45 protein-coding genes (1 of these 45 only partly in view) are annotated in these 57,671 nt (G+C 38.7%); 22 read left to right on the top strand and 23 right to left on the bottom strand.

What is annotated here, in order from left to right; translation table 11 throughout:
• From HDC90_RS06485 to HDC90_RS06470, 4 genes are all read left to right on the top strand, one after another.
• Positions 1-136, top strand: the final stretch of a protein-coding gene (locus tag HDC90_RS06485; protein ID WP_255497516.1) for an efflux RND transporter periplasmic adaptor subunit. It extends 1,034 nt beyond the left edge of the window; 136 of the gene's 1,170 nt are visible here — the last part of the coding sequence; its start codon lies beyond the left edge, outside the window; it ends in the stop codon at positions 134-136.
• A 48-nt stretch (positions 137-184) separates the two neighbouring features.
• Positions 185-3,361, top strand: coding sequence for an efflux RND transporter permease subunit (locus HDC90_RS06480; RefSeq protein WP_184465042.1), 3,177 nt, complete (start codon positions 185-187; stop codon positions 3,359-3,361).
• A gap of 10 nt (positions 3,362-3,371) precedes the next feature.
• Positions 3,372-4,772 (top strand): efflux transporter outer membrane subunit, encoded by a 1,401-nt coding sequence (locus HDC90_RS06475; protein WP_184465040.1) that lies wholly within the window; start codon positions 3,372-3,374, stop codon positions 4,770-4,772.
• A gap of 227 nt (positions 4,773-4,999) precedes the next feature.
• Complete coding sequence (locus HDC90_RS06470) at positions 5,000-8,533, top strand: gliding motility-associated C-terminal domain-containing protein (protein ID WP_184465038.1); 3,534 nt, start codon at positions 5,000-5,002, stop codon at positions 8,531-8,533.
• On the opposite strand, the gene HDC90_RS06465 is transcribed toward HDC90_RS06470, so the two are convergent.
• Positions 8,530-9,540 carry a type IX secretion system membrane protein PorP/SprF gene (locus HDC90_RS06465; RefSeq protein WP_184465036.1) on the bottom strand — a complete coding sequence of 337 codons (1,011 nt, stop codon included), beginning with the start codon at positions 9,538-9,540 and terminating at the stop codon, positions 8,530-8,532. The two genes, HDC90_RS06470 and HDC90_RS06465, sit on opposite strands and share 4 nt — an antisense overlap.
• Before the next feature lie 281 nt (positions 9,541-9,821).
• On the opposite strand from HDC90_RS06465, the gene HDC90_RS06460 reads away from it, so the two are divergent.
• The 4 genes from HDC90_RS06460 (at position 9,822) to HDC90_RS06445 (ending at position 14,824) form a co-directional block, all read left to right on the top strand.
• Positions 9,822-12,713: a DEAD/DEAH box helicase gene (locus HDC90_RS06460; protein ID WP_184465034.1), complete on the top strand. Its 2,892-nt coding sequence runs from the start codon at positions 9,822-9,824 to the stop codon at positions 12,711-12,713.
• A 241-nt stretch (positions 12,714-12,954) separates the two neighbouring features.
• Positions 12,955-13,272 carry a DUF2892 domain-containing protein gene (locus tag HDC90_RS06455; protein ID WP_184465033.1) on the top strand — a complete coding sequence of 106 codons (318 nt, stop codon included), beginning with the start codon at positions 12,955-12,957 and terminating at the stop codon, positions 13,270-13,272.
• A 64-nt stretch (positions 13,273-13,336) separates the two neighbouring features.
• The gene (locus HDC90_RS06450) at positions 13,337-14,119 is read left to right on the top strand and encodes a DUF1080 domain-containing protein (protein ID WP_184465031.1); all 783 of its coding nucleotides are present in this window, start codon (positions 13,337-13,339) and stop codon (positions 14,117-14,119) included.
• Positions 14,120-14,227: 108 nt separating this feature from the next.
• Positions 14,228-14,824: a TMEM175 family protein gene (locus tag HDC90_RS06445; protein WP_184465029.1), complete on the top strand. Its 597-nt coding sequence runs from the start codon at positions 14,228-14,230 to the stop codon at positions 14,822-14,824.
• Here the strand turns inward: HDC90_RS06445 and aat are convergent.
• Positions 14,821-15,453: a leucyl/phenylalanyl-tRNA--protein transferase gene (gene aat, locus HDC90_RS06440; protein ID WP_184465027.1), complete on the bottom strand. Its 633-nt coding sequence runs from the start codon at positions 15,451-15,453 to the stop codon at positions 14,821-14,823. The two genes, HDC90_RS06445 and aat, sit on opposite strands and share 4 nt — an antisense overlap.
• A gap of 73 nt (positions 15,454-15,526) precedes the next feature.
• Here aat and HDC90_RS06435 point away from each other — a divergent pair, with 73 nt between their 5' ends.
• Entirely contained in the window at positions 15,527-16,969 is a 1,443-nt protein-coding gene (locus HDC90_RS06435) for a DUF1800 family protein (RefSeq protein ID WP_184465025.1), read from the top strand.
• 133 nt (positions 16,970-17,102) lie between these two features.
• Positions 17,103-18,302 carry a DUF1501 domain-containing protein gene (locus HDC90_RS06430; RefSeq protein WP_184465023.1) on the top strand — a complete coding sequence of 400 codons (1,200 nt, stop codon included), beginning with the start codon at positions 17,103-17,105 and terminating at the stop codon, positions 18,300-18,302.
• 134 nt (positions 18,303-18,436) lie between these two features.
• Here HDC90_RS06430 and HDC90_RS06425 read toward each other — a convergent pair whose 3' ends face one another.
• The gene (locus tag HDC90_RS06425; protein ID WP_184465021.1) at positions 18,437-18,790 is read right to left on the bottom strand and encodes a hypothetical protein; all 354 of its coding nucleotides are present in this window, start codon (positions 18,788-18,790) and stop codon (positions 18,437-18,439) included.
• A 106-nt stretch (positions 18,791-18,896) separates the two neighbouring features.
• Between HDC90_RS06425 and HDC90_RS06420 the strand changes: the two genes are divergently transcribed.
• Complete coding sequence (locus tag HDC90_RS06420) at positions 18,897-19,265, top strand: YccF domain-containing protein (protein ID WP_029274540.1); 369 nt, start codon at positions 18,897-18,899, stop codon at positions 19,263-19,265.
• 318 nt (positions 19,266-19,583) lie between these two features.
• Here HDC90_RS06420 and HDC90_RS06415 read toward each other — a convergent pair whose 3' ends face one another.
• Positions 19,584-20,558: an App1 family protein gene (locus HDC90_RS06415; RefSeq protein ID WP_184465020.1), complete on the bottom strand. Its 975-nt coding sequence runs from the start codon at positions 20,556-20,558 to the stop codon at positions 19,584-19,586.
• A gap of 57 nt (positions 20,559-20,615) precedes the next feature.
• On the opposite strand from HDC90_RS06415, the gene HDC90_RS06410 reads away from it, so the two are divergent.
• Positions 20,616-21,488: a diacylglycerol kinase family protein gene (locus HDC90_RS06410; RefSeq protein ID WP_184465018.1), complete on the top strand. Its 873-nt coding sequence runs from the start codon at positions 20,616-20,618 to the stop codon at positions 21,486-21,488.
• On the opposite strand, the gene HDC90_RS06405 is transcribed toward HDC90_RS06410, so the two are convergent.
• On the bottom strand, positions 21,477-21,866 hold the full coding sequence (locus tag HDC90_RS06405; RefSeq protein WP_184465016.1) for a hypothetical protein: 390 nt from the start codon (positions 21,864-21,866) through the stop codon (positions 21,477-21,479). The genes HDC90_RS06410 and HDC90_RS06405 overlap by 12 nt on opposite strands.
• Positions 21,867-21,946: 80 nt before the next feature.
• Here HDC90_RS06405 and HDC90_RS06400 point away from each other — a divergent pair, with 80 nt between their 5' ends.
• Positions 21,947-22,381: an energy transducer TonB gene (locus tag HDC90_RS06400; protein WP_184465014.1), complete on the top strand. Its 435-nt coding sequence runs from the start codon at positions 21,947-21,949 to the stop codon at positions 22,379-22,381.
• Between the two features lie 3 nt (positions 22,382-22,384).
• Here the strand turns inward: HDC90_RS06400 and HDC90_RS06395 are convergent, their stop codons facing one another.
• The 4 genes from HDC90_RS06395 to rbfA all read right to left on the bottom strand — a co-directional run bounded on the left by HDC90_RS06395 (position 22,385) and on the right by rbfA (position 24,857).
• Positions 22,385-23,038: a TonB family protein gene (locus HDC90_RS06395; protein WP_184465012.1), complete on the bottom strand. Its 654-nt coding sequence runs from the start codon at positions 23,036-23,038 to the stop codon at positions 22,385-22,387.
• Between the two features lie 113 nt (positions 23,039-23,151).
• Positions 23,152-23,838: a peptidoglycan DD-metalloendopeptidase family protein gene (locus HDC90_RS06390; protein ID WP_184465010.1), complete on the bottom strand. Its 687-nt coding sequence runs from the start codon at positions 23,836-23,838 to the stop codon at positions 23,152-23,154.
• A gap of 6 nt (positions 23,839-23,844) precedes the next feature.
• Positions 23,845-24,474 (bottom strand): hemolysin III family protein, encoded by a 630-nt coding sequence (locus HDC90_RS06385; RefSeq protein WP_184465008.1) that lies wholly within the window; start codon positions 24,472-24,474, stop codon positions 23,845-23,847.
• A 5-nt stretch (positions 24,475-24,479) separates the two neighbouring features.
• A complete protein-coding gene (gene rbfA / locus HDC90_RS06380; RefSeq protein ID WP_029274533.1) occupies positions 24,480-24,857 on the bottom strand; it encodes a 30S ribosome-binding factor RbfA in 378 nt (125 codons plus the stop codon).
• 323 nt (positions 24,858-25,180) lie between these two features.
• On the opposite strand from rbfA, the gene HDC90_RS25695 reads away from it, so the two are divergent.
• A complete protein-coding gene (locus HDC90_RS25695; RefSeq protein WP_370576573.1) occupies positions 25,181-25,438 on the top strand; it encodes a four helix bundle protein in 258 nt (85 codons plus the stop codon).
• 166 nt (positions 25,439-25,604) lie between these two features.
• On the opposite strand, the gene hflX is transcribed toward HDC90_RS25695, so the two are convergent.
• The 5 genes from hflX to HDC90_RS06350 all read right to left on the bottom strand — a co-directional run bounded on the left by hflX (position 25,605) and on the right by HDC90_RS06350 (position 30,672).
• Positions 25,605-26,795 carry a GTPase HflX gene (gene hflX, locus HDC90_RS06370; protein ID WP_184465006.1) on the bottom strand — a complete coding sequence of 397 codons (1,191 nt, stop codon included), beginning with the start codon at positions 26,793-26,795 and terminating at the stop codon, positions 25,605-25,607.
• 108 nt (positions 26,796-26,903) lie between these two features.
• Positions 26,904-27,725: an indole-3-glycerol phosphate synthase TrpC gene (gene trpC / locus HDC90_RS06365; RefSeq protein ID WP_184465004.1), complete on the bottom strand. Its 822-nt coding sequence runs from the start codon at positions 27,723-27,725 to the stop codon at positions 26,904-26,906.
• A 94-nt stretch (positions 27,726-27,819) separates the two neighbouring features.
• Complete coding sequence (locus HDC90_RS06360; protein WP_184465002.1) at positions 27,820-28,410, bottom strand: aminodeoxychorismate/anthranilate synthase component II; 591 nt, start codon at positions 28,408-28,410, stop codon at positions 27,820-27,822.
• A 52-nt stretch (positions 28,411-28,462) separates the two neighbouring features.
• Positions 28,463-29,860 carry an anthranilate synthase component I family protein gene (locus tag HDC90_RS06355; protein WP_184465000.1) on the bottom strand — a complete coding sequence of 466 codons (1,398 nt, stop codon included), beginning with the start codon at positions 29,858-29,860 and terminating at the stop codon, positions 28,463-28,465.
• 365 nt (positions 29,861-30,225) lie between these two features.
• Positions 30,226-30,672 carry a cytochrome B gene (locus tag HDC90_RS06350; RefSeq protein ID WP_184464998.1) on the bottom strand — a complete coding sequence of 149 codons (447 nt, stop codon included), beginning with the start codon at positions 30,670-30,672 and terminating at the stop codon, positions 30,226-30,228.
• A gap of 113 nt (positions 30,673-30,785) precedes the next feature.
• Here HDC90_RS06350 and HDC90_RS06345 point away from each other — a divergent pair, with 113 nt between their 5' ends.
• The 5 genes from HDC90_RS06345 to HDC90_RS06325 all read left to right on the top strand — a co-directional run bounded on the left by HDC90_RS06345 (position 30,786) and on the right by HDC90_RS06325 (position 40,641).
• Positions 30,786-33,806: an amidohydrolase family protein gene (locus HDC90_RS06345; RefSeq protein WP_184464996.1), complete on the top strand. Its 3,021-nt coding sequence runs from the start codon at positions 30,786-30,788 to the stop codon at positions 33,804-33,806.
• On the top strand, positions 33,796-35,112 hold the full coding sequence (locus HDC90_RS06340; RefSeq protein WP_184464994.1) for an amidohydrolase family protein: 1,317 nt from the start codon (positions 33,796-33,798) through the stop codon (positions 35,110-35,112). The genes HDC90_RS06345 and HDC90_RS06340 overlap by 11 nt, the downstream gene beginning before the upstream one ends.
• A gap of 239 nt (positions 35,113-35,351) precedes the next feature.
• Complete coding sequence (locus tag HDC90_RS06335; RefSeq protein ID WP_255497515.1) at positions 35,352-38,552, top strand: TonB-dependent receptor; 3,201 nt, start codon at positions 35,352-35,354, stop codon at positions 38,550-38,552.
• A 103-nt stretch (positions 38,553-38,655) separates the two neighbouring features.
• Entirely contained in the window at positions 38,656-40,407 is a 1,752-nt protein-coding gene (locus HDC90_RS06330; RefSeq protein ID WP_184464990.1) for an ABC transporter ATP-binding protein, read from the top strand.
• A gap of 18 nt (positions 40,408-40,425) precedes the next feature.
• Positions 40,426-40,641 (top strand): PLDc N-terminal domain-containing protein, encoded by a 216-nt coding sequence (locus HDC90_RS06325; RefSeq protein WP_184464988.1) that lies wholly within the window; start codon positions 40,426-40,428, stop codon positions 40,639-40,641.
• A 437-nt stretch (positions 40,642-41,078) separates the two neighbouring features.
• Here HDC90_RS06325 and HDC90_RS06320 read toward each other — a convergent pair whose 3' ends face one another.
• From HDC90_RS06320 to HDC90_RS06290, 8 genes are all read right to left on the bottom strand, one after another.
• On the bottom strand, positions 41,079-42,401 hold the full coding sequence (locus HDC90_RS06320) for an MFS transporter (protein ID WP_184464986.1): 1,323 nt from the start codon (positions 42,399-42,401) through the stop codon (positions 41,079-41,081).
• A gap of 177 nt (positions 42,402-42,578) precedes the next feature.
• Positions 42,579-44,375, bottom strand: a complete 1,797-nt coding sequence (locus HDC90_RS06315; protein ID WP_255497514.1) for a RagB/SusD family nutrient uptake outer membrane protein — start codon at positions 44,373-44,375, stop codon at positions 42,579-42,581.
• A gap of 116 nt (positions 44,376-44,491) precedes the next feature.
• Positions 44,492-47,764, bottom strand: coding sequence for a TonB-dependent receptor (locus HDC90_RS06310; protein ID WP_255497513.1), 3,273 nt, complete (start codon positions 47,762-47,764; stop codon positions 44,492-44,494).
• Between the two features lie 446 nt (positions 47,765-48,210).
• On the bottom strand, positions 48,211-50,316 hold the full coding sequence (gene recG / locus HDC90_RS06305; protein WP_184464982.1) for an ATP-dependent DNA helicase RecG: 2,106 nt from the start codon (positions 50,314-50,316) through the stop codon (positions 48,211-48,213).
• Positions 50,317-50,325: 9 nt separating this feature from the next.
• Positions 50,326-51,225: an EamA family transporter gene (locus tag HDC90_RS06300; RefSeq protein ID WP_184464979.1), complete on the bottom strand. Its 900-nt coding sequence runs from the start codon at positions 51,223-51,225 to the stop codon at positions 50,326-50,328.
• Positions 51,226-51,227: 2 nt separating this feature from the next.
• The gene (locus HDC90_RS06295; RefSeq protein ID WP_184464977.1) at positions 51,228-51,608 is read right to left on the bottom strand and encodes a RidA family protein; all 381 of its coding nucleotides are present in this window, start codon (positions 51,606-51,608) and stop codon (positions 51,228-51,230) included.
• An 11-nt stretch (positions 51,609-51,619) separates the two neighbouring features.
• Entirely contained in the window at positions 51,620-51,757 is a 138-nt protein-coding gene (locus HDC90_RS25690) for a DUF6728 family protein (RefSeq protein WP_317039670.1), read from the bottom strand.
• Positions 51,758-51,854: 97 nt separating this feature from the next.
• On the bottom strand, positions 51,855-53,201 hold the full coding sequence (locus tag HDC90_RS06290) for an OmpA family protein (RefSeq protein WP_184464975.1): 1,347 nt from the start codon (positions 53,199-53,201) through the stop codon (positions 51,855-51,857).
• A 171-nt stretch (positions 53,202-53,372) separates the two neighbouring features.
• Between HDC90_RS06290 and HDC90_RS06285 the strand changes: the two genes are divergently transcribed.
• On the top strand, positions 53,373-54,662 hold the full coding sequence (locus HDC90_RS06285) for an aminopeptidase P family protein (protein ID WP_184464973.1): 1,290 nt from the start codon (positions 53,373-53,375) through the stop codon (positions 54,660-54,662).
• Positions 54,663-54,698: 36 nt separating this feature from the next.
• Here HDC90_RS06285 and meaB read toward each other — a convergent pair whose 3' ends face one another.
• Positions 54,699-55,595: a methylmalonyl Co-A mutase-associated GTPase MeaB gene (meaB, locus tag HDC90_RS06280; protein WP_184464971.1), complete on the bottom strand. Its 897-nt coding sequence runs from the start codon at positions 55,593-55,595 to the stop codon at positions 54,699-54,701.
• A gap of 56 nt (positions 55,596-55,651) precedes the next feature.
• Here meaB and HDC90_RS06275 point away from each other — a divergent pair, with 56 nt between their 5' ends.
• Positions 55,652-56,527, top strand: coding sequence for a glycosyltransferase family 2 protein (locus HDC90_RS06275; RefSeq protein ID WP_184464969.1), 876 nt, complete (start codon positions 55,652-55,654; stop codon positions 56,525-56,527).
• 48 nt (positions 56,528-56,575) lie between these two features.
• On the top strand, positions 56,576-57,643 hold the full coding sequence (locus HDC90_RS06270; RefSeq protein ID WP_184464967.1) for a glycosyltransferase family 1 protein: 1,068 nt from the start codon (positions 56,576-56,578) through the stop codon (positions 57,641-57,643).
• Positions 57,644-57,671: the final 28 nt, after the last annotated feature.

Raw genomic sequence — 57,671 nt, 5'->3', positions numbered from 1 at the left:
TTTCTACGTAGTTACCAAAGGGCTTAAGGTAGGCGATAAAGTTATTTTAGAAGGCTTTCAGTCTTTAAAAGACGGGACTAAAATTAAACCTGAGGTAAAAAACACCGATTCAGTTTATGCTGAAATAAAAAAATAACAATATAGTCAGTGAAATCACACTATAGCAGTGTAATCCATATTAATTATGTTTAAGAAATTTATAGATAGGCCCGTTTTATCAACAGTTATATCCATTATAATTGTAATATTAGGTGTATTAGGCCTCGTAACTTTACCCATCTCGCAATACCCGGAAATTGCACCGCCAACCGTTCAGGTATCGGCTTCGTACCAGGGGGCAAACGCCGATGTGGTAATGAGTAGTGTTGTTGTTCCGTTGGAAGAGCAGATAAATGGTGTGGAAGACATGACCTACATGACTTCTAGCGCCAGTAATGATGGTACTGCAACCATTACAGTCAACTTTAAATTAGGTACAAATGCCGATTTAGCAGCGGTTAACGTGCAGAACCGTGTAGCCAGGGCTACCAGTTTATTACCTGCAGAGGTCACCAGATCGGGTGTTATCACAGCAAAAAGACAAGCGAGTAATTTACTTATTTTCGCTATTTACAGTGATGACCCATCATACGATCAGAAGTTTTTACAGAATTATGCCAACATTAACATCATCCCCGAAATTAAACGGATTAGTGGTGTGGGTGATGCAAGTGCATTTGGTACTTTAGATTATACCATGCGTATCTGGCTCAAGCCAGAAGTAATGGCCGTTTATGGCTTGGTGCCAAACGATGTGAGCGTAGCCCTTGCTGAGCAAAACATCGAAGCTGCACCAGGTCAGTTTGGTGAGCAGGGAAACCAGGCTTTTCAATACACGTTAAAATACAGCGGCCGTTTAAAAACGGAAACTGAGTTTAGCAATATCATTATTAAGGCAAATGCAAACGGACAGATTCTTCGCTTAAAAGATGTAGCCAGAATAGAGCTTGGTGCGCAAAGTTATGCCAGCTACGTAAAGTTTAATGGTAAACCTGCACTAGGTATTGCCATTAGTCAAACAGCGGGTTCGAATGCAAAAGAAGTAATCGAAAACTCGATTAAAACTTTAGATAAAGCAGCAACTTCTTTCCCAAAAGGGATTCATTACGAGACTGTTGTTAACGTAAACAACTTCCTGGATGCCTCAATCGAAAAGGTAATCCACACCTTGATAGAAGCATTTATTTTGGTGTTCCTGGTGGTATTTATTTTCTTGCAAGATTTCCGGTCAACTTTAATTCCGGCAATCAGTGTTCCGGTGGCTATTATCGGTACTTTCTTCTTCCTTAGTTTATTCGGGTTTACCATTAACCTGTTAACCTTATTTGCATTGGTACTGGCCATTGGTATTGTGGTAGATGATGCCATTGTGGTGGTTGAGGCTGTGCATGCCAAGCTAGATGCCGGTTATAAAGACCCTAAAAAGGCAACAAAAGATGCGATGGATGATATCAGCGGTGCGATTATTTCAATCACACTGGTAATGGCGGCGGTATTTATCCCGGTAAGTTTTATCCAGGGTTCATCAGGTGTATTTTATAAACAATTCGGTTTAACACTTGCTATTGCAATTATTTTGTCGGCCATCAACGCCTTAACATTGAGTCCGGCATTGTGCGCCATGTTTTTAAAACCGCACGCAGAAGATCACGAAAAAAGCAAAAATTTCTTGCAACGTTTTTATACTGCTTTTAATACTTCATTTGATGCCGTAACGCAAAAATATAAACGCTCTGTTGGCTTCCTGGGCAAAAAAAGATGGCTTGCAGGTTTAGGAATTGCTTTTTTTGCAGTGGTGCTGGTGTGGATCATGAATACTACACCTAAAGGTTTCGTGCCAAATGAGGATTTAGGAACAGTTTTTTCTGATATTTCATTGCCACCTTCTACTTCACAGGAAGAAACCGATAAAATTATTGTAAAAATCAATGATATTGTAAGTAAGGTACCAGAAGTAGAGGCTACATTTAGGGTTGTTGGCCGGAGTTTAATCAGTGGTTCGGGCAGTTCTTATGGTATGGTTATCGCAAGGCTTAAACCATGGGATAAACGCAAACGCGATGTTAAAGCCATTATTGGTGAATTATTTGCAAAAGCAGCCAGCATTAAAGGCGCGAAGATAATTTTCTTTGCCCCACCAACCATCCAGGGTTTTGGTACTGGTGGTGGTTTCGAGTTCCAGTTACAGGATAAAACCGGTGGCGACATCAAAAAGTTCAACGAAGTGGGCAATGCATTTTTAGCTGCTTTGAGTAAACGTCCAGAAATTCAGTATGCATCAACCTCGTTCAACCCGAATTTCCCACAATATCAGATTGATGTAAATGTGGCCAAAGTAAAACAAGCTGGCTTAACCGTTAGCGATGTATTAGCCGTTTTACAGGGTTATTATGGTGGTGTTTATGCCTCAAACTTTAATAAATTTGGTAAACAATACAGGGTAATGTACCAGGCAGATGCCAAGTACCGCGCCAACCAACAAAGTTTAACCAGCATTTATGTTCGCAATTCGAGTGGAACAATGGCCCCTATTTCTGAATTTATTACGTTAGAAAAAGTTTACGGTCCGCAGGCCATTTCGCGTTTTAATTTATATACCTCAATTGCGGTTACAGGTAACCCCAATGCAGGATTTAGTTCTGGTGATGCCATTAAGGCCATCCAGGAAGAAGCTGCAATCCACCTTCCAACAGGTTACGGATACGAGTTCTCGGGTTTATCGCGTGAAGAAGTAAGTAGCGGTAGCCAAACTATTTTTATCTTCCTGCTTTGTGTAATCTTCGTGTACTTTCTCCTTTCGGCGCAGTACGAAAGTTATATCTTGCCATTGGCTGTATTGTTTTCATTGCCAATTGGTTTGGCCGGCGTATTTATCTTTGATAAAATATTTGGTGTAGATAATAACATTTACACGCAAATTACCTTGATTATGCTTGTGGGTTTGCTCGCAAAAAATGCCATTCTGATTGTAGAGTACGCGGTAGACAGGCGACGAAAGGGAATGAGCATTGTTAACGCGGCTATAGATGGTGCGACCGCCCGTTTACGCCCGATCTTAATGACCTCTTTTGCTTTTATCCTGGGTTTATTGCCATTAATGTTGTCATCAGGTGTTGGAGCAGCAGGTAATACCTCAATTGGTACTGGAGCTGTGGGTGGGATGTTAATCGGTACTATATTCGGAGTATTTGTAATCCCCGCCTTGTTCATTGTTTTCCAAACCTTACAGGAAAAAATAAGTAATAAATCTCCTTTTGAGGAAGGCATTGATCGCGAACAAACAGAAGAAGAGTATGAGTTAGCGGTTAACCGTCCACATTAATTTTAAAACCATGAAATTTAGATATAAGTATTCCATTTTAATCGGTTTAGCCATCCTCAGTTTAAGTGCCTGCGTAACTAAAAAATACGAGCGGCCACAACTTAAGAGCGAAGGTTTATACCGAGATAACAATACAACAGACACAACCACCATTGCCGATCTGCAATGGAAAACGTTGTTCTCAGATACCACTTTACAGTCGCTGATCCAACAAGGGATAAATGAAAATTTAGACCTGAAACAGGCCATTGAGCGTATAAAAATTGCCGAAGCAACACTAATACAGAGTCGTGGGGCATTATTGCCAAGCCTACAGGCCGATGTAAATGTAACCGACAATAAAGCTTCTGCGGCAGCACAGAATTTTCCGGCAGGAATTAACATCAACCTGGAAACCCAAACCTATAAAGCACAATTGAGCACCAGTTGGGAAGCCGATATTTGGGGAAAATTAAGCAGTGCAAAACGTGGTGCTTATGCTACATTATTACAAAGCGATGCGGCAAAACGTGCTGTTCAAACCCAGTTAATTGCTACCATTGCTAATAATTATTATGCTTTGTTAGCGCTGGATAAGCAACTGGCCATCACAGAGGAAACTATTAAGGTGAGAACCAAAGATGTGGAAACCATGAAAGAGCTTAAACAAGGCGCTGTAGTTAATGGTGCAGCGGTTGTACAAAGTGAAGCCAATTTATATGCGGCCCAAGTAACCTTACCTGATTTAAAAAGAAGTATTAAAGAGGCTGAAAATGCATTAAGTGTTTTAGTTGCTAAAGCGCCAAATGCAATTAACCGTACCACTTTAGATCAGCAGACTCCTTATGCTGATTTAAAAACCGGTGTTTCTGCACAATTATTAAAAAATCGTCCGGATGTGATAGCAGCTGAATTTGGTTTCAGATCGGCTTTCGAAAACACCAACGTAGCGAAAGCTTATTTTTATCCTGCTTTAACGATTACAGCTGCAGGTGGCTTATCAAGCTTACAATTACAGGATTTCTTTAGCAAATCTATCTTCTATAATTTAGTAGGCGGTTTAACGCAGCCAATTTTTGCAAAAGGCGCAAACAAAGCACGCTTAAAAACAGCTGAAGCGAATCAACAAATTGCTTTTTATAACTTTCAACAAACACTGCTAACCGGCGGACAGGAAGTATCGAATGCTTTGTACGCTTATCAAACAGCTTCAGAAAAAGAAGCGACAAGAGCAAAACAGATCGCCTCGCTAACTAAAGCGGTAGATTTTACCAAAGAATTATTGCGCTACAGTTCGGCAACAAACTATACTGACGTTTTAACTTCAGAACAAAGTTTGTTAACAGCCCAATTAAGTGGCATTAATGATCGGTTACAAAAACTACAATCGGTGGTAAACCTATACCGTGCATTAGGCGGTGGCTGGAAATAAACAATAATTAACAAGTTTTTAAGGCATTCTGATTTCAGGATGCCTTTTTTATTTTTAGGCTAACTCACAAAATAGTATTATCATTTGACTTTGCAATTGAAGCAATAAAACAAGCATAGGTCTGGCTAGCTTCTTAGTTATTTTTCAGAAAAATAGTGTATGTTTTTTTCATTAAAACGCTAGCCACTAAATAGTTTATTTGTATTTTGGCTGCACCAAACAATTTTATGCGCTTCCCAAAACTGTTAGCCCTATTTGTCGGCTTATTTTTCTGCAATAATATCTACGCCCAAACTTACGTGGTAACCAGCAATGCTGATAGCGGACCGGGAACATTAAGGGAAGCATTAACACAAGCAGCTATCGCAAATAGGATAACTACTTTTACCATTAACTTTAATTTACCGGGTACACCTAGCGACAATGCTAACCGCACCATCAGGTTGCGTACGGCCTTGCCCGCAGTATCATCAAATGTAATAATCGATGGTACTTCTCAAATTGCCTGGCCTGCACTCGGTGTTTCTGGCGCAAAAGTAATCCTGGAACCCGAATACACAAACAGTACTTTTTCAGGTTTGGTTATTGGCCAATTTGCCTCAACGCAGGTTCAAACCACTGGCGTTGAGATTTATGGTTTATACATTCGAAATTTCGCAACAGTCACCAACCTTCAAAATGTAAACATGGGTCAGGGATCGGGTATTGTGCTCGATTACCGCGCCAACAATATTACCATCGGGGCGCCAGGAAAAGGAAACGTAATAGGAGGTAATATTAACGGCATCGTTATCCAGAACAATTATTTCTACAGTACCATAGCAGCCACCAAAATAAAAATCCAATCAAATTTAATCGGGGTAATTTATGATGGAATTACACCGAACACCAATGTAATAGGAATATCGGCCAGCTTGTACGATTCGGCCTTGGATATTGGAGGCGATGGTGCAGGTGAAGGCAACGTAATTGCCGCAAACCGGATTAATGTGGATATCACCCGATCATCCTACTCTACCAATGCCCGCTTTGATATCAATGTGATCAACAATAAAATCGGGGTTGATTATACAGGCAAAAAAGATTTTCATGAATTGCCGATCTTTCTTTCCTCATCCTCACTAGAAATTGCAGGTTTAAAGGTTAATGCGATAAATACAGCACTTTATGTGCGCAACAATATTATCGGCGGAAACAGAACTACAGGGATTTCGATCACTAATTCAGACTTTATTTTAACGGGTAATGCCGTTGGTACCGATGCTGCCGGAGTAGTAGTGATGAGTAACGGAATTGGCGTAAAAATAGAAGCAGGTGCAGGGGGGACCATCGGGGGCGCAACACCAGCCGAAGCAAACTTAATTGCCAATAACAATTTCGGTGTCGAAACGGTATCTTCAAAGCCTGTAAAAATTACCAAGAACAGTTTCTTTTGCAACAAGACATTCGGTATCGGAAAAACATTATCTATCCTTCAACCCTATATTCAGGTATTGAAAAAAAGAAATGATTATGTCTCGGGCAAGGCCACACCCAACTCAGAAGTAGAATTATTTTACACCGTAAATTGTCAAGGCATCTGTGAAGGTAAAACCTATATTGCAACAGTACAAGCTGGTAGTGATGGCCGCTGGGAATACAACGGAAACCTAATCGGAATGGTTACCGCAACAGCCAGTTTATTAAATGCCACCACCTCTCCTTTCTCTACTGCTGAACTATTACCAAACGAGGCTATAATAGAACCCGTAACCTGTAGCACCAATGGATCAATCACTATTCCAGAACCACGCGAGGGCTTTACCTTTAGCTGGGTAAAAATAGAAACTGATGGCAGCCGGGTACCCAAAGGGAATACACAAAGCATTACCAATTTAGAAGTTGGTACTTATGAGATCACCGTTGATGATGGCTGTAAAGCTTTTGCTTCTGTATTCATCATCAAAGATCAGAAATTAACCAAACCTATCATCCAACCGATTTCACCTGTATGCGGGCAAACCTCTTTTACCTTTACCGCAGAAGTTTTACGAGGGAAAGGTGTATTAAAATACGAGTGGATAAATACCGCAACAAATGCCGTGGTAAGCAGAAATAACCCAGCTAGTTTGCCAGAAGGCACTTACTTCGTAAAAGTATCGGATGAGGCAAACTGCTCATTAGATTCTGATCCGATTACAGTTAAAAGGAAACCAAAAATTATTATCACCAGCACTACGCCTCCAAAACATGCCACCTGCGGTAGTCAAAACGGAGCAATAAAAGGCTTAAAAATTACAGATTTTACAGGAACTATAACCTATAAATGGTATAAACCAGATCCAATCACAGGTGCATTAGGTGATATCATTGGATCAGCATTGGATTTAGAAAATGTTGAAGGTGGCAATTATACCCTAGTAGTATCTGATGAAGGAGAATGTCCGTCTACTTCTGCTTCTTATTTTATCATTACCGATAATACCATCCAGATCAGCGATGCTTCAATTAGAAAAAATGTAACCTGTAATAGCGACAATGGCGCTTTGGGTGGAATTACATTAACTGATGCTGATGGTTACGAATGGATCGGGCCAGACGGAATCACTATTAAAAAAGGCACCTACTCTGTCGGAACATCTTTATTAATCGAAAACCTAAAGCCTGGTTCTTACAGGCTATGGGCAAGTAACAGCAGGTCTTCTTGTCCACGGGTATCGAAAGATTTTGTAGTAACAGCCATTGCTCCTCCTGTTTATGCCTTTTCTCATCGCGAATCACCAACTACCTGCGGGTTGATCAATGGAAGTATCGACTTAGATTTTAGCTCTGCGCTTCCATACCGATACGAATGGAAAGATCAGGCAGGCAACGTCATTTCGAGCACCAAAACAATCAATTCCATTTCCCTTAAAAATTTACCGGGAGGTACTTATACTATGTACGCTTATGACATTAATAACTGTGCTCCTTTTATTATTGGCCCGTATACAATAGATGTTACACCGTTGCTAACCATTGTGCCTAAAACCGGGACCCTGGTTAAAGATGGCTGTACTTTACAGAGAGGTTCTGTTAAAGGCATACAGGTAATCGGTGGTATTCCAGCTTACGACTTTAAATGGATAAACGAAGCAGGTGAAGCTGTTCAGTACACCCAAGATCTAATTAATGTTGGCGCAGGCACCTATCGCTTAGAAGTAAAAGATAAAACATCTTGTGGTTATGCCATCAGCGAGGCTTATACAGTAGTTGACGAACCTTTTAAAATTATAGCTCCGATCATTAACGACCTACGCGTTTGTTATGTATCGGATATTGTTTTGCCTGTAATTGCTCCTGAAGAAGGAACCTACCAACTCTTTGAAAAAACTGATGATACGAAGCCTTTTTTAGAAAACACCAACGGAGTATTCAAATTTAAGGTTGCCAAAACGGCCGATTATTTTGTGAGGAGAAAACTAGGTTCTTGTACAAGCGAGTTTACCAAGGTACATGTAGAAGTAACACACGATAACCTGGAAGTTACTAACACCATGACCCCAAATGGAGATGGTATGAACGATGTATGGCAAGTGAGGGGCTTACCCGATTTTAAGGGCACCAACATCAAAATCTACACCCGCGGTGGTCAGTTGGTTTACGAATCAATCGGCAATTATACCAAACCATTTGACGGCCGTTTTAGGGATAAAGAATTACCAGCAGGTGTTTATTATTATGTAATCGATTTGAGGGCAGAATGTAAACCACTGGGCGGTAGCATAACACTTTTACGCTAAAACTGCCTGCTTGGGCAGGCTACCTGATAGCGGTTATTTAATAAAATGCCTAATACAATTTCGTGGGTACCATTATTTACAGAGCGCAAAGCTGAAGTATTTACATCGTATGAATAACTGAGGTTAACAAGTGCAGCGATATTGAAACCCGCCAAAAGTGAAAAGGAGTCGTTGTTGCGAAAACTGGTTCCCACCCAGAATTTATCCTTATAGGCAAATTTTAAATTGGCATCGAAAGTAGCTGGCGAATTAACCCAATAAGAAATTAAACCAGAAGGAATCATTGCGATATCCTCATCCAGAAATATTTTATATCCCCCCGTTCCGTAAAAAGTAGCCGCCTGGTATGGACTGGTTTTAACTTGACTATTTACAATACTGCTTTTATTTCCAACCAGCTGTTTTGCTGAAACACCCACAAAAAACCTTGGACTATATAACCAAATACCTGCGCCAATATCAGGTCTTATTTTGTTGTTATAATCAGCGGAGAATAAAGGATCACCCGACTCATCGGCTATAATACCGCGCACATCAACACTAATTGATTTAAATCCGCCAGATAAACCAACTGATAAATTTACTTCGTTTGTAATGCCTAAATGGTATGCATAGGTTAAATTCACATTCGTCTGCCGAACTAAACCCGCCTTATCAGTCATGGCTACCAGACCAATTCCGTGGTGAGGTTCGGCTGCGGTGTAGCTGTTTACAAAACTTCTGCTCATTGGGTTGTCTCCATTTCCGGCAAATGAATTTACATTGCTCCGCACAAAATCTTCGCCAATAGCAGTGCTTAAAGAAAGGTATTGTGTACTTGGCGCACCTTCTAAACCGCTCCATTGTTTGCGTAAACCTATTTTTAAATCTGTATAATTATCTATTCCCGATAATGCAGGGTTCAACAAAATATTGTTAAAAATATATTGGGTACTCCGGGGGATTTCTTGCGCATAGCTACAAAAGAATAAGCAGGCAAGCACAGAGAGCGCGTAAAAAAATTTCATTTAAACCTTAATAGATGCGTTAATCGATTGATATTAAAAAACCTATCAATACAAAGGCTAAGATAATAAGTTGTAGTCAATTATAAAGTAATTATTTATCTGCCTACTACTTTCAATTAGACTCCCATCCAATAGTAGCAATTAACCGTTCTTTTAAATTCCGATAAAAAAACTGATAATTTTTATCCCAAAAACAGTTACTTCTTTTTGATGTGATCTCAAAATATTGTAAGTTTAAAGTTTTTTAAGCGCTTAGCTTAGAAAAATTTTTATCTCCATCAATGTTACGTGTCGATAGTTCTAAAGCCTGTAAAATAGTGTACTCTTTGTGCAAACATGAGTACTTGGGCTATTTAATTGAACCTCACGTTGTTCAGCTTAATCCACAGGGGGATTTTTCTTTTACTTACCAACGGATTTTTACGCATACTGCAGAAGAATTTAATGCCTGTTTAAGTGATATTGATTATAAGCTGATCAAGATTTTAGATGACATTGAGCAAGACTCGCTGATTAAAAAATATTATAAAAAACTAATCAGGCCAACTGAGTTTTTCACCAAAATTTTCGACAATAAATTTTACGAAAATGTTCGCCCCAAAATCGAAAAAAAACTTGCAGAAGCTTTAGAGCTTTTAAAGGTAAAGAACGAACTTTATGTGATGGATAAAGATGGCTGGCCTGTAGAACGAAAGATCGAACTGGCTAATGAGCCTGCATCTATTCTTTTTCATTTCCGAAGGAACGAAACTGAAACCCGTTATTTCCCAACCATCAAATATCAGAACCTGCGCATCGAATTTATGTTTAAAGAAGCGCAGATCATCAGCAACAAACCCGCCTGGTTACTGCTTAACGATGTATTGTACTTTTTTGATCAGGATATTGAAGGAAAAAAACTGCAGCCCTTTTTAAATAAACGCTTTATTGCTATACCCAAAACAACTGAAGCCACTTATTTCGAAAAGTTTGTTGCCCCTTTAATAGAGAAACACCATGTGTATGCCGAAGGTTTCGAAATCAGAACCGAACAATTTGAAGCTATACCCGTAATTAAAGTTCTGTATGTAGATGGCGGACTTTCTCAGATTCAGTTGTACTTTAAATACGGCGAATATACTTTCCCTGTAGAAAATGCACATAAAGTAACTGTACGTTTAGAAAAAACAGCCGATAATTATATTTTCCACCGTATCAAACGTTCTGCAGAGTGGGAGAAAAAACAGTTCAATTTACTGTTATCATTAGGACTAAAAAAGACGAGTTCTTTATTCAGCAACCTGGAAGTAATTTCAGCTGATGAAAACCCGAGTTATGCGGCAATTAACTGGGTAAATGAACATATTGAACTTTTAGAAGCGGCAGGTTACGAAATTGAACAGGCAACAGGCCAGAAAAAATTCGTTTTCGGCGCGAGTAAAATAGATCTTGAAGTTAAAGAAGGAAACGATTGGTTCGATATCCATGCCGTGGTATGGTTTGGGAAGTACCAGATTCCTTTTCTTTCACTAAAGCAACATATTCTACACAAAAAGCGTGAATTTTTATTGCCTGATGGCGAAGTGGCCATTATTCCCGATAAATGGTTTACGCAATATGGCAGTTTGTTCAGTTTGGCCGAGGCCGGAAAAACGCTAAAATTAAAGAAACACCATATCGGTCTCATTAATGATTTGGCTGAAGATAGCCTGGCTAATGTTACGCTTGAACGCAAGTTACAGCGATTATCAGACTTTGAGGATATTGCCGATACGCAGATGCCTGTTCATTTTAAAGGCAGTTTACGCGATTACCAGAAAGCCGGTTATAACTGGTTCAGCTTTTTACGCGAATACAATTTCGGTGGTTGTTTAGCCGACGATATGGGATTGGGTAAAACCATCCAAACATTGGCCATGCTGCAAAAGGTGAAAGAAGATGACCAATTGCTCGAAACGCAAACAACCTCCCTTATCATCATGCCTACCTCTTTAATTTACAACTGGTTAACAGAGGCTAAAAAATTTACACCAAAGCTTAAAATACTGGCACATACAGGTACCAACCGAAATAAAGATGTTGCCAATTTTGCCAATTACGATATTATCATTACCACTTATGGTGTAACCAGAGTAGATATAGACGAACTCAAAAACTTTTATTTCAACTACATTATTCTGGATGAAAGTCAGAACATTAAAAACCCTGCTTCCAAATCTTTTAAAGCCGTTAGAAGCTTAAAATCGAAGCACAAACTGATTTTGAGCGGTACACCTGTAGAAAATTCGGTGAGTGATTTGTGGTCGCAGTTAACTTTTTTAAACCCTGGTTTATTAGGTACGCAGGCATTTTTCTACGAAGAATATGTGCAAGCGATAGAAAAGAAAAAGGACGAAGAAAAAGCGCGTAAACTTCAATCTATTATCAAGCCTTTTGTACTCCGCAGAACAAAAGAGCAGGTGGCAGCAGAATTACCACCTAAAACAGAACAGGTAATATACTGCGACATGAGTGAAGATCAGGCCGCTTATTACGAAAAAACGAAATCGGCCTACCGCAACGATTTATTGCAAAGTATGGACGATGGAACTTTTGCACAGAAACAGGTGCAGCTTTTACAAGGATTAACCGCTTTACGCCAACTGGCCAACCATCCCATAATGATTGATGGCACCTATGTTTCAGACTCTGGAAAGTTCGAAAATGTAATCCATACACTGGATAATGTACTTAAAGGAGGCCATAAGGTTTTGGTATTTTCTCAGTTTGTAAAACACCTGGATATCTTTAAAAAGCATTTTGAAGAGGAGAATATTCCATTTGCTTATTTGGATGGCGCAACCCGTAACCGCGGCGAGATCGTTTCTGAATTTCAGCAGAATACCGAGCTAAAGGTTTTCTTAATTTCAATAAAAGCTGGTGGCGTGGGTTTAAACCTAACCCAGGCCGACTATGTTTTTATCCTCGACCCCTGGTGGAACCCTGCAGTAGAGCAACAAGCTATTGATAGAACGCACCGTATTGGTCAGGATAAAAAGGTTTTCATTTATAAATTTATTGCAAAAGATACCGTTGAAGAGAAAATATTAGCCTTACAGAACCGTAAAAAATCGCTGGCGAACTCTTTAATTACAACTGAAGAAAGTTTCTTTAAATCGTTAAGTAAAGAAGATATACGCGATATACTGAATTAAAGTCGCTACAGGCGATCGATTCATCAGTTCATTGGTTACTATACCCATATCAATACGTTGAATTTTGGAGTAAGGACTTTGAGCATCATCCAGAACTTGTTTAAGGATCTTACTAACCCAAATAGGTGCTGAAACAAGTTCAGCATGACGATATTGATTGATAGTACCGCTACAATTAAATTTCTTTTCAAAACTCATTTCCTTCTTACTTGTTATACTGTAGAACGTAAATTTTACCATCATGACAAATCAAGATTTTAATACTGCAATAAACAATGTTAAAGAAGCCTGGAAGTACCCAGAATTATTCGAAAACGTTTCGAAGTCTGAGCGTTGGTTATCTGGCGCCGCAGGAACATATTTACTTTTTAAAGGTATCACCAGTATTTTTTCGCATCCTGTAATTGGCCTAACCGGTGCAGCAATTGGTGCAGGATTACTGTACCGCGGTATTACCGGCTATTGCCCTATGCGCGATTTAGCTGAGCAACGAAAAGAAGACATTGCTCCTGATGAGGTAATTATAAGTGAAACGTATGTTGTGGATGATTTAGGGTAAAATTTTAAATACCAGTTTCCATTTCTTAATAAACTGGTTAACTTTAAAAAGTTAAACCACAATTATGAACAAGTACACACTATTATTTATTCCTGCTCTTTTTGCAGGGCAAGCTATGGCACAAGATAAAAAACCAGATCCTGCCAATGACCCAAAAACAACCGAGGTTTGGGAACCCGTTCCTAAAATTGTTACGCCAGGTAAATTACCTCAAGATGCACCATCTGATGCAACAATTCTTTTTAATGGCAGAAACCTGGACGCATGGCATTCAGTTAAAGATCCTTCGAAACCAGCAGCCTGGACTATAGACGATGGGTTTTTCACCGTAAAAAAAGGGACTGGAAACATTGAAACGAATAAAAAGTTTACTGATTATCAGTTACATCTTGAGTGGAAAATTCCTGAAAACATATCGGGCGAAGGTCAGGCGCGTGGAAACAGTGGCGTATTTTTAGCCTCAACTGGCGGTGGCGATGATGGTTATGAAATCCAGATTTTAGATGTTTATAACAACAAAACTTATGTAAATGGACAAACAGGCAGTGTTTATAAACAAGCAATTCCTTTAGCTAATGCCAACAAAAAACCAGGCGAATGGCAATATTACGATATCATTTGGAATGCGCCACGTTTTAACGAAGATGGAACAGTACAAAAACCAGCAAGTGTTACCGTATTTCTAAACGGTGTGCTTTTACAGAACGGATTTGTATTAAAGGGTGCGACCAGGTATATTGGTACGCCTGAATATAAAAAACATGGCCCTTCTTCAATCAAATTACAAGATCACGGCGACCCAAGTCCTGCAATCAGTTACAGGAATATCTGGGTAAGAGAATTATAATTTCAACAAAACAACAATAAGGAACCTGTAGGCCAAAAGCTTGCAGGTTTTGTTTTATAAGATAATTTCATTGATAATTGTATCAGATTAATAACGGTGATTTTTTTTATGAACAAAGGCAGATTAGAAGCATTTAGTGATGGGGTAATTGCAATTATCATTACCATTATGGTTTTAGAAATCAAGGTACCCGAGCATGGCGATACCTTAACCAGCTTAAAACCGCTTATTCCCAAATTTATCAGCTACATTTTAAGTTTCACCTATGTGGGTATTTACTGGAATAACCATCATCACCTGATGCATGCAGTTAAAAAAGTGAGCGGGTCAATGTTATGGGCTAATTTAAACTTGCTTTTTTGGTTATCTCTTTTCCCAGTTACAGCAGGATGGATGGGTGAAAACCATTTCACCTTTTGGCCAGTTGTAGCTTATGGTGTAGTATTATTTTTAGCAGCCATTGCTTATTTAATTTTGGTTATTATAATAAAGAAAACCGAAGGTGCCCATTCGCTGGTAGTTGAAGCAATAGGTAATGATAGTAAAGGAAAAATTTCTTTAGTTTTTTATGCACTCGGAATAGGCCTCAGCTTTATAAATCCTTGGATTGGCTGTTCAATGTATGTAATTGTTGCAGCCATTTGGTTCATACCCGATACCCGGATCGAACGGGCTATTCATCAATCGTTAGAGAATAAAGACTAGTCCATTGTCAAAATATGCATAAATGTCTCTCGCGGTATCATTTCGGCACCTAAGCTCGTTAAATGATCGTTCGGCAGCTGACAATCAATTAAATCGATATTCATTCTACTTAAAAAAATCAATGCTGCTTTTGAGGCATTACTTACATGGCTAAACATACTTTCGCCACAAAAAACGCGGTTTACTTTTAAGCCATATAAACCTCCGACCAATTTATCCTCCAGCCAAACCTCTACACTGTGCGCATAACCCTGCTGGTGCAAGCTAATGTAAGCCCCTTGCATTTCGTTGGTAATCCAGGTGCCATCCTGCCCTTTCCTCTCGATAGTTGCACAATTGCGGATTACATCAGCAAAAGCTTGATCAAAGGTGATCTTGAAAACTTGCTGATTTAAAATTTTCTGCATGCTTTTACTGATTTTGATCTTATCAGGATAAATCACACAACGTTCGTGTGGCGAATACCAGAGAATTGGTTCGCCTTCGCTAAACCATGGAAATATACCATTAGAATAGGCAATTAACAGTCGCTCCGTACTTAAATCTCCTCCAATGGCCAATAACCCATCCTCTTCTGCCAAAGCCGGGTCTGGAAAGCCTGGGTTATCGTCTAATAACTGAAAAAACATAAACAAAAATAAGAAAGAAAACAAAGATTAAACCCTGGCGTTTTAAATATGTCATACTGTAAAACAGTTCATTATGAGTGCAAAAGATAATTTCATAAAAGTAAAACATCTTTACAACCGGGCAGGTTTCGGCATTTCTTATGCAGACCTACAAAAATTAAGCAAGAAAAACCTCACGAAGGTGGTAGACAACCTGCTTAAAGATTCTCAAAAAAACGATCCGATTAATTTAGTGAACGATTACGAATCGAGACGGCAGCTTTTGGTCCAGGCAGGCTTATACTCAAAAAAAGAATTAACCGATGAAGAAAAGAAAATGCGTCAGGAGATTATACGTGAACAAAACGAAGTAAGCCGCGATCTGAACATTGCCTTCATTACAAAAATGATCAATACCGATGCTCCGTTAAAGGAAAAGATGACCCTTTTTTGGCATGGCCACTTTGCTTGCCGCAGCAACAACCCATTTTTTGCCCAACAATTAAACAACATCCAAAGAACAAATGCCCTCGGCAGCTTTAAAACCTTATTGGTTGAGGTTTCCAAGTCGCCTGCAATGCTTCAATACCTAAATAACCAGCAAAATAGAAAAGGTAAACCAAATGAGAACTTCGCGCGCGAGCTCATGGAACTCTTTACCCTGGGGAGGGGAAATTATACCGAGCAAGACATTAAAGAATCTGCCCGCTCATTTACCGGCTGGATGTACGACAAAGACGGTTCGTTTATTTTCAGGCAAAACCTGCACGATACCGGAACAAAAACCTTTTTCGGTAAAATCGGGAATTTTGAAGGCGAAAACATCATCGATATTATTCTCGAAAAACCAGAAACTGCACAATTTATCGCCAGGAAAGTATATAAATTCTTTGTAAACGATAACCCTAATGAGGATCATATTAAAGAGCTTGCCACACATTTTTACAACTCGAAATACGACATCGCCTCAATGATGAAAAAACTGTTTATTTCTGATTGGTTTTATAGCCCGGAGAACGTAGGCACAAAGATTAAATCACCTGCCGAATTTTTGGTGGGTTTAAGTCGTGAGTTTTATGTTACCTATAATAAGCCCCAGGTTTTAATCCAGCTACAAAGCAGTTTAGGGCAATATTTATTTAATCCACCCAATGTTGCAGGTTGGCCTGGCGGACAAAGTTGGATTGATAGTTCATCGTTAATGTTGAGAATGCGGATTCCCTCGCTTGTTTTAAATGACGGAGAAATTGATTTTAGTGGCAAAGCCGATCCTGAAGACGAAGCCGTAATAGCCCTGAGTCGGACAGCAACTACCAAAGCAAATGCAGATATGAAAGCAAAATCGTATGTAAATGCAAATGCAAACTGGCCTAAATTTTTAAACACCTTACCAAAAGGATTAACGCCGTTAGCGCTAACTGAATTTCTATTGCAACCGAAATTAAACGATAAAATTACGACCATGGTGAGTGATAATAAGGGCCTGCGGAGTACAGCAGTCGAAATTACCAGTATGCCCGAGTATCAGTTGTGCTAAATGAATATTGATTGATGGTTTGATGGGCTCATGGCTGATAACCGTTTCGCTAAATGTCCAGGCCATCAGCAATAACTATTGATCAATGAACAAATGAAGCACCAAGCCAAAAACACCCTTAACTACTAACAAGATGAACAGAAGAAATTTTTTAAGAAATACAGGATTTGTTGCAGCAGGTTCGCTATTCGTTCCGGCTTTTATGAAACCACTTGAGGCCATGGCACTTGATGAGCTGAGCCTCTATAAAAACCTGGTTGTAGTCCAGCTTTCTGGCGGAAATGATGGTCTAAACACGGTTATTCCATTTGGAAACGACATTTACTACCAAAAAAGAAATAGTATTGCCATTAAACCTGAAGAGGTAATTAAACTGAATAACATGCAGGGCTTAAACCCGAACATGGCTGCCCTGCAAGAAATTTACGACCAAGGCTGGATGACCATCATTAACGATGTGGGCTACCCTAATCCCGATCGATCCCATTTCCGTTCGATGGATATTTGGCAAACCGGTAGCGATAGCAATCAATTCTTATCAACTGGATGGATTGGTCGTTATTTAGACAGCAATTGCCAAACCTGTAAATTCCCTTATACCGCGATAGAGGTAGACGATTCACTTTCTTTGGCCATGAAAGGCCAGACTAAAAAAGGAATTGCATTAAAAGATCCTGCAACTTTGTTCCGCAATACAAACGATCCGTTTTTTAAGGCTATGTTGCAGAATGATAAGGAACATTTAGACGAAGATAATTTGGGCTATCTGTACAAAACCATGATCGAAACATCATCATCAGCCAATTATATTCAGAATACTTCCAAAATTTATCAATCGAAATCTACCTACCCAGCTTCGGGTTTTGCAAATCAGCTAAAAACGGTTTCTAAATTTATTTCTTCAGGGTTAAAAACCAGGGTTTACTATGTTTCATTAAGCGGTTTCGATACACATGTGAATCAAACCGGCCAGCAAGGCAATCTACTTAAACAATATAGCGAAGGAATGGCTGCTTTTTTGAAAGATCTAAAATCAAACAATAAGCTTGAAGATACTTTGGTAATTACCTTCTCAGAATTTGGCCGCAGGGTAGAACAAAATGCCAGTAATGGTACCGACCACGGAACAGCAAATAATATGTTTGTTTTTGGCGGAAAATTGAAGAAACAAGGCATCTTTAATGCAGCTCCTAATTTAAGTGACTTAGATACCGGTGACTTAAAATACCAGTTGGATTTCAGGCAGGTATACGGTACCATTTTAGATAAGTGGCTGGACGTAAACAATGCTGATATCCTGAACAAAAAATTCAATACGCTCGATTTTATATAGGGATACAAGGCTGTATAACTGATTTGATTGTCATCCTGAGCCTGTCGAAAGACTACTAAATGTGTTTCGACAAGCTCAACATGACAAACTATCTGAAAAACTAAGGTTTGTAATATAGTCCTCTTAATTACAATTTATTTTCTTCTTAGCACATACACCGGTTTGTTTGAAGATTGGTCTACCTGCTCCGTATAAACACTGAACAACTCATAACCATACGCTTTCATTTTATTTACGGCATCAATGGCCGAATTAAACTCGATTTTTTTAGCATGATCATCCCTGATATATAATTCGCTATAATCACTTACCTTTTGTCCATATTCGAGCGCAATCCATTGTTTATCGGCCAAAAAACTTTTTACTGCACGAATTTGAATATAATCTACGTGGATATCGGTTAGCTTTACGCCATTTACATTTTGAGCTTTGGTGCGCGACAGCCCAAAGCACGCGACAAATGCCGCGGCAAGAATTAATTTTTTCATGTTGTGTTTCTTTTGTGTGTAATTCTAAATTACGAAGAATCCAAGTAGAATACATTAACAAGCTGTAACAAAATTCCTGTTATTAAATCTTAAACTAAAAAACATAATGAACTTTTTAGGCAATATTATCTGGATTATTTTTGGCGGCATCTTTATTTTCTTCGAATATATTATTGGAGGCCTTATCCTTTGTCTAACCATTGTGGGGATTCCTTTTGGTATCCAATGTTTTAAATTTGCCATTGTAGGCCTTGCTCCTTTTGGCGTTAAAATAACCGATACCTCATCAAACACAGGTTGCCTTTCTACCATCATGAACCTGATCTGGATTTTATGTGGCGGTTTCTGGATTGCTTTAACCCATTTGTTTTTTGGTATCCTGCTTTGCATTACCATTGTAGGTATCCCATTTGGGCGCCAGCATTTTAAATTGATGAATTTAGCCTTTACACCCTTCGGGAAATCAATTTCTTGATTTGGATAAATCTATATAGTTCTGTCATTTCGACCGCAGTGCTCCAAAGGAGCTCCTTTGGAGGAGAAATCTGTAGACATTTTTTTTTGAAAAGCAGGGTTCTGTGTTTATCGGATCCGAAAGTCCCGCCATTCGCTGTAGCCCTCATAAAAAATTCGGGGCTGTCGCTACTGTCGGGTTTATTGAACAGCAGTCAGTTCTCATGGCAAAAAACTTTGTACTTAGCCCCGATTGAATGGATGCCCACGATACTTCATCGGGGCAGGAAGAAAAGCGGGACTACCGAGACCGATGAGCACACCCTTTGCGCTCCAAAAGCTACTGGATCAATCCTGTTGATTTAGAATGTTCAATCGCTTCCTTACTTTCACTAAATAAACAAGTCCTTACATTTTTATCTTCTATTTTTTTAAGCAACAGCTTTGTTTCTACTTCTTTATCTGGACGAATATTACGGATGTATACCGCTTCGATATTTTTTGGGTACTTCTCCACTATTGTGAAATAAATTTCGGGATCATGCTGGGAGTTGTCGCCAAAGAAAACAAACTTCTGGTTGGGAAAAGCATCCAAAATTCGCATTACCCTCAATAATTTCCCTTCATGTCCTGTTTTACCTGTTTTGACTAAATCTTTCCACCGTTTTAATGTATTTAAAAGAAAAGCACCGTCAGGCAACTTGTTAAACCTAAAAGTCTCGACCAAATAATCGTAAAGGTTCCACTCGCTGCTGCTTACATAAAAAAAAGGATTGGGCTGATCTGATTCAGTATGCGACATGGCCAATTGCTGATAATGACTGGCTGCATCAGGAAAGGTTTTACGCGTATGCGGATTTTTGATAAACAATTCTCTCAACCGCCGCCCAATAGTTGCCGAATGAGAAATCATCACAGTATCATCCACATCCGAAATAAAGGCATATTGCGTAATGTGCGGTACATATACCTTACCCTCACCCGCATTTAAAACTTTCCCGTTTTTATCAACAGCTTCTACTTTAACAAAGTGCCAACCTGCAGGCACATCATATTCGGCTTTCCATTCGAACTTAAAAAAGCCATCTCCTTCGGTTTTATTGTAAATCGTTTGATCAAAAAATTGCAAACGCACCTCAACAAAGGCAAAAGGTTTTAAGATGAAGAGCTTTAAAAGGTGTGCGATATTAACAAACAAATTATTGCTGTAAACCTGCCGTGTTTTCGCCTTGCGTTTAAAAACATGACCATAAACAACCAAATTGTGTGTGTGGCCATAGCCATGATATACCTTAACACTAACAGATTTATTCATCTGTATTAAAACAGAGTTTATTAAAAGTTGTTTGTGATGTAAACCATAAGGTAACACATGAAATTATTATTCATTATCAACCCAGGCTCAGGCAGCCATGATATTAACTTGAAGGAAGTAATTTCTACCCATTTCGATACAAAAAAAACAGAGATCGATCTTTTCGAATTACCGGAACACTGCTCGTTGGAGCAGATAAAAGAAAGGATTAAAATTGCGAAGGCAGATCGTGTGGTGGCCGTTGGTGGCGATGGCACCTTAAAACTGGTTGCCGAATGTCTGTTGCATACTGAAACCCCTATCGGGATTGTGCCTGCGGGTTCGGCTAATGGGATGGCGAAAGAGTTAGGCATCCCGACTGATATTGAACTGGCTTTAGCTATTCTGGATGAAGGCCGTTTGCAAAAAATCCATGTAGTTAAACTTAATGATGAAATCTGCATCCATTTATCCGATTTAGGTTTTAATGCTTATCTGGTAAAGAAATTTGACACCCTGCCCCAACGCGGCATGTGGGGTTATGCAAAAGCTACCTGGCATGCCTTATGGAACCACAGCAGAATGGATGTGCAATTGAAACTTAAAGATGAAACAATCGCTTCTAAAGCGGCAATGGTAGCTATTGCGAACGCAACCATGTACGGTTCTGGGCTAAAGATAAATCCAGACGGAAAATTAGACGACGATCTGTTCGAAGTGGTTTTGGTAAAAGATTACTCTTATCTCGAGATCTTAAAAATATGGATCACCAAATTGCCTTTCAACCCTAAAAAGATAGAAGTATTTCAAACTACTGAGGTTAAGATTTCTTCGAAGCACAAAGCTCACTTCCAGGTTGATGGAGAATACATTGGCAGAATGAATACCGTTGAAGCAAAAATTCTTCCTGCTGCCATAACGGTGGTTTTACCTAGTGTATCAGAAGGATGAGCGGTGAATTTTAATGGTAAAATATAATCTGAAAAATTCGGCTATAAAACAGATACGGAATAAAATATCAAACCACTGTTCGCCAAGGTTTAACACTTCTGGTAAATAAGTAATAAAACCGATAGAAAATATCCATACCACCAAACGGAATGGAAACTGAATATAATAGGTAATAAAGCCGAATTTCTTAAATAAGATTAAACCCGCTACCGAAACAAAAAGCGACACAAATAAGGGCAACAATAAAACAACCTTTGCCTGCGAAAGTATCTGATCGGGGATTTCGTTCAGGTGTGTTAAAATCTGCCAAAACTGTTTTGCCAATAATGCAATGCTAATGATATCCAATAAGGCAAAAAATCTAACTGTGTTTTTCATTGTTGGCTAAATTAATCAATTTCATTATCTTCACTTAACAAAAGCTGATCAATTATTTTGTTCGAAAAAACATCCATTAAATGTTTAAATTAACGTTGTTATTTGCCTTTTTATTAACTGCTCTTAGCAATAATTCTATTGATGATGCTGTAATGAATAACAATCCTTCACATACAGATTGTGTAACGAAAAAAGATCTCCTAACAGGTAAAATGATTTACACTACATTTGATGAACCGGCAGTAAATAAAGGAGGAGTAGTTTTACTTTACCGGGCATTTGGCAAAATAAAAATCGATTCGGTACCACATGGTGCCACAACCAAATTTACCATTGCATTTGTGGTTGATGTTGATGGAAGCATTAGTGGTGAAAGAATAATTGAGGATGAGGTTGGTGGCGTAGGCGATCAGATGATTAAGATTGTAAAATCTTTTAAATGGAGCCCAGCAATGTGCAATGGAAAACAAGTTGCTTCATTGCATCAAATTCCCTTGCAGATCTGTTTACAATAATTTTTACTTACAATATTTGGCTAAATAATCATCAGCCATTTTACTCCCCATATATTTAACAAATAAAAAATCCTCACAGGCACCTTGCTTATCGCCCTGTTTTATTTTTTTTAGGGCCATTTTTATCCGGTCATCCAAATATTCATCATCAATGCCCAACTGGTTTTTAATGGCAATAATCTGAACCTCTTGTCCAGGTTTTGCCTGGTCGATGTTTTTATAGAAATTAATGACAGAGTTGGTTAAACCTTCTTCAGCCAGATAAGTACGGATTGCTTCTTGAATGGCTTCGCTTGATTTCCCTTCACAATTATAGCCTGAAAGTACGAAATTAACCGGCGCAACAATCGAAACCGTGGTATCGTAACCTGCCGGAACTTGCCATTTACCGCTGCTTAAACGCACCAATCGTAAAGCTTCTTCATCCAGGTCAGACAATATCCCTTTACTAATTTTAGAAAAATAAACCTTACCCTGGCTATTGAGCTTAAAACTCACGTTTACGGTTCCCTGGATACAATTATCTTTCGAAAACTGGGGATAGATGGTATTTTCCATTAAAAAGTTGGTAAAACCACTTTTACCCGATTTAAACTGAACCTGTCCCATAGCCAACGAGTAGCAGAAAAGCAAACAAAGGGTGAGTAGGTTTTTCATTATACTAATTTACGGTTTATTCAGGTTTAACCGCAGAGAAAGCGAAGTTTTTTGCCCCGGAGGCACGGAAAAATTACAGCTAAACTTTGTGCATTCCCTTATTTTCTTTGCGGTTAAAAGAATGTAGCTTTTAAAATCAAATTCGGGTTGGGGCAATTGGCCAGATATTTTTCCCGCTCACTAAACCTACAAACCCCAGGGTAATCGCCTTTTAATCCTTCCATATTTTTGATTAATTGGAAATGAAGATGTGGCGGCCAGTTACCGTTCTCTTCCTTTGCTCCCAATAGTGCAATTTTAGCCCCAGCAGGAATAAATCCTCCTTCTTTTAAGCCATTTAACGACGCCAAACTTAAATGCCCGTATAATGCATTAAACTTAAATCCATCTATTTCATAGGCCAAGATAATTGTTGCGCCATAATCGCCAAAATTGTTGTTATTGGCAAAGCTTTGAATGGTGGCATCGTAAAAATTGTAAATAGGTGTTCCAACTGGTCCCCAGATATCTACACCTAAATGTAGCCTGCGCGGTTCTTCTTCTGTATCAAAATGTGCACTTCGCGAATAAATGGTGCGGTGTTCGTTATATCCGCCAATTCCGTAACGGGCATTGTTTTTAGCTAGCTTTTCGTTAACCCAATAGGAAAACAGATCGGTATTGTCTAAAATTTCATCTGTTAATTCCGTATTGGCCATTGTAAAATCCAAAGGCAGAAGCCGATCGTGTTTTACATCAAAATCGACAACTTTTTGGATCAATGCAGCATTTGATTGAATAACCTGATCGAAAGTTTGCATTGGTAGCTATTTAAAGATGTATACGAAATTATAAATGTAATGCGATAAAGCCCCGCCAATTACAAACAGGTGCCATAATTCATGACTGTGCATCCATTTGAACAACTGTTTATCTTTTGCGTAATAATAAGTTCCGCCGATATAAAAAACACCCCCTAGCAATAACCAGAAAATTGCGCCAATAGGTAGCGTACCTAGCATTTTCTGCAACAAAGGCACAATTAAGCAGCCCATTAAAATATAAATAGATAAAGATATAGCGGTGCTCTTTAACCGGTTAAAGATTTTAAGCAGGCAACCTACAATAGCGATAACCCATACGATGGCAAACAAACTCCAGCGTAACCAGCCATCAAAAACCAGTAAAGCAGTTGGTGTATAAGAACCTGCTATCATCAGGTAAATGCAGCAATGATCGAATTTTTGCCAAAAACGCACACCATAATCGGTAGCCGGATAACCATGATACATGGCACTTACGCCAAAAAGGATAAAAGTGCCAATGCTATAAATCCAGGCAGCAGTATATTCAATAGGTGTATCGCATTTTTGAAGCAGTATATAGCCTGCCGGAATTGCAATTAATGCCGGTATAAAATGAGTGAAGAAATTAACGGGTTCCCTTAGCTTCCTCACAAAGATTATTCGCTGTCTTCGTCCTTTTGTCGAGGTTCTTTTGCAATCTTATCGAAAAGATGGTCCATACGCTCTACATACTCGTTGGTATCATCTACAAAGAAAGTAAGCTCTGGCACAACCCTAACCTGGTGGCGGATTCTGCTTCCCAGTTTATACCTGATTTCGCCCGAATGTGCGTTAACTGTATTGATAGAAAGCGTGGTGTTATTGGTATTAAAAAAGCTCAGGTAAACTTTAGCCACTGCCAAATCTGGCGAAACCCGAACACGGGTAATGGTTACCAATGTATTAGGCAAAAATGCAGCACCTTCACGCTGAAAAACCTGTGCTAACTCCTCTTGTAATACTCCTGCAAATTTCTGCTGACGTTTACTTTCCATAATGTTATAATTATCAATTACCAATAATCAATTATCAGACCATGCAGGGCCTAAAATTAAATTGATAAGGTTTTAAAATCATCAATCCAATAGTCAATTATCAGACCATAACTAATCTGCTAATATTAAATGGGAAAGACAATAAAATTTAAAAACGAATTATTAAACTGCGAGCCAGTTGCTAGCCTTTAGTTTTTTTGTAAAAATACTTATATTTAATTAATGAACAACGGAACAAATTTTAATCTTGAAGAAAGAACTTTTCTATTTGCTCAATCTGTTAGGTCATATTGTAAAAAGGTTACACATAGCATTATCACAATATTCAAGATATTAAGCAGGTTGTTAGATCTTCTGGCTCCGTTTCTGCAAATTATATCGAAGCCAATGAATCGTTAAGCAAAGCTGATTTTATTTATCGGATAAAAGTCTGCCGAAAAGAAGCTAAAGAAACTAAACTTTGGCTTAATCTGATCGACATTGATGATAAAAAAGAGCTGGAACCAACAAAGATAATTCTCGTAAGTGAAGCCAATCAACTCATGTTAATCTTTAATGCAATAATTAAAAAATCGCAATAGCCAGAAACCAATGGCCAAATCACAATAACCAATTTCAACTACCAAATTACAATCGTAAAAGACAATTTTGGTTATTTATATACCGATCTTTCTAAGCTCATCGCTACGGTTTGATCATTGAAAATTGGTGATTGATTATTAATCTACCAGGTTTTTTTCCTAACAATTAATACAAGAGGTTACTATCATACGGGTATCTTGCTACATGCGCAGCTTTAACCTTATCGTACAATAATGTTTTAAACTCTTCTAAGTTTTCTTTTTCTGTAGCCGATATAAACAATACAGGTACTTTATCGTGGCTCATCCAGCTTTTCTTAAAGTCTTCTAAAGTCAGCTTGCCATCATCTTCTTCATCGTTAAGCTCTGGCGAAACATAGGCATCAATCTTATTAAAAACTAAAATCATATCCTTATCAATCGCGCCAATATCTTTCAACGTTTCGTTAACCGTATTAATCTGATCTTCGAAGTTAGGATGCGAAACATCAACTACATGGATCAACAAATCAGCTTCACGTACTTCATCTAAAGTAGATTTAAAACATTCCACCAGATGGTGAGGCAGCTTGCGGATAAACCCAACGGTATCAGAAAGTAAAAAAGGTAAATTCTCGATCACCACTTTACGAACTGTCGTATCTAAAGTTGCAAACAATTTATTTTCTGCAAATACTTCCGATTTCGACAGCATGTTCATGATGGTAGATTTACCAACGTTGGTATAGCCAACCAAAGCTACCCGAATTAGCTGACCGCGGTTTTTACGCTGTGTTTCATTCTGCCGGTCTATATTTCTTAAACGCTCTTTTAGTAAAGAGATTTTATTTAAAATAATACGTCTATCACTTTCAATCTGCGTCTCACCCGGACCACGCATCCCGATACCACCTTTCTGGCGCTCCAAGTGCGTCCACATACCGGTTAGGCGTGGTAAAACATATTGTAATTGTGCCAGTTCTACCTGTGTTTTTGCCTGTGCAGTTTGGGCCCTGTTGGCAAAAATATCCAGGATCAGATTGCTTCGATCTAACACCTTAACTCCAAGTTCACGATCGATGTTACGCAGTTGCGACGGCGATAATTCATCGTCGAAAACCACCACATCAATTTCTTCCGATTTCACATACGCCTTTATCTCTTCCAGTTTTCCAGTACCCACAAATGTAGCACGTTCTGGTTTAAGCATCTTCTGTGTAAAAACCTTCTCTACCTTTCCCCCAGCTGTATCGACCAAAAAAGCCAGCTCATCTAAATATTCTTTTGTTTGGGCTTCTTTTTCGCCAGGTGTAACCACTCCAACTAAAATTGCCCTTTCCTGCACTACGGCAGTATCATATGTTTTTTGTTTTCCCATGTAATTGAGGCAAATATACGAATTTGCCAACGTGTAAATCTTTTTAAGTCGCAAAGACTTCCGAAGTTTGCCTGTGCTTTGGCCTTGGAGACTTCGGAAGTCTGTTGATTATATCTGCGCTACAAATTCTTTTATCGCAATACCTGGATGATCGGTCTTCATAAAATTCTCGCCAATTAAAAATCCGTTAAAGCCTGCGGCCTTTAGATCTTTAATCGTTTGTGGATTGCTAATGGCACTTTCCGAAATCTTTAAAAATTCATTCGGGATTTTGTTCACTAAATCGAACGAAGTCTGGATATCTACAGTAAAATCGCCCAGGTTTCTATTGTTTACACCAATGGCGTCCAGATTCGGGCAGATGCTTCGCTCCAGCTCTTCCAGGTTATGCACTTCTAACAGCACATTTAAACCTAAATCTTTCGCAAACTTTCCGAAATCGTTAATTTGCTCTGGCGTTAAGATAGAAGCAATTAATAAGATGATATCAGCGCCCCAGGCTTTTGCTTCCAGGATCTGATACTCATCGATCATAAAATCCTTCCTTAAGATCGGAATATGGTTTGCAGCCCTTGCTGTCAGAATATCGTCGGTTTTACCGCCAAAGAAATCTACATCCGTTAATACCGAAAGTGCGGATGCACCTGCGGCATTATAAGCCTGCGTTACCTCTGCAACATCGGCAATGCCATTAATTAAACCTTTTGATGGCGAACGACGCTTAAACTCGGCAATAATGCCGGTACGGTCTTCGGCCAATAGAAACTCCTTAAAAGAATAAGGTGTTCTCTTAAAATGCATTGAATTTTCTAAATCCTGTACAGAAACCAAAGCTTTGGCAGCCGCAACTTCTTCTTTTTTACGTAATACGATTTTATCTAATATAGACCCCCCACCCCCTAAAGGGGGCTTTTCAGCGCTATCGTTCATGCTACTTATAATTAAGTTAAATCTTTATTTATTTTAATGGGTTTTAAGTGGCTTTTGCTATTTCCAACTAGCCTTTAATTCCCCCTTCAAGGGGCTAGTGGGTTGAGGTTAACCAGTTTTCCATCATCTGCTTTCCATACTCCGTTAACACACTTTCTGGGTGAAACTGCACCCCGCGAACATCTAATGTTTCATGTCTTAATGCCATGATCTCATTCTTATGATCTCTTGCTGTAATTTTTAAACACGAAGGGAAGTTATCTTTACTCACTACCCAACTGTGGTAACGGCCAACATTTATAGTTTGCGGGCATTCCCAGAACAAAGGCTCATCACCATCTACAACAGTTACTGGTGTAGCAATTCCATGCATTGGCCTGCCCAAGTTCAATAAAGTGCCACCAAAAACTTCGGCTATAGCTTGCTGGCCTAAACATACGCCAAAGATACTCTTCGTTGGCGCATAAGTTTTAATAACATCCAATAACAAACCAGCCTCTTCCGGAATACCTGGCCCTGGGGAAAGTAATATTTTATCATACTTTTCTACATCAGCCAGATCGAATTTATCATTTCTCCAAACTTCTGCTTCATAACCAACTTCGTTTATTAAATGCACAAGATTGTAAGTAAAACTATCATAGTTATCGATTACTAAGACGGTTTTTTTATCTATATTTTCCATTTTATTTCCTGTTAACGGATTTTTACTCCAAACTAAAAACTCTCACTCCCGACTATATTCCCTCTGCCATTTGCACCGCTTTACGCAAGGCTGCAATTTTATTGTTCACTTCCTGCATTTCAGTTTCGGGAACAGAATCGGCCACAATACCTGCACCTGCACGGTAATGCAGTTCATTATTCTTGCTCATAAACGTCCTGATCATGATGGCATGGTTAAAATCTTCATTGAAACCCATAAAACCAATTGCACCGGCATAAAAATTCCTGCCCAGCTTTTCGTTTTCGTCAATCAACTGCATCGCTTTATATTTTGGCGCACCACTTAAGGTGCCTGCCGGATAGGTATCGGCAACTACTTTAAAAGCACTTACGTTTTCCTGCAAATGACCGCTCACTTTACTTACCAGGTGAATCAGGTGCGAATAGTATTGTACCTCTTTAAAAGATTTTACCTCAACACGGTTACAGTGCCTGCTTAAATCGTTTCTGGCCAAATCAACCAGCATTACATGTTCAGCACTTTCTTTCGGATCTTGCTCTAATTTACGGGCCTGTTCAGCATCTTCGATGTCGTTTCCGCTGCGTTTAAAAGTCCCTGCGATTGGGAAAATGTTGGCCGAATTGTTTTTGATGGTAATCTGTGCCTCTGGCGAAGAACCGAATAATTTAAAATTCCCGTAATCAAAATAAAACAGGTAAGGTGATGGATTTATCGAACGTAGACAACGGTATACATTAAATTCATCACCAGAAAATGCTTGCTTAAATGCCCTTGAAGGCACAATCTGAAAAACATCTCCACGATAAATATGCTTTTGTAGTTTCTCTACCAGATCCATAAATCCCTGATCGGTTAGGTTCGAACTTTCCTCACCACGAAGTTGAAACTTATATTCAGGGTAATTTTTATTCTGGATCAGGTATTCCATTTTTTCAAGTCCACCTTCTTCTTCTCCTTCGAAAGTATTCTTAAACAGTGTGATTTCATTCTTGAAATGATCAATGGCAATGATATAACGGTACAGGTGGTACTGCATTTCTGGAATCTCCTCACCTTCAGGCGTTTCAGAAGTAAATTTTATATCTTCAAAATGTTGTACTGCATTCCAGGTAAAATAGCCAAACAGACCGCTCGAAATAAATTTGATTTCAGGCAGTTCCGTTTCTCTGAACTTATCTTTAAAATCGGTAATTTCTTCGATCAGGTTTTTACTTTCGGTAATCTCTACGGCACCATCAGGGAAATAAGTCTCCAATCGCGATCCCTTTAAAATAATTCCCGCTACCGGATCGGCACAAACAAAACTCATCGAGTTTTCTCTGCTGTGGTAGTCAGAACTTTCTAACAGGATACTGTTAGGATACACATCACGTAAGCGTAAATAAATGCTCACTGGTGTTGTGGTATCGGCAAGCATTTTTTTGTAAGTCGTATTAATTTTATACATGATAAAGGTAAATGGTGTAAGCTATAGAGCTTAAGGTTTGCATTTCGTATTTTTTAACAATAAAAAGCCCGGCGTGTGGTTCTACGCCGGGCTTTAATGGTTCTTTAATAAGGTTTAGGTTGATAAACTATATTTTGTTCATACGCAGCCAGCGCAATTCATTTGAATTACTTTGCCAAAGCCATGTATGTATATTGTTGATCATGAGCAACAAAAATATAAAGAATTTCCAAAAATGGAAATAATTATGAAAATAAATTTAGTCTGAAGTCAGTAGTCGGGAGTCCGAAGTCGAATACAGCACAAGATTAATCTTGATTACCTATGCTTTTCGCCATGCGCCCAGCGCCCTGCCTTTATAATTACTATGAAACCCCAAAAAACGATCTACCCGGAACTTCTTTTACCATCAATAAAATAGTTACGATGATCAGAATCAATGCTAATCCAAAGAAAACTGAAATGGTACGGTGTTTTGCAACGGCATCAGCAACTTTTTTCGATTTAGCATTACCAACCGTAATTAAAATAATCGCAATGATCATCATACTGATGTGCTCCATTTTAAAATAACGCACCGCTGGTGCACCTGCACTGCTCAACTTATACCAGCCTTCGCTGAAATAAAGTACCAAACCAATCAACAATTGAATGTGTGCACTGATTAAAGTAAAAACATTTAGCTTTCGATCCCCTTCTGTATACATTTTATTACCAAACCAGCCAGACAAAGCCTTAACAACGGCAATAATTAGCAAAAGAAAAACTACATAGCGCCATCCAGAGTGGGCACTTTTTAAAATATCGTTCATATCAATAAATTTCTATGCTTCAAAAATAGACATTAATTGTAAAAAATAGGATATTGAAGAGAATGAACGCTAATTTATATTAGTTTTAAACAAATTAAAACCCTAAACTTATTATGAAGAAAATTTTACTCGCCATTGGGCTGGTAATTTCTACTACATTTCTGTTTGCACAGCAAACCACCTTTCCTGTTAACGGTTCTTTTGATACCAGACCCGGAATGTTTGCCCTTACAAACACAACAATAGTAGTTAATGCCAATCAAACCCTAACAAATGCCACGCTTTTAATTAAAGGACAAACCATACAGGGTGTTGGTACTGGTTTAGCCGTACCTAAAGGCTATGTGGTAATCGACCTTAAAGGAAAATTTGTTTATCCCTCCTTAATTGATGCCTTTACCAGTTATGGCCTTAGCGAAACACCTGTACAGCAGCGCGGTTTCGGTGGTCAGCGTCAGTCTATTTTCGTTTCGACCAAAAAAGGTGCTTATGGCTGGAACGAATCAATCAGACCGGAAACTTATGTAAAAAGCATCTTTTCTACCGACAGCAAAAAAGCAGATGAACTGCGTAAGGTGGGCTTTGGTAGTGTAAATGTCATCAACCGCGATGGCATAGCACGTGGTGTGTCTGCCGCTGTAACTTTAAACGATGGTGCAGATAACAGTGTATTTTTAAAAGATCAAACCGCAGCAAACTATTCCTTTAACAAAGGAACATCATCAAACGATTACCCGACTTCGTTAATGGGTTCGATTGCTTTATTGCGCCAAACCTATTACGATGCACAATGGTATGGCAAACAAAAAGATGAGTACAACATCTCGCTAGACGAATTTGGCAAACAACAAACCATTCCGCAGATTTTTGAGGTAGATGGATGGCAGAACATTCTGCGTGCTGATAAAATCGGGAAAGAATTTGGCAAAAAATACATCATTAAATCAACAGGTGATGAATACCAACGCATAAATGAGGTTAAAGCTACCGGAGCTAGTTTAATTATTCCATTAACTTTCCCTAAAGCTTATGATGTTGAAGATCCGGCTGAAGCCAGGAACGTAACTTTATCACAAATGAAAGGCTGGGAACTGGCACCAACCAATCCGGCCATCCTGGAAAAAGCAGGAATTAAATTTGCACTTACCGCTTTCGGATTAGAAAATAGTCGCGATTTTTGGGCAAACATCCGCACAGCGATAGAAAATGGCTTAACTGAAAAACAGGCTCTACAATCGGTTACCGAAATCCCTGCTTCACTTTTGGGTATCAGCGATAAGGTAGGCTCATTGGAAAAAGGAAAAGTAGCCAACTTTTTAATCTCATCTGATAACCTGTTCAAAAATGGGAACATTATTTTCGAAAACTGGGTACAAGGCAAACGTTTCATTGTTAACAAAATGGATGTGAGTGATGTACGTGGCACTTATAATTTAAACGTTGATGGTATTGGTGCTTTAATCCTAAGAATTACCGGAACAGGTGGCGGATCAACAGCTGCTATTGAAAGAACTGGTGTAGATAGTGTTAAAACCATAGCAACCTTTACCAGAAACGGCGATTGGGTAAGCATCAATTTCAACTTAAAGAAAAACCCTAAGGGTGATGTCCGTTTAAGCGGTTACATTACCTCGGCAAATCCCGTAACTATAAAAGGTGAATCGGCTCTGGCTGATGGCACTATGGGAAAATTTACAGCAACTTATAAAGAAGCTGCAAAAGAAATGCCTAAAAAAGAAGAGCCAAAAAGCACTTTGGCCCTGGGTCCGGTAATTTATCCTTTCTCGGCTTTCGGTAATACTGAACTGCCCAAACAAGAAACGGTTTTAATTAAAAATGGTACCGTTTGGACGAATGAAAAAGAGGGAATCCTTCAAAATGCTGATGTACTTTTAGAAAACGGAAAAATTAAAGCAGTTGGCAAAAACCTTTCGGCAAGCGGCGCTAAAGTGATCGATGCTACCGGCAAACATGTAACCGCTGGTATTATTGATGAGCACTCGCATATTGCAGGCGCAGGTGGTATTAACGAAGGCGCACAATCGGTTTCTGCAGAAGTACGCGTTGCCGACATCCTCAACTCCGAAGATGTAAACATTTACCGCCAGCTGGCCGGTGGTGTAACTACTTCACAAATCCTACACGGATCGGCCAATCCGATCGGTGGCCAATCGCAATTGATTAAACTGCGCTGGGGCAAATCGCCAGAGGAACTGAAATTTGCGGGTGCCGATGGCTTCATTAAATTTGCTTTGGGCGAAAACGTGAAACAAAGTAATTTCGGTACGGGCGCCCGTTTCCCGGTTACACGTATGGGTGTTGAGCAAACTTTTGTGGATGAGTTTACCCGTGCAAAAGAATATGAGAAAGCTCTATCAGTAAAAGGTAACACTGTACGTAAAGATTTAGAATTGGATGCTATTGTTGAGATTCTGAACAACAAACGTTTCATTACCTGCCATTCTTATGTGCAGAGCGAGATCAATATGTTAATTCATGTAGCTGACAGCTTAGGATTTAAGATCAATACCTTTACGCATATTTTAGAAGGCTATAAGGTAGCCGATAAAATGAAAGCGCACGGCATTGCAGGTTCTACCTTCTCCGATTGGTGGGCTTATAAAAACGAAGTGGCCGAAGCCATCCCTTACAATGGAAAAATCATGCATAATGTTGGTGTAACTACGGCTTTCAACTCTGATGATGCCGAAATGGCCCGTCACTTAAACCAGGAAGCAGGTAAATCGGTATTATATGGTAATGTACCCGAAGAAGATGCTTTTAAGTTTGTAACCTTAAACCCGGCAAAAATGCTGCACATTGATGATAAGGTGGGCAGTTTAAAAGCAGGTAAAGATGCCGATGTGGTGATCTGGACTGCCAATCCACTTTCTATCTATGCCAGAGCAGAGAAAACTTTTGTGGATGGCATTGCTTATTGGGATATCGAGAAAGATGCTCAGGTAATCAAAACCCAGCAGACAGAAAAAGCACGTCTGATCCAAAAGATGTTAGAGAGTAAAAGCAAAGGTGGACGTACACAACGTCCATTAGGTGATGCACCACGCCTGTACAATTGCGAAACTTTAGAAAACTATTCAGCAGAATTAACCGAGAAAGAACATGCACACTAAACAATATTTATTCAGTCTGGCTTTATCGGCAACAAGCCTGATGTGTTTTGCGCAGGCAAACATATCGCCAGCTAAAAAACAAAGCAAAACCATCGCCATAACAGGTGCAACCGTACATGTTGGCAATGGAACAGTGGTCGAAAACGGCACCATACTTTTTGGCAATGGAAAAATTATTTCAGTTACTGCCAACGGCCAGGTACCACAGGATGATGTAATGCGCATTGTAGCTACAGGCAAACACATTTACCCTGGCTTTATTGCCGCAACTACCAATTTGGGCTTAACTGAAATTGAAGCCGTGAAAGCAACCTTAGATTTCCAGGAAATAGGTGATTTTAATTCACACATCCGCTCAATCGTTGCTTACAATACCGATTCGAAAGTTCCGGCCACTTTGCGTAGCAACGGTATATTAATCGCACAACCAACACCTCAGGGCGGTACAGTTTCGGGCAGTTCGTCTGTTGTTCAGCTCGACGCCTGGAACTGGGAAGATGCAGCACTTAAAACCGACGATGCCATGCACATGACCTGGCCGGTTACACCGCGTTTTAGAGGTGGATTTGGTGGTTTCGGCAGGCCTCAGCAATCGCCAGAAAGCTTAGCCGAACGTACACAAGCGGCCATTGCACAGTTAACTTCTTTCTTTGCTGAGGCAAAAGCCTATTCTGAAATGGGCAAACCAGAAGTAATTAATACCCGATTCGAAGCGATGAAAAAAGTATTCGCTGGCAAAGAAAAGTTATTCATCGCAGCCGATAGTCAGAAGGATATTGTTGCAGCAGTTAATTTCGCTAAGAAATTTGGCATCACCCCGGTGATTACAGGTGCTGATGAAGCTTACCTGATTATCGATTTCTTGAAAGAAAATAACATTACCCTGGTGGTGAAACAGCCCCATGCTTTACCCAATAACAATGATGACGATGTAAATATGCCTTATAAAAATGCTGCAATATTGGCCAATGCGGGTTTAAATGTAGTATTGAGTATTGATGGTTACTGGCAACAACGCAACCTGCCTTTTATGGCCGGAACAGTTACGGCCTGGGGCTTGGATAAGGAAAAAGCTTTATCAACCATCACCTTAAATGCAGCCAAAGCGATGGGTGTTGATAAAACCACAGGTAGTATTGAGACTGGCAAAGATGCTACTTTCTTTATTTCAGCTGGCGATGCATTAGATATGCGTACCAACAAAGTGGAGCAGGCATTTATTCAAGGGAGAGACATTAACCTGGATAATTTACATAAACAGTTGGATAAAAAATTCAGCGATAAATATACTGCCGAGAAGAAATAAGTTAACACTAGTTTAACACAAACGGCCAATATTAATTTATTGGCCGTTTTTTATTTTAACATCAGGCTTAAAAACCATCAATTACTAAACTTATTATTAATATTAAATCAGAATTCAGTTAACAGCACATTAACATCTTTGTCATCATAAAAAATCAGAAAACTAATCATAATGAAACCTGCTAGGGTACACACAAAACCTCAGGCAGGCTTCATAATCCTTTAAAAAAACAAATGATGATGAAAAATTTACTTATTGCGGTATTGTTGCTGTTTTGCTTTGTCAACGATTCAGCAATTGCACAAACAACCCAGGCATCGATTTCGGGTGTAATCACCGATCAACAAAAGAAACCTATTCCCGGGGTTTCCGTGCAGATCAGAAACAATTCAACAGGTTTCACGACTAAAACATCTACCAACGCCCAGGGCGAGTATACTTTTAAAGAGCTTCCTTTGGGTGGCCCTTACTCGGTAAAAGCCCTTTATGTAGGCTTTGGCGAGCAGACCAGAAACGGTTATATGTTAAACCTTGGCGATGTAGTTAAGGTAAACATTGCCATGCAGGAAGCCTCGCAGGATTTAGACGCGGTACAGGTTGTAGCTTCGGGTTTGAGGAACAAAGTTCAAAACTTTGGCGCTTCTACAGAAATTTCGGCTAAAACAATGAACCAGTTACCTGTAAACGGGCGTAATTTTTCCAACTTAATGGATTTATCTCCTTTAAGCCGTGGCGGAAATATTTCGGGACAGTTAGGTTCTTCTACGAATTATACCATTGATGGAATGAATGCTAAAAACCCCACATCAGCTGGTAGTACTACGAGTCGTAGTGGTGCGCCATATTCTATTTCTATCGAGGCAGTTCGTGAGTTTAAGGTAGTAACCAATCAATATGATGTTACATTAGGCAGAGCCGGAGGCGGTACAGTAACCGCTGTAACCAAATCGGGTACAAATACATTAAGCGGAAGTGCTTTTGGTTATGGCCGTGCAGATTGGTTAGCCAGCCGTTATGATATTAGAGGAGTAAAACGTGACAACGATTTCTCTACGTATCAATACGGTTTTACTTTAGGTGGCCCAATTATTAAGGATAAATTACATTATTTTGTTGGTTTAGATCATCAGAAAGATGCTCGCCCATTAATTATTGCCGATGTTAATGGCCCCGCTGATGAAGCACGTTTCAGAATCACTAATAGTACTTTAGCACAGTTTTTAGATGTTGCCCGTACTAAATATGGAGTAGCAAATACACCTCAATATGGTTCTTTCGACAAAAAGCGTGGTTCGGATGCTGCATTTGCCCGTATAGATTGGCAAATTAATGATAGAAATTTATTAACCATTCGTGATAATTATACAAACGATAGAAATCCATTAGGTTTGGCAGATAATACAGCGATAAATTTCTACGAAAGTTATGGTAACGATAAAAATGTTGACAATAATTTATTGGCAACTTTACGTTCAACCATAAGCAGCAAAATCACTAACGAATTAAAAATACAACATTTATATACTTTCCAGGCGAGTACGCAAAATGATGAATTAACAGGTGCCATTCCAAGAGCAATTGTAGGAAATATAAAATCTGACCTTGCTGATGGCACAAAGGGGATCTCTACTGCAATACAAATTGGCGGTCACCGTTTCGGACAGGAAGGTTTTACCAATAATGTTTTTCAATTGGTAGATAATTTTTATTATAATACGGATAAAGTTAAATATACGTTTGGTGTTGACCTGATGTATACTAATGCAAAATCTCTTTATGGCAGTGAAGTTAATGGCCGTTTCGAGTACTCTACTTCTCAGATTCAAGATCCTGCTTTTCCAAATGACCCTACAAAAAAGATCGAAGTTCCGGCGATTACAAACTTTAATAACCTTGCTCCAAACAGATTTTATCGTGAAGTACCTTTAGTTGCAGACCCAACTGTTAAAGCAGGCATTTGGAACGCCGCTATTTACGGCCAAATGCAGACTAAATTAGCAAAAGGTTTAGATTTTATAGGTGGTTTACGTATTGATTACAGTACTTATCCAAAATCACCACTTAATCAGCAACTATTTGACGCTATTGGAGTAAGAACAGACCATGAGTTAAAACAATTTTTAATTCAGCCAAGAATTCAATTTAATTGGGATATTAATGAAAACCGAACAGACTTTGTTCGTTTCGGAGCAGGTATTTTCGGCTCGGATATTAACAATTATGTAACCATTAATAACTTAACCTTTGACGGTAAACATTTAGCAACAGTTGACGTTTTTGGCACAGATGTACCAAAACCAGACTTTATAGGTTATAGAAATGGTACTGTTGCTACACCTTCATTAAGTGCTTTACAGGTACCAACTATCAATACTTATGCAGAAGATGCAAAAATCCCAGTGGTTTATAAAGCCAACTTATCATACAGTAAATTAATTACCGATAAATTTAAGGTTGGGATTACGGGTTACGCAACATTCGGACGTAACAACTACATGTATGTTGACAAAAATATGGCGGCAAATCCATTCTTTACCCTTCCTAATGAAGGTAACCGTGGTGTATTTGTACCAACTTCAAGTATCACAGCAAGTAATGGCGTTGCCGATTGGAAAGGTGGTCGTTTAACTAATCAGTTTGGCCGTGTGTTAGAATTAAATAGTAAAGGTAAGGTAAATCAATTCGCTATAGTTTTAGATGCGACCTGGAATTATTTTAAAGATGGAGAAATCTCTGCAAGTTATACTTATAACGACACAAAAGATAATACATCGTATAATGGCAACGTGGCAAACTCTGCTACTTTATCTCTACCTGTTAAAGATGATCCAAGAGATTTGAGCAAAATGTCTTACTCAGATAATCAATTCCGCAATAAGGTTGTTATTTACGGAACGTCCCCAAGTTTTTATGGCTTTAGATTAGGTGTTCGTTACTCTGGTATTGGTGGAACACGATATAGCTTATTAGCTGGCGGCAATATTAATGGAGATTTTGTGGCCACAAATGATTTAGCTTTTGTATTCGATAGAAACAATCAGAATATTCCTGCAAATATTCGGACAGGCTTACAGGCATTATTAGATAATCCAGCTGCAAGCCAAAGTTTAAAAGATTATATCAATAAATATTCTGGTCAGATAGCAGAGCGAAATGGCGGAGTAAATGACTTTTTTGGTATTGTTGATTTAAAATTAAGCTATCAACTACAATTGAATAAAAAGCATAGTATCGAATTCTCAGGAGATGTGTTTAATTTTGCAAACCTACTTAACAAAAAATGGGGTGTAAATGAAACTTTGGGCAACCAGGCTTTATATGCCGTTAGCGCATTCGATGCTACAAACAAAGCTTATACTTACCGCGTAAATAACACTGGTATTGTTACGCCATCGGGTAATCCTTGGCAGATACAAATTGGTTTACGTTACGGATTCTAAAATAAGATTTAGCTAAGTTTCTTAGCTTAAAGTCATAAAAAAAGGGAATGGATTTTTATCCGTTCCCTTTTTTTATGTTTGCATTAACAAACAACAAAACTTAATGGGATTATTACTTAACTACCTGAAAAACCACAAGTGGATTGTGGCCTTAGCGCTATTGCTGGCAGGCATAAATATTGGTTTTTCACTTTTAGATCCATACATCACTGGTCGGATTTTAGACCGTTTTATCAATAAAAAAGATACACTCACCTACGCCCAATACCTTTGGGGTTCGCTGAGTTTAATCGGGTTGGCTATTGGGGCAGCCATGGTTTCGCGTATCGCTAAAAACTTTCAGGATTATTTCACCAGTGTGATTGTTCAAAAAGTTGGTGCAAAAATGTATGCCGATGGTTTGCAACATTCTCTAAAACTGCCTTATCAGGTTTTCGAAGATCAACGTAGCGGAGAAACCCTGGGTATTTTACAAAAAGTACGTCTGGATTCAGAGAAATTTATTACTGCCTTTATCAGCATCCTTTTTGTGAGTTTAATTGGAATGATTTTCGTTATCGTGTATTCGGTTTCGGTAAGCTACAAAGTTACCTTAGTTTATTTTTCGGCTATTCCGATCATCAGTTTCGTAAGCTGGTTTTTAAGTCGCAAAATTAAAACCATCCAACGTTCTATCGTTGGCGAAACCACAGCTTTGGCAGGTTCTACCACCGAATCGTTAAGGAACATCGAACTGGTTAAGAGTTTAGGCTTGGCCGATCAGGAAATTGACCGACTGAACAAAACCACCTACAAAATTTTGGGCTTAGAACTTAAAAAAGTGAAATATGTGCGCAGTATGAGTTTTGTTCAGGGTACTACAGTTAACCTTGTGCGTAGCACGATGGTACTGGTTTTACTGCTCCTTATTTTCGACAATACAATTTCTGCCGGGCAGTATTTCTCATTCCTTTTTTACTCGTTCTTCCTTTTCGGACCGTTACAAGAGCTGGGCAATGTGATTTTAACCTGGCGTGAGGCAGAAGTTTCATTAGGTAACTTTAAAAAGATTTTAAGTACACCAATTGATAAAAAACCTGAGAATCCAACTTCTATAGCAAAAATTAAGGATTTAACCTTTAATAATGTGGGTTTCAAACACCTAACAGCCAATAGAAATGCATTGGAGAATATTTCTTTCAAAACCCATCACGGGCAAACCATTGCATTTGTTGGTCCATCTGGTTCTGGAAAAAGTACACTGGTAAAACTATTGGTGGGTTTATATCCGGCAAAAGATGGTGAGATTTTATACAATAGTATTCCAAGTAACGATATCGATCTTGATGCCTTACGGGAGAAAATCGGTTTCGTAACGCAAGACACGCAATTGTTCTCTGGTACGATAAGAGAAAACCTGCTGTTTGTTAACCCCAATGCAACCGACGAAGAGTGTTATAAAGTGTTGAACCAGGCAGCCTGTCAAACTTTACTGGCCCGCGCGGATAAAGGTTTGGATTCGTTAATTGGCGAGGGTGGCGTTAAAGTCTCGGGAGGAGAAAAACAACGTTTATCAATTGCGAGGGCATTACTTCGCCGTCCAGATATTTTGGTTTTTGATGAGGCTACCTCATCGCTAGATTCGATTACGGAAGAAGAAATAACCAAAACCATCCGTTCAGTATCAGATTTAACCGATCACATTACCATTTTGATTGCCCACCGTTTATCGACCATAAAACATGCCGATAAAATTTATGTTTTAGAGAAAGGCCATATCATTGAGCAGGGAAGACATGAAGAGCTAATTGCACAAAATGGTTTATATCAGGCCATGTGGCGCCAACAAATTGGCGAAAGAGTTGTTGAAGCTTAAAGGAACAACATCTTTATTATGTTAATAGCACAAGTAGAAAGCAACCAGATCGCAATTATCATTATTATTGCAGCCATATTATGGCTGGCCCTAATATTAACCGCATTGTACCATATATCGAGAAACAACAGCATGGGTTTCACAGTAAAAGTACTTTGGTTTATCATTATCCTGCTTGCCCCCTTTTTAGGTTCTATTATTTATCTAATCTGGGGTAAGAATAAGAAATTTTAATTTTACCATGGTCCGTATCCTCTCGGACCATTTCCATTCCTCAAAAAAATAAATACTGTTAGTAGCATAAGTCTATTTTTTGGGAAGCAATATCCATAGTTCTTCAGTTTGGTTCCATCCCGCTGTTCCTCCTGCCGATAGCTGTCGATAAAAAATAATGGCACTTAATCGGCATCCATGCCATCGGTTTTAGGTGGCCGGGCAAACGTATAACTGCATTTTTTTTAATTGCTATGGGTTTGCATGAGGGATAGCAATGGAAATCCTTTTTTGATTTTTCTTCAAAAAAGATTGTAACGAATAGCTCGACCCTTGCGCAGCTTGGGGCATGCCCAAATTATTTAAAAAAATAGAGTTTATCGGTAATTAAAACATGAATTTCAGACTTGTCAACATTCTAGCAAACTGGTTATTAAAGTTGACAACTCTTTTAGCAACTAAACAACTTTAGTCGTCTGCTCATTAATATCCTGCAAACTCAACGTGGTTAAAGATTTTGTTTTTAGCCATGTAATTCCAGCAATTGCCAATGTCATCGTTCCGCCAAAAACTACCGATGGGATAGTACGCATTAACTTTGCGGTGAGGCCCGATTCAAAAGCGCCGATTTCGTTTGACGACCCAATAAACATGCTGTTTACAGCCGATACACGTCCGCGCATTTCATCGGGAGTTAACAATTGCATAATAGTTGATCTGATGATTACACTTACGCTATCAAAAGAACCTTCCAAAAAGAGGAAGAAGAGTGTTAAGTAGAAATTTTTAGATAAACTCCAGCAGATGATGCTTAGGCCAAAACCGGTTACGGCGATCAATAAATTTCGCCATGGTTTGTTCATTGGTGAAAAACGCGTCATTGCAAGCATGGTAAAAACAGATCCTGCAGAAACAGCGGCCCGCATAAAGCCTAAACCTTCGGGTCCAACTTTTAGTATATCATTTGCAAACACGGGCAATATGGCTACCGCACCACCAAAAAACACCGAGAACAAATCCAAACTCATTGCCCAGACCATCATTTTTGTTTTAAACACAAAATTTATTCCTTTAAGCAAACTCTCTTTAATATTTTCTTTGGGCACAAACTGGGGAGGATGTACTTTTAAAAAGAAAATACAGATAAGGGCTATAAATACAAAAGAAATAATTACGATATAAGTTATGGTAATACCGAAGAAACCATAAGTCATTCCTCCTATTGCTGGTCCTAAAATAGAAGCCATCTGCCAGCTCGAACTGCTCCAGGTACTTGCATTTGGATAAAGGTTTTTGGGTAAAATCTGGGCCATTAATGAGAATGTAGCCGGGCCGAAAAACCCTCTTGATATTCCCATCCCAAATACGAGTACATACATAATTAAGGCAATTAGATTAACCTTAAAATTAAACAGGGTAAAAATGATATCGAACTGCCCAAGGTTAAACTGCGGTAATGTTACCAGCAGCATAATGAGGGTACAAAGAAATACGCCACCGAATATTTTGAGCAATAAGCCCCTTTTTTCACTCTTATCTGCAACATAACCTCCGTACAACGCAATCCCTATCGCAGGAATAGCCTCACACAGGCCTACAAACCCTAAGGCCAATGGATCTTTTGTTACATGATAAATATAAATCCCAAGCACCACTGCCTGCATTTGATAGGCAAATGTGAAGAAAAAACGCATGCCTAAATAAGAGCGGAACTCCCTAAAGCGCAATGCGGCGTAAGGATCTGGTTTTGTAATAACCGAATTGGGGACTGAATCTGCCACAGAAAAAAGTTTATTTGCAAAACTACACTTTGAAAATTAAATACAGGAATGGCCAAAGGTTTAAGGTTATTTCTTTCTCTATTTAAAAGTAAAAATATCAGATCGTCTGGCTCCAGATATTATTGCATAAAAAACCCGATGAATAATATTATCCATCGGGTATCTTGAATGGTTAGCTTAGTAACCAGGGTTTTGTTCCAGCAAATTATTTTTGTTTACTTCATCGCGGCTAAATGGTCTGAAATAAAGTTTATTGTCCCAACTTCTGCTTTCTTGTGCATTTTCCTCTACCGGACTATAGGTATAATCGTAAATGGTATTGTCGTAATGATAAGGGGCAGACATCGTTTTGCCTGGTTTAAATTTACCGGTAACCTTAATATAAGTGATTTTTCTGCCCAATGTTTCGCTGGCGATTAACCACCTGCGGGTATCATGATAGCGTTGTTCTTCGTAAGCCATTTCTATGCGGCGTTCGTGACGGTAAACCTCTCTAAGGCCAGCCTGATCTGTTGCAGTAACCGCAGGCATACCTGCCCTGAAACGGATTTTATTTAACCAGTTTGTAGCATTGCCCAATTCGCCAAGCTCAATACTCGCTTCAATATAATTAAATACCGCTTCGGTATATCTAAAGAAAGGCCAAGGCACATTTTGCGACATCGAGGCATCTACAATAGTTGGGTCTGGATCGATAAATTTATGGTAGTAATAGCCTGTCCAGCTGCCGTTCCAGTTTTCGATAGAACTCGCTCTGGTATCCAAACCTTTGAAATCAAACTTATTGCTTTTATCATCCAATAAGTCATATACTCCGGTTTGGATTTGGCTGGCCGGATCAACGTTACCCGAAGCTTTATCGCGTGGTTTCCAACCGGCACCATCATATAAAACAGTGGCGTAAAAGCGTGGATCTCGATTTTGATAAGGCTCAGCTTTTTGTGCCGGGTTTGTCCAACTAAACTTAGAGCCATCTTTCATCTCATAATCATCAACCAATAAACCTATAGGTGTGTTGCCCGCCCAGTTATGGTAACCGTTCGGACCATTTTGCTGTGCATGCTTAATATTATTCTGAACTATGAAATAACGTGCAAAAATTAATTCTGAAGCGGCAGTAGCATCTACACCAGGCGCTTTACTGGCTCCGCCCATGGCAATGCTTTTATAATTTAACTGACCATCGGCTGAAGTAGCTGGTGCCGTAAGATCGAGTTTATAGCCTTTACTTAAATCCATAACTGCTTTTGCTGCTGTTTGGGCTAATCTATACCGATCTGCCTGATTGCCACTTGCATAACTTAAGAAATCTAATTTTTGAGCGGCGATTCCACTAACTTTTGCTGTAAGTTTGGCCCTGTCATGCAAATCGCTTGCTGCATAAATCAATACTCTCGATTTTAATGCTAAGGCCGCAAGTGCAGTAGTACGCCCCTTTTCCATGGTTTTGCCGGTTAATAATCTATTGGCCTCATCGCAATCTTTTAGAATAAAGTTTACACACTCCTCATAGGTATTGCGCTTTGCATTATAATTATCATCTAACACATAAATTTTTGTAATAATAGGTACAGCACCATAATAGCGTACCAGTTGTTGATAAAAATAAGCTCTCAAAAAATAGGCTTCACCCAGCAATTGATCTTTTAACGCCTGGCTGGTAAGTGAATTATCACCGCTGGTTATTTTCTCAATGGTAATGTTGCAGGCCCGGATGCGGTTATACATTTGTTTATAAGCCCAGGTATCGTCTACCCAACCAAGTGTTGAAGGGTTAATGGTAGCATTATTAACAAGATCTATTCCACGGGTAGGATGCGTAAACAAAGCTTCGTCAGAAACTGATGCTAACATCTGTTCAGAAAAGCCGCCGTTACCCAATCCGTTATAGATATCGTTCACAAATGCCTGCGCAGTTGCAGGATCTTTCCATACCGATTCGGCAGGTACCTGGCCAGGTGATTCTACGTTCAAAAAATCCTTTTTACACGCAAATGCAAAAAAGGTAATAAGAACCAATAGATATAAATTTCTATTTTGAATTATTGTTTTCATATTCTTCTTTGTAATTGATAAACAGCTATACATTGTTAAAAAGTGGCTTTAATACCCATATTAATTACCCTAGCTTGCGGATAGTATTGTCCACTTGTATTGGTAGATTCAGGATCCCATATCTTGATTTTATCAAGCGTAGCCAAATTGAGGCCATTTGCATAAACCCTTACACTATTTAACCCAACTTTTTCAACCCAAGTAGTTGGTAATGTATAACCTAGCTCTACATTCTTAAGCCTGATGTAGTTATTGCTTCTTAACCAATAGGTATTGTTTAATGCATTATTGCTATCCGTATAATAGGTAGCACCCCTGTTTGATAAGCGCGGGTTTACCGAATTCGGATTATCGATACTCCAGCGGTTCAGGTACGACCACTCCAAGAAGTTACCAATATCTCCCGATTCTGTTAGACCAACGATCTGCATTCCACCGGTTGCTCCTTGAATAAGCACTGATAAGTCAAATCCTTTATACTGAACATTAAAATTTACACCACCTGTAAAGGTTGGTGTACCATTTTTATCTAAACGTATTTTATCATCCGCATTAATTTTACCATCGCCGTTAATATCTTTAAATTTCATATCACCGGGACGCAGGTTATTGGTAAGCGCACTATAATTAAGTTTATTGGCGCTAATTTCTGCCTGATCTTTAAAAACACCATCATAATCGTAAACCAACCACGAACTGGTCACCCTACCTGTAGAACGCTGCCATTCTGGAGCACCTGGGGTTTCATCCCAGAAGATGATTTTATTCTTGGCATAGCCACCGTTTACACTCACACCAAAATTTAAATCGCCAACCTGGTCGTTATAACTTAATTTAAATTCGAAACCTTTGTTGTTTACTTTCCCTAAGTTAACAGGAGGTAAGCGATCGGTAATGCCAGAGCTTTCAGGCACTGAGCTACCTCTGCTAATCAGAATATTTGTACGCTTATTATAGAAGTAATCGAACTCTAACGACAATTTATTATTTAAAAAGGATGCATCTAAACCAATATTGGTATTATTTGCTACTTCCCATCCAAAATCAAAATTGGGCACCTTACCTTCAGTTAAGGTTTTGGTTACCAGATCATTAAAGGTATAAGTACCAAAGTTCATCAAACTGAGGTATTGATATTCTTGCAAAGCATCTCCGAAATAGGCTTCAGCTCCCATTTGGCCCCACGAGGCCCTTAGCTTCAAGTTGTTGACGAATTTAACATTGTCTTTAAAAAACGGTTCTTCAGATAAGCGCCAACCTACTGATACCCCTGGGAAGAAACCAAAACGTCTATCCGTTGGAAAGATATAAGATCCATCTACCCTCCACAAAAATTCGGCAAGGTATTTTTCTTTATAATTGTAGCCCGCCCTACCAAAATAGCTTAACCGTGCTCTTTTAAATAAATTATTCGGATCACCAGGATTATTGCCTAGTGATTGCTCTCTTTCATCACCTGCAAGTAATTCTTGAACGGATGATGATATAAAGTATCTTCTAAACGCAGTAAAACCGTCATTGTTAACCGTTTCGCGTGTTACACCGGCCATTAAACCAATAGTATGATCGCTAATCTTTTTATCATAGTTAACCATTCCGGTCAAGTTTATGGCCAATTGTCCACCTGCGGTTTCCCTAAGCCTTGGATCGGTGTATTGAGAGCGCACCGTACCTGCAAGCACTGGTGTTACACCATCGGCTGCAAACGTTTTCTTGTCCCAATCGTAAAGTGTCCAGGGCAATTGCCAGTTTTTTTGCCTGCCCGAATATTTATCTATTGCAGCTGTACCAGTTACCTTTAATCCATCAACACCAGGAATTTTAATTTCTACTTTACCTGTAGTTTGAAAGTAATCTCTAACATCTTTATTAGTTCCAGTTAAGTCTGTAGTAGAAACCACCGGATTATAACCATATTCAATATCCCTACCAGGCAACCCATTAGGCCATATGGCTATCTCGTTAGGTCTTCCCCTCATTAAGAATCTAAAGATATCACCCGCTGAAACCGTTGGGAAATTACGATCTTCCTCTCTCGCACTTACGCCCAATGTTGTAGTAATATACTTACTTAATTTTGCTTCCAGGTTAAAACGCATATCATACTGTTGATAACCTGTGGCAGAATTTTTATAATAACCATCCTGATTTAGATAGCCTAGTGAAAGCAAATATTTAACATTTTCACTCCCTCCATTAATCTGAACGTTATGTCTCTGCTGAGGAGACCAATTTTGGAAAGTAGTTTTAAACCAATCAGTATTGGGATACCTTAAAGGATCTGAGCCATCGCCGAATTTCCGGATTTCATCTGGTTTGTAAGCTGCATTAATCGTTTTACCGCCGCTAGATAAATAAGTCCCTGTTGTTTTGAAACTATTCCACGCTGCCGACCATTCATTCGGACTAAGATCAGAGCCGAAAATATTCAGTTCATTTAAAATCTCAGCATATTGAGTGGAATTGGCCATTTTAGGTATGCGCGTAGGCTGTTGTAGCCCATAACTAAAATCGTAAGAAAATTGTGGTTTCCCCGATTTTCCTAATTTAGTAGTGATGAGGATTACTCCATTTGCAGCCTGCGAGCCATAAATAGCTGCAGAGGCATCCTTTAGCACCGATACACTTTCTATGTCGTTCGGGTTTAGCCGCTCGATCCCGCCTGCTCGGTTAGGTATTCCATCGATTACAATTAAGGCATTATTATTACCAAGCGAATTTATACCGCGAATCCGGATCGTGGAGCCATCGTATCCCGGCTCTCCGCTTCCTTGCAGTGCCGTAACGCCAGGCAACCGACCAGCCAATGAATTGGTTAAATTTACTGAAGATGACTTGGCCAGCTCTGTACCTTTAACCGATGCTACAGCACCGGATACAACTGCTTTCTTTTGGGTTCCATACCCTACTACTACTACTTCAGATAAGTTTTGGTTGTTTTCTAATAAACGGACATTAATATTGGTTTGGTTTTTTACCTGAATCTCTTGATCCACATAACCTACATAGGTAAATACTAAAGTAGCATCTTCGGGTACTTTTATGCTAAATTTTCCGGAAGCATCTGTTACGGTAGTTGCAGCACCTCCTTTTAATTTAACACTTACTCCGGGAATCGGTCCTTTAGCATCGGTAACCTGTCCCTTCACAATAATATCCTCAAGCGGAGGTCTGTAAAAATCAAAGGGTTCTTTTTCGTTCAATGATGCTTTGGCAGACATGCCGGCAAGTGGAGAAAAAACGAGACAACCACCGCAAACAAGAAACATGCTACTTCTGGCAAAAGTCCTCAATAGATTTTTTTTCATAGTTTTCAATTTATTTTGGTTAGATATTTATTGTAATACAATTTAATACTCATGAGTAATCATGAACTGTCAATATTTGCATTATTAAAACTTGATCTATTGATTCAATTACAGACATCAATCTCTCTAAGAAAATTATTATCTTCTACTTTATTGATCAATAAATCGCTGTTAACCATTATGAATTCCCTTATCTGATAAACAAACTACTTAAGGTTAATAAAAACTACTCAATAGGGTGTACCCTTATTTAGACTTGTCGACTAAACAGTTCATACTTGGTTAAACGCAAGATAGGGATATTAGGGCTTAAAAAAAGGGGGCAAAATAATAATTATAAGGGGTTGACTCGTAAAAAAACGATTACAAAACTACACAAAGTAGAACAAATAATACACTGTTAAATATTATTGCAAATAACCAGAAAAATTTGAGGAATTGGTGAGCTAGCTTATCTTATCAAAAGAAATCCCTCTTTCTAATTTTTGCAGATAAGTTTTTAAGGTTGCGTTTTCGGGTTTTACAAGTTGTGGATCGTTCTCAAAAAGTTCAATTACGGTATTACGTGCTTCAGACAAAATAACCTGATCTTTAGCCAGGTCGGCTAGTTTCAAATCCAGTACACCACTTTGCTGTGTTCCGGTAATATCGCCAGGACCGCGAAGCTGTAGATCGATCTCAGAGATTTCGAAGCCATTGTTTGTTCTTACCATTGTTTCTAAACGAATTTTGCCTTCCCTACTCAATTTATTCCCGCTCATTAATATGCAGAAAGACTGCTCCGCACCACGGCCTACCCTGCCGCGCAACTGGTGTAGTTGCGAAAGCCCAAAACGTTCAGCATTTTCAATTACCATTACAGAAGCATTAGGCACATTTACACCTACCTCTATTACGGTTGTAGCCACCATAATCTGGCTTTTACCATCAATAAACTGTTGCATTTCGAACTGTTTATCAGCATTAGGCATTTTTCCATGCACAATACTCATTTGATAGTCGGGTCTTGGAAACTGATAGCTCAGCTGCTCAATTCCAGCTTCGAGGTGTAAAAGATCTAATTTTTCACTTTCCTTAATTAAAGGATAAACAATATAAACCTGCCTGCCTTTGGCGATTTCCTGCTTCATAAAACCGAACATCCGAAGGCGTTGGCCTTCAAAAAGGTGTTTGGTTTCTATGGGTTTTCTACCCGCAGGTAATTCATCAATAATCGATACATCAAGGTCGCCGTATAAGGTCATTGCCAAAGTACGCGGAATTGGCGTAGCGGTCATCACAAGGATATGTGGTGGAATGATATTTTTCCGCCAAAGCTTAGCACGCTGTTCCACACCAAAACGGTGTTGTTCATCAATCACAACCAATCCTAAATTCTTAAACTGAACCTTATCTTCAATCAATGCATGCGTTCCAATCAGAATATCGATTTCTCCATTCTCTAATTGCTCATGCAAAACAGTGCGCTCCTTCTTTTTTGTATTTCCGGTAAGAATAGCAACACGCACCAGATCGTCGGTTACAAGCGACGTAATAGAGGCATAGTGCTGGCGGGCCAAAATTTCCGTTGGAGCCATCATGCAAGCTTGATAGCCGTTATCATTTGCTAGAAGCATACTCATCAGCGCAACCGCGGTTTTACCACTTCCTACGTCGCCCTGAACAAGTCGATTCATTTGCACACCACGTTGTGTATCGGTTCTGATTTCCTTAACTACCCTCTTTTGGGCATTGGTTAATTCGAAGGGTAAAAATTCGTTATAAAATCGGTTCACTTTTTCGCCAACCTTTTCAAAAGTTACACCTTTAAATTTTAACTGGCGTAAGTGTTTATTATGTAACAGCTGTAACTGGATGAAGAATAGTTCTTCAAATTTAAGGCGTCTTTCAGCAGCGCTTAAATCCTTCTGATTTTTAGGGAAGTGGATATTCAGCAAGGCCAACCTTTTATCGGGCAGCTGATACTTATCAATGATGTATTGTGGTAAATTTTCTGGAACCTGGGGAATAATCTGATCTAACAAACCTGCAATTAACCGTTGTAAACCCTTTGAATCGAGATTAAATTTTTTAAGCTTTTCAGTGGAGTTATATACTGGTTGTAAGGTTAAATTTCCTCGTCCAACCTGTTTACGCTGATAAAGTTCCATTTCTGGATGTGAGATACTAAATGTTCCGTTAAAGATACTTGGTTTCCCAAAGGCCACGTAAGCAGTGCCAACAGTAATATTATCATCTACCCATTTTAGGCTCTGAAACCAGACCAATTCCATGATTCCGGTTTCATCTTTAAAAACAGCGATAATGCGTTTTGCTCTTTTATCTCCTATTACTTTTTTGCTGATTACACGCCCGATAATCTGGATATACTGCGTATCGGGATTGATCTGGTTAATCTTGAAATATTTTGTACGGTCGATATACCTGAAAGGATAGTGGGCGAGCATATCCTGATAAGTGAACAGGCCGAGATCCTTTTTCAAAACATCGGCACGACTAGGCCCAACGCCTTTCAAAAATTCAACAGGTGTATCTAATACCGAATTAAACAAAATATTTTACTATTTCTTGTAAACAACACTCTTTAGCAATTGTGCATTAAAAATAACGATCGATAGCAGCAAAAGCAAATAAGCAAAAAGTTGGTGCAGATCTATTTTCTCCTTAAAGTAGAAAAATGCAACGGTAAAAGCAACTATAGGGTTAAGATAAATCAAAATACCCAAGGCCGATGAAGGCATGCCTAATAATGCATACGAATTTAAAAAGAGTGGAATAATGGTAAATACAATTGCAATCAAAAATATATGCAACCAAAAGAAAATTTCAGTAGGAAAAGGTGCAGCGTTAAAAAAATACAAAGGCAGCATCATTAATCCCGATAAAATTAACTGAACACCTAAAAAATTAAACTTATCTACATCTTTAATCACTTTTAGCACAATAACGTATATAGCATAGAAAGAGGCGATGATAATAGCCCACATCACTTCGTGTAAAGAGCCTGTTGCCAATAAAATGATGCTTACAAATGCAATAATCAGGGCAATAACTTTAGCCTTGGTTAATTGCTCTTTTAAAATGATAAATCCGCAGAGTGCAGTTAACAGCGGGCACACCATATAGGCAAAGGCTGCTGCCTTTAAACTCACGCTATTTACAGCATAAATGTAGGTGAACCAGTTTCCCGTAATCAGAAATGATGATACTATGGTAAGCAGCAATAGTCTGAATTTCTTGCGGGTACTTAACGATTTTAAGAAATTCAAATCATTTTTTAATGCTTCTTTTCTGAACAAAAGAATGGTTGCCCAAACTAGGATTATGGAAACAAATATCCTGTAGTATAAAATTTCGTGGGGCGGAAAACCTTTTATGTTACGCAAAGGTATAGACATTGTTCCCCAGATGATGTAAGGAACAATACCTGATATAAAATATTTGCTTTTGCTTTCTGTCAAAATTAGCCTAAAATGGCAATTACTGAGATCTCTACATTAACATTTTTAGGTAGTACCGAAACCTGAACCGTTTCGCGAGCTGGGAAATCAGCAGTAAAGTATTGTCCATAAACTTCGTTTACCTGAGCAAAGGTGCCCATATCGCTTAAGAAGATAGTAGACTTTACTACGTTATCGAATGTTAAACCTGCTTCAAGCAAAACGGCCTTAAGGTTGCGCATTACCTGGTGTGTTTCTTCTTCAATATTACCAATATTTAATTCTCCGCTTTCTGGATTAATGGCCACCTGGCCTGATACGAATAAAAAGTTCCCAGCTTGTACAGCTTGGCTATATGGTCCAATTGGGGCTGGAGCATTGGTTGTTTTAATAATTTTTTTCATAACAATTTGGGTTATTTAGCAAGCCATTGGATAAGCTTGTAGATGATACCTGCCAGAAAAATTAGGATGGCCAATGCATTAATAAAATGCATAATTCTGAGGTTGATGTTATTGGGCCTGTTGGGATCCTTTTTTCTAAAGAAATACATAATACAAACTTAGCTAAAAAGCTTAATACAGAAAATTAAAAGGCATAAAAAAAGTCCCGATTTGCATCGGGACTTTCTTAATTTTTATATTGAAATACTAGTTTCTAGCAGTTTCAACACGACGGTTTTGGATACGACCTTCTTCAGTATCGTTAGAAGCAATTGGATTAGCTTCGCCATAACCTTTAGTAGCAACTTGACTAGCGTTAACGCCAGAGTTTACTAAGTAAGTTTTAACAGAGTTAGCTCTGTCTTTAGATAATTTCAAGTTATATGCAGCAGTACCTTCGCTTGAAGCGTAACCGTTTACAGTTACTTTACCACCGTTTTCACGTAACACTGAAGATAATTTATCTAAAGTAGGGTAAGACTCAGTTTTTAAAACTGAAGAGTTGAAATCGAAACCGATTTTTTCGAAACCTGTTACAGTGCTTGGAGCAGTAGTAGGAGCCTCAACTTTTGGAAGAGGACAACCTGAACCATCAACAGCAGTACCAGCAGGAGTTCCTGGGCATTTATCGAATTGATCAGCAACACCGTCACCATCACTATCTTTTTTCAAATCTTCAACAGATTTCTCAACAGCAGAAACACGGTTTTTCAATGCTTCAACTTCTTGACGTAAAGTTGGATCTTTTAACTCATCGTACATAGTAGCTAATGGGTTAGTCCACTCTAAAGTTGGTTTAGCAGAAGAACCTAAAGAGAATTCTAAACCAGCATAACCGTAAGAGAATTTATCTTTAGTTTGACCTTTTGCATAAACTCCGTCTAAGTTATCAGCATCAACAAAGTTCATAGTGTAACCTAAGTTAAAGTTAACACGCTCAGAAACTTTGAATTTAACACCAGCACCAACCGGAATGTAGAAACCTTTTACATAATCTTTAGCATCATGTCTGTCATCAGCAGGACCTATAGCTTTACCTTTCCAGTCTATTTGAGAACCATTAGCTAAAGTAATTTTAGGAGCATAAGCCATATAACCACCACCAGCAGTTACGAAGAAACCTACTGAGTTTTCACGACGTAAGAAATCGATAGAACCAACGTTAACAACACCACGTAAATCTACAGCATATTGTAATTGAGTTTCGAAATCTTTTACAGCTGGGTTAGAAATACCTTCGTTATTACCTGAAAGTTTACCACGAGTTCCGTTTAATTCTAAACCGAATGAGTGACCTAATTGTTTACGGATGTTTAAACCGTAACCTAAGTTAGCATCCCATTTATTGAAATCGTTTGAACCACCGATAGCCACAACTGGCATTAAAACACCACCATGTACACCGATAGACCAAGTTCTGTACTGTCCTCTACCGCCAAATACCTTGACAGCAGAAGTGGTTGCAGGTGCATCTTGAGCGACAGCAAGAGAAGCAACTCCTGTTAATGCCACTAAAGAAAGCGCAACACTTTTCTTTAAAGTAGAATAATTCATAATCTTTTTCTTTTTTAAGGGTTAAACAATTTAATTGATTAATTTTTTAGTAATCGCAAAATTAAACAAAATTTTAAATTTTCAAACTTTTATACAAACTCCGTTCCAAACTTCACAGTAATTAATCATTTTATTACATTTGGCCATTACCCTTATAAAAATACCATTTTCATGAAATATCCTACCATCAATCAGTCATTATTTATTTTAAATAGAAATAATTTAACTAAACATCTAAAAAACAACTCATTAGCCATATTCAATTCAAGTGATGAATTCCCTAGAAGTGGCGATCAGAACTTCGTTTTTAAGCAAAATCCTGATTTATTTTATTTATCTGGAATTGATCAAGAACAAACAATTTTATTATTATTTCCTGATTGTCCTAATCCATTGTACAGAGAAGTCCTGTTTTTAAGACAGACTAATGATTATATTAAAGTTTGGGAGGGATATAAGTATACAAAGGAGCAAGCTAAAGAGGCTTCGGGGATTCAAGCCGTATACTGGTTAGAGGATTTTGATAACATTTTGCATAGCATTGTGAACTATGCTGATCATATTTATTTAAATACAAATGAAAATGATAGGTATGCCCACGAAGTTCCTTATCGTGATATCCGGTTTATTGAGAAAATGAGAGCAAAATATCCATTGCATCATTATGAACGCTCGGCACCAATTATGCGAAATTTACGTGCAATTAAATCAGATCTTGAGGTCGAACTAACAAAAAAGGCGTCGGCAATAACCCGTGATGCTTTTATTAGGGTATTAAAATTTACCAAGCCTGGTGTTAAAGAATATGAGATTGAAGCAGAGATTATACACGAATTTATCCGTCAAGGTGCAACAGGCCATGCCTACACGCCTATTATTGCTTCCGGCCATAATGCAAACATTCTACACTACAACGATAATAATCAGGTATGTAAAGATGGGGATGTAATACTTTTCGATTTTGGCGCAGAATATGCCAATTATAATGCAGATATGAGCCGTTCCATTCCTGTTAATGGCCGATTTACAAAAAGGCAAAAGGATGTATATAATGCGGTACTCCACGTAATGAAAGCATCAATTAAATTAATTGGCGAAGGAACCATATGGAATACCTACCACGAACAAGTTGGCGAAATTATGACTGAACAACTGATTAATCTTGGGCTCATTTCTACAGCAGATGTAAAGAACCAAACCGCAGCATGGCCAGCCTATAAAAAATATTTTATGCATGGCAATTCGCATCACTTGGGTATAGATGTACATGACTTTGCAGGAAGATATACGCCATTTGCTAACGGAAACATTCTTACGGTTGAACCAGGCATCTATATTCCAGAAGAGGGTTTAGGTATCCGTTTAGAAAATAATATCCTTATCACTGCAAAGGGAAATATAGATCTAATGGCCGATATACCGCTAGAAGCTGAAGAAATTGAGGAGATTATGAATAGTTAGTTTGTTTGCGGTTAACTGGTTTCAACAATTTAGAGATTAACCATTGCCAAACTCATCTGCAAACCGATAAATATTAAAATCACCTTGCTTTAAGGCTGCCTGAACTTTTTCTAGCAGCCCTTTTTTATCTACAATCCTCATTTTCTCATGTTGAATAAGTCGCCAGGCTTTCTCTGCAAGTAGAAAAGCTTTTCTGTTATGATCAGAAGCAAGTGGTTTGATTATCCATACACATAGTTCATCAATCCCTGTATTTTTATCGCCCACTGTTTTTAATATTGGGATAGTCTTTGTTCCCTGATGAACAATTTTCTTTAAATTATTGGCAAAAACATCGGCACCTTCCCTATCTGCCTTGTTGATAACAAAACAATCAGCAATCTCCATCAAACCAGATTTGATATTTTGTACCTCATCTCCAGATTCAGGGACCAAAACAACAACAGTTTTGTCAGCCAGTCCTGCAATTTCTACTTCCGATTGCCCAACACCAACGGTTTCTACAATAATCAGATCAAAATTAGCTGCTTTTAAAACGTCAACCATCTCAATCGTTTTTGCCGAAATACCACCCAAAGCACCGCGTGTAGCCAATGACCGGATAAAAACATTTGGATTATTAAACTGACCAGCCATGCGGATTCGATCGCCCAATAACGAACCAAAATTAAAAGGAGAAGTTGGATCAATCGCCAATATAGCGATGCGCTTTCCTTTAGAGGTAAAATAATTGGTTATGGCATTTACCAAAGTACTTTTACCTGCTCCAGGCGGTCCGGTAATACCTAAAACTGGCGCATTAACCCCACTATCTAAATCTCTTAAAATCGAATCGGCTGGCTTAATATCATTTTCAACAAGTGTTAATGTTCTAGCCAAAACCTTATAATTGCCCGCCTTTACTTCGCTTAAAATGGATAGATGCGTATTCATCAATAAAACTATCTTTGTACAAATTAACAAAAATTATTAGCTACAAGTGCCCCATAATGAAAGTTACTGGTTTTACATTTTTAAGAAATGCGATTGTTAACGACTACCCTGCAAAAGAAGCGATACTTTCTGTGCTTCCATTGTGCGACGATTTTATTGTCGCGTTGGGGAACTCTACAGATGAAACTTCTGAAATGGTTAAAGGCATCGATCCTAAAATCAGAACAATTGATACCGTTTGGGATGACAACATAAGGGAAGGGGGGCGTGTTTTTGCTGACGAAACCAATAAGGCCCTTGCTCAAATACCATCTGATACAGATTGGATGATCTACATTCAAGGTGATGAAGCCATCCATGAAGATTATCTTCCCTTGATCAAAAAAGAAATGGAACAGGAGCTTAACAATTCGAATGTGGAGGCCCTCTTGTTAAAATATAAACATTTTTACGCTTCTTACGATTATCTTGCCGAATCGAGGCGCTGGTACAGAAGAGAAGTTAGAATTATCAAAAACCTGCCGGGTGTACACTCTTACCGCGATGCACAAGGCTTTAGGATTAATGATAGAAAACTCAGGGTTAAATTAATTGATGCGTACATTTATCATTACGGTTGGGTAAAACCACCAAAAGGATTGCAGGGCAAAGTGCGGAATTTTAACCAATTTTATCAAACAGAAGAGTGGATTGAAGAAAATTACCCCATCCAGGAAACATACGATATGCACAATGCCGATCGTTTGGTTCATTTTAAAGGTAGCCACCCAAAAGTAATGCAAACAAGAATTACAGCCGCAAACTGGAAATTTGAGAAAGATTTAACCAAGGAAACGCCAAAAATGAATTTTCGAAGGAGAATTTTGCAAAAAATTGAAGATTTAACCGGATTACGTTTGTTTGAATACCGGAATTATAAAATCGTAAAATAAGCTTCAATTTAAATCTGCCTATATTTGTACCATTAAATTACATTATTAATGAAAAAGCCCAATGTCTTAGTAACCTTCGATTCGATGAAAGATGCCAATTGTGGTTATTTTTCTTTCGGAAAAGGGCTGGGCGATGCATTGATCCAGGAAAACAAAGGGAAATTTAAGCTCAAATTTTATCTTTTTAAACACACTCAATATCTTTTTAATGGTTTGGTTGATATCATTTATCTATCCAGGTTAGACAGGCTATTCTTTAAGGGAAAAAATGACTTTGATGTTGTTCATCTCTCTGATCAAACGTGCAGACTAAGGCCAAGCAGAGTAAATGCAAAAAAAATAATGACTGTTCACGACATGAACAAAGTGCATTTAAAATTTAGCAAGCCGCACAGAATCCAGGTTTATTTAAAAAAACTCGGTAGGCTGATATCACAATGCGATAAAATTGTATGCATATCGCAGTTTGTTGCGAATGATGTTGTAAACTACTTCCCTGAGGCTAAAGAAAAAGTTAGTGTTATTTATAATGGTGCAGATAAGTTGATTGCAGATGAAAAACATAACCCCAGCTTTGTTCCACCAAAGCCTTTCTTATTTACTATAGGATTATTATCGGTACAGAAAGGATTTCACCTACTTCCCGCTTTACTAAAAGGGAATGATTTTCATCTCGTTATTTCGGGTAGGGAAACTCCACATAAACAAAGGATTTTAGAAGAAGCAGAAAAATATAACTGTTTAGATAGGGTGCATATTACAGGTCCAATTTCTGACGAAGATAAAACATGGTATTACAAAAATTGCGATGCTTTTTTATTCCCATCTGTTGCCGAAGGCTTCGGCCTGCCGATTATTGAAGCCATGCATTTTGGAAAACCTGCATTTCTATCAAAATTTACGTCATTGCCCGAGGTTGGCGGCGATGTAGCTTATTACTTTGATAATTTTGAACCTGACCACATGCAGGAGGTATTTAATAAAGGAATGAGTGATTTTGTTCAGAATAATCGTTATTGTGAAGCAATTGCCCAGGCAGAAAAGTTTTCATGGGAAATAGCCGCCAACCAGTATTTGAATTTATATCAGGAATGTTTGAATAACGGAGAAAAATAGCGTTTCTTCTTTGTTACTTTTTATATTA

Origin of the sequence: Pedobacter sp. AK013, assembly GCF_014205835.1 — a bacterium.
In the GTDB taxonomy this organism is placed as follows: domain Bacteria; phylum Bacteroidota; class Bacteroidia; order Sphingobacteriales; family Sphingobacteriaceae; genus Pedobacter.
Note: the sequence above shows the minus strand (reverse complement) of the source record. Positions and strands in the feature narration are given on the sequence as shown.

Excerpts from the sequence above, each read along its gene's own strand:
- HDC90_RS06475 (WP_184465040.1), top strand. The coding sequence starts at position 3,372 with ATGAAATTTAGATATAAGTATTCCATTTTAATCGGTTTAGCCATCCTC.
- rbfA (WP_029274533.1), bottom strand. The coding sequence starts at position 24,857 with ATGGAAAGTAAACGTCAGCAGAAATTTGCAGGAGTATTACAAGAGGAG.
- meaB (WP_184464971.1), bottom strand. The coding sequence starts at position 55,595 with ATGAATACGCATCTATCCATTTTAAGCGAAGTAAAGGCGGGCAATTAT.
- HDC90_RS06275 (WP_184464969.1), top strand. The coding sequence starts at position 55,652 with ATGAAAGTTACTGGTTTTACATTTTTAAGAAATGCGATTGTTAACGAC.
- HDC90_RS06405 (WP_184465016.1), bottom strand. The coding sequence starts at position 21,866 with ATGAAAAACACAGTTAGATTTTTTGCCTTATTGGATATCATTAGCATT.
- HDC90_RS06355 (WP_184465000.1), bottom strand. The coding sequence starts at position 29,860 with ATGTATAAAATTAATACGACTTACAAAAAAATGCTTGCCGATACCACA.
- HDC90_RS06455 (WP_184465033.1), top strand. The coding sequence starts at position 12,955 with ATGACAAATCAAGATTTTAATACTGCAATAAACAATGTTAAAGAAGCC.
- HDC90_RS06350 (WP_184464998.1), bottom strand. The coding sequence starts at position 30,672 with ATGAACGATATTTTAAAAAGTGCCCACTCTGGATGGCGCTATGTAGTT.
- HDC90_RS25690 (WP_317039670.1), bottom strand. The coding sequence starts at position 51,757 with ATGTATTTCTTTAGAAAAAAGGATCCCAACAGGCCCAATAACATCAAC.
- HDC90_RS06295 (WP_184464977.1), bottom strand. The coding sequence starts at position 51,608 with ATGAAAAAAATTATTAAAACAACCAATGCTCCAGCCCCAATTGGACCA.
- HDC90_RS06445 (WP_184465029.1), top strand. The coding sequence starts at position 14,228 with ATGAACAAAGGCAGATTAGAAGCATTTAGTGATGGGGTAATTGCAATT.
- HDC90_RS06390 (WP_184465010.1), bottom strand. The coding sequence starts at position 23,838 with ATGCAAACTTTCGATCAGGTTATTCAATCAAATGCTGCATTGATCCAA.
- HDC90_RS06435 (WP_184465025.1), top strand. The coding sequence starts at position 15,527 with ATGAGTGCAAAAGATAATTTCATAAAAGTAAAACATCTTTACAACCGG.
- HDC90_RS06420 (WP_029274540.1), top strand. The coding sequence starts at position 18,897 with ATGAACTTTTTAGGCAATATTATCTGGATTATTTTTGGCGGCATCTTT.
- HDC90_RS06430 (WP_184465023.1), top strand. The coding sequence starts at position 17,103 with ATGAACAGAAGAAATTTTTTAAGAAATACAGGATTTGTTGCAGCAGGT.
- HDC90_RS06425 (WP_184465021.1), bottom strand. The coding sequence starts at position 18,790 with ATGAAAAAATTAATTCTTGCCGCGGCATTTGTCGCGTGCTTTGGGCTG.
- HDC90_RS06415 (WP_184465020.1), bottom strand. The coding sequence starts at position 20,558 with ATGAATAAATCTGTTAGTGTTAAGGTATATCATGGCTATGGCCACACA.
- HDC90_RS06480 (WP_184465042.1), top strand. The coding sequence starts at position 185 with ATGTTTAAGAAATTTATAGATAGGCCCGTTTTATCAACAGTTATATCC.
- HDC90_RS06400 (WP_184465014.1), top strand. The coding sequence starts at position 21,947 with ATGTTTAAATTAACGTTGTTATTTGCCTTTTTATTAACTGCTCTTAGC.
- HDC90_RS06465 (WP_184465036.1), bottom strand. The coding sequence starts at position 9,540 with ATGAAATTTTTTTACGCGCTCTCTGTGCTTGCCTGCTTATTCTTTTGT.
- HDC90_RS06340 (WP_184464994.1), top strand. The coding sequence starts at position 33,796 with ATGCACACTAAACAATATTTATTCAGTCTGGCTTTATCGGCAACAAGC.
- HDC90_RS06345 (WP_184464996.1), top strand. The coding sequence starts at position 30,786 with ATGAAGAAAATTTTACTCGCCATTGGGCTGGTAATTTCTACTACATTT.
- trpC (WP_184465004.1), bottom strand. The coding sequence starts at position 27,725 with ATGAACGATAGCGCTGAAAAGCCCCCTTTAGGGGGTGGGGGGTCTATA.
- HDC90_RS06310 (WP_255497513.1), bottom strand. The coding sequence starts at position 47,764 with ATGAAAAAAAATCTATTGAGGACTTTTGCCAGAAGTAGCATGTTTCTT.
- HDC90_RS06460 (WP_184465034.1), top strand. The coding sequence starts at position 9,822 with ATGTTACGTGTCGATAGTTCTAAAGCCTGTAAAATAGTGTACTCTTTG.
- HDC90_RS06325 (WP_184464988.1), top strand. The coding sequence starts at position 40,426 with ATGTTAATAGCACAAGTAGAAAGCAACCAGATCGCAATTATCATTATT.
- HDC90_RS06410 (WP_184465018.1), top strand. The coding sequence starts at position 20,616 with ATGAAATTATTATTCATTATCAACCCAGGCTCAGGCAGCCATGATATT.
- HDC90_RS06335 (WP_255497515.1), top strand. The coding sequence starts at position 35,352 with ATGAAAAATTTACTTATTGCGGTATTGTTGCTGTTTTGCTTTGTCAAC.
- HDC90_RS06285 (WP_184464973.1), top strand. The coding sequence starts at position 53,373 with ATGAAATATCCTACCATCAATCAGTCATTATTTATTTTAAATAGAAAT.
- aat (WP_184465027.1), bottom strand. The coding sequence starts at position 15,453 with ATGTTTTTTCAGTTATTAGACGATAACCCAGGCTTTCCAGACCCGGCT.
- HDC90_RS06270 (WP_184464967.1), top strand. The coding sequence starts at position 56,576 with ATGAAAAAGCCCAATGTCTTAGTAACCTTCGATTCGATGAAAGATGCC.
- HDC90_RS06450 (WP_184465031.1), top strand. The coding sequence starts at position 13,337 with ATGAACAAGTACACACTATTATTTATTCCTGCTCTTTTTGCAGGGCAA.
- HDC90_RS06360 (WP_184465002.1), bottom strand. The coding sequence starts at position 28,410 with ATGGAAAATATAGATAAAAAAACCGTCTTAGTAATCGATAACTATGAT.
- hflX (WP_184465006.1), bottom strand. The coding sequence starts at position 26,795 with ATGGGAAAACAAAAAACATATGATACTGCCGTAGTGCAGGAAAGGGCA.
- HDC90_RS06395 (WP_184465012.1), bottom strand. The coding sequence starts at position 23,038 with ATGAAAAACCTACTCACCCTTTGTTTGCTTTTCTGCTACTCGTTGGCT.
- HDC90_RS06290 (WP_184464975.1), bottom strand. The coding sequence starts at position 53,201 with ATGAATTATTCTACTTTAAAGAAAAGTGTTGCGCTTTCTTTAGTGGCA.
- HDC90_RS06470 (WP_184465038.1), top strand. The coding sequence starts at position 5,000 with ATGCGCTTCCCAAAACTGTTAGCCCTATTTGTCGGCTTATTTTTCTGC.
- HDC90_RS06330 (WP_184464990.1), top strand. The coding sequence starts at position 38,656 with ATGGGATTATTACTTAACTACCTGAAAAACCACAAGTGGATTGTGGCC.